The sequence below is a fragment of the Flavipsychrobacter stenotrophus genome (assembly GCF_002954265.1).
GTDB classification, from domain to species: Bacteria; Bacteroidota; Bacteroidia; order Chitinophagales; family Chitinophagaceae; genus Flavipsychrobacter; species Flavipsychrobacter stenotrophus.
The window spans coordinates 1-57671 of record NZ_PPSL01000002.1 but is presented as its reverse complement, the minus strand read 5'-3'; the positions used below and the strand labels follow the sequence as shown (position 1 = coordinate 57671).

Annotated in this window: 53 protein-coding genes (1 of these 53 running past the window's edge); 26 read left to right on the top strand and 27 right to left on the bottom strand. The window is 43.6% G+C overall.

Annotation, left to right across the window (positions count from 1 at the left end):
- The 5 genes from CJD36_RS05405 to CJD36_RS05385 all read left to right on the top strand — a co-directional run.
- Positions 1–721, top strand: the 3' portion of a protein-coding gene (locus CJD36_RS05405; protein ID WP_205685561.1) for an FdhF/YdeP family oxidoreductase. It extends 1592 nt beyond the left edge of the window; the window shows 721 of its 2313 coding nt (coding positions 1593–2313); its start codon lies off the left edge, out of view; the stop codon is at positions 719–721.
- On the top strand, positions 711–1298 hold the full coding sequence (locus CJD36_RS05400) for a suppressor of fused domain protein (protein WP_205685560.1): 588 nt from the start codon (positions 711–713) through the stop codon (positions 1296–1298). The genes CJD36_RS05405 and CJD36_RS05400 overlap by 11 nt, the downstream gene beginning before the upstream one ends.
- Before the next feature lie 66 nt (positions 1299–1364).
- The gene (locus tag CJD36_RS05395) at positions 1365–1922 is read left to right on the top strand and encodes a hypothetical protein (RefSeq protein WP_105038121.1); all 558 of its coding nucleotides are present in this window, start codon (positions 1365–1367) and stop codon (positions 1920–1922) included.
- 54 nt (positions 1923–1976) lie between these two features.
- A complete protein-coding gene (locus CJD36_RS05390; protein WP_105038120.1) occupies positions 1977–2477 on the top strand; it encodes a hypothetical protein in 501 nt (166 codons plus the stop codon).
- Between the two features lie 377 nt (positions 2478–2854).
- A complete protein-coding gene (locus CJD36_RS05385) occupies positions 2855–3220 on the top strand; it encodes a hypothetical protein (protein ID WP_133162515.1) in 366 nt (121 codons plus the stop codon).
- A gap of 15 nt (positions 3221–3235) precedes the next feature.
- On the opposite strand, the gene CJD36_RS05380 is transcribed toward CJD36_RS05385, so the two are convergent.
- From CJD36_RS05380 to CJD36_RS05350, 7 genes are all read right to left on the bottom strand, one after another.
- Positions 3236–3757: a hypothetical protein gene (locus tag CJD36_RS05380; RefSeq protein WP_105038118.1), complete on the bottom strand. Its 522-nt coding sequence runs from the start codon at positions 3755–3757 to the stop codon at positions 3236–3238.
- A 76-nt stretch (positions 3758–3833) separates the two neighbouring features.
- Positions 3834–4352: a hypothetical protein gene (locus tag CJD36_RS05375; protein ID WP_105038117.1), complete on the bottom strand. Its 519-nt coding sequence runs from the start codon at positions 4350–4352 to the stop codon at positions 3834–3836.
- A gap of 154 nt (positions 4353–4506) precedes the next feature.
- On the bottom strand, positions 4507–5016 hold the full coding sequence (locus CJD36_RS05370) for a hypothetical protein (protein ID WP_105038116.1): 510 nt from the start codon (positions 5014–5016) through the stop codon (positions 4507–4509).
- 57 nt (positions 5017–5073) lie between these two features.
- Positions 5074–5478 carry a DUF1801 domain-containing protein gene (locus CJD36_RS05365; RefSeq protein WP_105038115.1) on the bottom strand — a complete coding sequence of 135 codons (405 nt, stop codon included), beginning with the start codon at positions 5476–5478 and terminating at the stop codon, positions 5074–5076.
- Between the two features lie 234 nt (positions 5479–5712).
- On the bottom strand, positions 5713–7560 hold the full coding sequence (locus CJD36_RS05360; protein ID WP_105038114.1) for a S41 family peptidase: 1848 nt from the start codon (positions 7558–7560) through the stop codon (positions 5713–5715).
- Between the two features lie 142 nt (positions 7561–7702).
- Positions 7703–8254, bottom strand: coding sequence for a hypothetical protein (locus CJD36_RS05355; protein WP_105038113.1), 552 nt, complete (start codon positions 8252–8254; stop codon positions 7703–7705).
- 155 nt (positions 8255–8409) lie between these two features.
- Positions 8410–8982: a CDP-alcohol phosphatidyltransferase family protein gene (locus CJD36_RS05350; RefSeq protein WP_105038112.1), complete on the bottom strand. Its 573-nt coding sequence runs from the start codon at positions 8980–8982 to the stop codon at positions 8410–8412.
- A 64-nt stretch (positions 8983–9046) separates the two neighbouring features.
- Here CJD36_RS05350 and CJD36_RS05345 point away from each other — a divergent pair, with 64 nt between their 5' ends.
- Both CJD36_RS05345 and CJD36_RS05340 read left to right on the top strand, forming a co-directional pair.
- Positions 9047–9313, top strand: coding sequence for a hypothetical protein (locus CJD36_RS05345; protein WP_105038111.1), 267 nt, complete (start codon positions 9047–9049; stop codon positions 9311–9313).
- Between the two features lie 77 nt (positions 9314–9390).
- Positions 9391–9915 carry a hypothetical protein gene (locus CJD36_RS05340; protein ID WP_105038110.1) on the top strand — a complete coding sequence of 175 codons (525 nt, stop codon included), beginning with the start codon at positions 9391–9393 and terminating at the stop codon, positions 9913–9915.
- 276 nt (positions 9916–10191) lie between these two features.
- On the opposite strand, the gene CJD36_RS05335 is transcribed toward CJD36_RS05340, so the two are convergent.
- The 4 genes from CJD36_RS05335 to pheT are packed head-to-tail and all read right to left on the bottom strand — an operon-like array spanning position 10192 to position 14150.
- A complete protein-coding gene (locus CJD36_RS05335; RefSeq protein WP_105038109.1) occupies positions 10192–10938 on the bottom strand; it encodes a DUF6048 family protein in 747 nt (248 codons plus the stop codon).
- Positions 10892–11464, bottom strand: a complete 573-nt coding sequence (locus tag CJD36_RS05330) for a DUF6452 family protein (protein ID WP_133162514.1) — start codon at positions 11462–11464, stop codon at positions 10892–10894. The genes CJD36_RS05335 and CJD36_RS05330 overlap by 47 nt, the downstream gene beginning before the upstream one ends.
- A complete protein-coding gene (locus tag CJD36_RS05325; RefSeq protein ID WP_105038107.1) occupies positions 11457–11732 on the bottom strand; it encodes a hypothetical protein in 276 nt (91 codons plus the stop codon). Before CJD36_RS05325 ends, CJD36_RS05330 begins: the two co-directional genes overlap by 8 nt.
- Positions 11733–14150, bottom strand: a complete 2418-nt coding sequence (gene pheT, locus CJD36_RS05320) for a phenylalanine--tRNA ligase subunit beta (RefSeq protein WP_105038106.1) — start codon at positions 14148–14150, stop codon at positions 11733–11735.
- 383 nt (positions 14151–14533) lie between these two features.
- Between pheT and dnaB the strand changes: the two genes are divergently transcribed.
- On the top strand, positions 14534–16165 hold the full coding sequence (gene dnaB, locus CJD36_RS05315) for a replicative DNA helicase (RefSeq protein ID WP_105038105.1): 1632 nt from the start codon (positions 14534–14536) through the stop codon (positions 16163–16165).
- 215 nt (positions 16166–16380) lie between these two features.
- On the top strand, positions 16381–16911 hold the full coding sequence (locus CJD36_RS05310; RefSeq protein ID WP_105038104.1) for a hypothetical protein: 531 nt from the start codon (positions 16381–16383) through the stop codon (positions 16909–16911).
- Between the two features lie 348 nt (positions 16912–17259).
- On the opposite strand, the gene CJD36_RS05300 is transcribed toward CJD36_RS05310, so the two are convergent.
- From CJD36_RS05300 to CJD36_RS05290, 3 genes are all read right to left on the bottom strand, one after another.
- Positions 17260–18390: a hypothetical protein gene (locus tag CJD36_RS05300; protein ID WP_105038102.1), complete on the bottom strand. Its 1131-nt coding sequence runs from the start codon at positions 18388–18390 to the stop codon at positions 17260–17262.
- Between the two features lie 97 nt (positions 18391–18487).
- A complete protein-coding gene (locus tag CJD36_RS05295; protein WP_105038101.1) occupies positions 18488–19129 on the bottom strand; it encodes a LolA family protein in 642 nt (213 codons plus the stop codon).
- 202 nt (positions 19130–19331) lie between these two features.
- On the bottom strand, positions 19332–22022 hold the full coding sequence (locus CJD36_RS05290) for an FtsK/SpoIIIE family DNA translocase (RefSeq protein WP_105038100.1): 2691 nt from the start codon (positions 22020–22022) through the stop codon (positions 19332–19334).
- A gap of 235 nt (positions 22023–22257) precedes the next feature.
- Here CJD36_RS05290 and CJD36_RS05285 point away from each other — a divergent pair, with 235 nt between their 5' ends.
- From CJD36_RS05285 to CJD36_RS05275, 3 genes are all read left to right on the top strand, one after another.
- Complete coding sequence (locus CJD36_RS05285) at positions 22258–25692, top strand: choice-of-anchor L domain-containing protein (protein WP_105038099.1); 3435 nt, start codon at positions 22258–22260, stop codon at positions 25690–25692.
- Positions 25693–25713: 21 nt separating this feature from the next.
- On the top strand, positions 25714–26766 hold the full coding sequence (locus CJD36_RS05280; RefSeq protein WP_105038098.1) for a PorP/SprF family type IX secretion system membrane protein: 1053 nt from the start codon (positions 25714–25716) through the stop codon (positions 26764–26766).
- Between the two features lie 103 nt (positions 26767–26869).
- Positions 26870–29110 carry an OmpA family protein gene (locus CJD36_RS05275; protein WP_161499213.1) on the top strand — a complete coding sequence of 747 codons (2241 nt, stop codon included), beginning with the start codon at positions 26870–26872 and terminating at the stop codon, positions 29108–29110.
- Between the two features lie 125 nt (positions 29111–29235).
- Here the strand turns inward: CJD36_RS05275 and CJD36_RS05270 are convergent, their stop codons facing one another.
- Positions 29236–30687 (bottom strand): aminotransferase-like domain-containing protein, encoded by a 1452-nt coding sequence (locus CJD36_RS05270; protein WP_105038096.1) that lies wholly within the window; start codon positions 30685–30687, stop codon positions 29236–29238.
- A 91-nt stretch (positions 30688–30778) separates the two neighbouring features.
- Here CJD36_RS05270 and CJD36_RS05265 point away from each other — a divergent pair, with 91 nt between their 5' ends.
- The 7 genes from CJD36_RS05265 (at position 30779) to CJD36_RS05235 (ending at position 36938) form a co-directional block, all read left to right on the top strand.
- Positions 30779–31741, top strand: a complete 963-nt coding sequence (locus tag CJD36_RS05265; RefSeq protein WP_105038095.1) for an EamA family transporter — start codon at positions 30779–30781, stop codon at positions 31739–31741.
- 19 nt (positions 31742–31760) lie between these two features.
- Positions 31761–32810: a branched-chain amino acid aminotransferase gene (locus CJD36_RS05260; RefSeq protein WP_105038094.1), complete on the top strand. Its 1050-nt coding sequence runs from the start codon at positions 31761–31763 to the stop codon at positions 32808–32810.
- 136 nt (positions 32811–32946) lie between these two features.
- Positions 32947–33420 carry a GNAT family N-acetyltransferase gene (locus tag CJD36_RS05255; protein ID WP_105038093.1) on the top strand — a complete coding sequence of 158 codons (474 nt, stop codon included), beginning with the start codon at positions 32947–32949 and terminating at the stop codon, positions 33418–33420.
- 181 nt (positions 33421–33601) lie between these two features.
- Positions 33602–34162, top strand: a complete 561-nt coding sequence (locus CJD36_RS05250; RefSeq protein WP_105039020.1) for a DUF1572 family protein — start codon at positions 33602–33604, stop codon at positions 34160–34162.
- Positions 34163–34199: 37 nt separating this feature from the next.
- On the top strand, positions 34200–34622 hold the full coding sequence (locus CJD36_RS05245) for a carboxypeptidase-like regulatory domain-containing protein (RefSeq protein WP_161499212.1): 423 nt from the start codon (positions 34200–34202) through the stop codon (positions 34620–34622).
- Positions 34623–34663: 41 nt separating this feature from the next.
- A complete protein-coding gene (locus tag CJD36_RS05240; protein WP_105038091.1) occupies positions 34664–35134 on the top strand; it encodes a carboxypeptidase-like regulatory domain-containing protein in 471 nt (156 codons plus the stop codon).
- A 46-nt stretch (positions 35135–35180) separates the two neighbouring features.
- On the top strand, positions 35181–36938 hold the full coding sequence (locus CJD36_RS05235; protein WP_105038090.1) for a T9SS type A sorting domain-containing protein: 1758 nt from the start codon (positions 35181–35183) through the stop codon (positions 36936–36938).
- A gap of 87 nt (positions 36939–37025) precedes the next feature.
- Here CJD36_RS05235 and CJD36_RS05230 read toward each other — a convergent pair whose 3' ends face one another.
- The 3 genes from CJD36_RS05230 to CJD36_RS05220 form a co-directional block, all read right to left on the bottom strand.
- Positions 37026–37742, bottom strand: a complete 717-nt coding sequence (locus CJD36_RS05230) for a hypothetical protein (RefSeq protein WP_105038089.1) — start codon at positions 37740–37742, stop codon at positions 37026–37028.
- Between the two features lie 10 nt (positions 37743–37752).
- Entirely contained in the window at positions 37753–38217 is a 465-nt protein-coding gene (locus tag CJD36_RS05225; protein ID WP_105038088.1) for a hypothetical protein, read from the bottom strand.
- 72 nt (positions 38218–38289) lie between these two features.
- Positions 38290–38886: a MarC family protein gene (locus tag CJD36_RS05220; RefSeq protein WP_105038087.1), complete on the bottom strand. Its 597-nt coding sequence runs from the start codon at positions 38884–38886 to the stop codon at positions 38290–38292.
- 139 nt (positions 38887–39025) lie between these two features.
- Between CJD36_RS05220 and pepT the strand changes: the two genes are divergently transcribed.
- Positions 39026–40273: a peptidase T gene (gene pepT, locus CJD36_RS05215; protein ID WP_105038086.1), complete on the top strand. Its 1248-nt coding sequence runs from the start codon at positions 39026–39028 to the stop codon at positions 40271–40273.
- A gap of 114 nt (positions 40274–40387) precedes the next feature.
- Positions 40388–41332: a hypothetical protein gene (locus tag CJD36_RS05210; protein ID WP_133162512.1), complete on the top strand. Its 945-nt coding sequence runs from the start codon at positions 40388–40390 to the stop codon at positions 41330–41332.
- An 81-nt stretch (positions 41333–41413) separates the two neighbouring features.
- Here CJD36_RS05210 and CJD36_RS05205 read toward each other — a convergent pair whose 3' ends face one another.
- The 4 genes from CJD36_RS05205 to CJD36_RS05185 all read right to left on the bottom strand — a co-directional run bounded on the left by CJD36_RS05205 (position 41414) and on the right by CJD36_RS05185 (position 45421).
- A complete protein-coding gene (locus CJD36_RS05205; protein WP_133162511.1) occupies positions 41414–41911 on the bottom strand; it encodes a hypothetical protein in 498 nt (165 codons plus the stop codon).
- A 68-nt stretch (positions 41912–41979) separates the two neighbouring features.
- Positions 41980–42786, bottom strand: coding sequence for an ABC transporter ATP-binding protein (locus tag CJD36_RS05200; protein ID WP_105038083.1), 807 nt, complete (start codon positions 42784–42786; stop codon positions 41980–41982).
- A 492-nt stretch (positions 42787–43278) separates the two neighbouring features.
- Positions 43279–43707, bottom strand: coding sequence for a hypothetical protein (locus tag CJD36_RS05190; protein WP_133162510.1), 429 nt, complete (start codon positions 43705–43707; stop codon positions 43279–43281).
- Positions 43708–43792: 85 nt separating this feature from the next.
- Positions 43793–45421, bottom strand: coding sequence for an acyl-CoA carboxylase subunit beta (locus CJD36_RS05185; RefSeq protein ID WP_105038080.1), 1629 nt, complete (start codon positions 45419–45421; stop codon positions 43793–43795).
- A 329-nt stretch (positions 45422–45750) separates the two neighbouring features.
- Here CJD36_RS05185 and CJD36_RS05180 point away from each other — a divergent pair, with 329 nt between their 5' ends.
- Entirely contained in the window at positions 45751–46863 is a 1113-nt protein-coding gene (locus CJD36_RS05180) for an ABC transporter permease (protein WP_105038079.1), read from the top strand.
- A gap of 488 nt (positions 46864–47351) precedes the next feature.
- Here CJD36_RS05180 and CJD36_RS05170 read toward each other — a convergent pair whose 3' ends face one another.
- On the bottom strand, positions 47352–48980 hold the full coding sequence (locus tag CJD36_RS05170) for a tetratricopeptide repeat protein (protein WP_105038077.1): 1629 nt from the start codon (positions 48978–48980) through the stop codon (positions 47352–47354).
- A 98-nt stretch (positions 48981–49078) separates the two neighbouring features.
- Positions 49079–50584 carry a tetratricopeptide repeat protein gene (locus tag CJD36_RS05165; RefSeq protein WP_105038076.1) on the bottom strand — a complete coding sequence of 502 codons (1506 nt, stop codon included), beginning with the start codon at positions 50582–50584 and terminating at the stop codon, positions 49079–49081.
- Positions 50585–50801: 217 nt separating this feature from the next.
- Here CJD36_RS05165 and CJD36_RS05160 point away from each other — a divergent pair, with 217 nt between their 5' ends.
- Positions 50802–51563, top strand: coding sequence for a hypothetical protein (locus CJD36_RS05160; RefSeq protein ID WP_105038075.1), 762 nt, complete (start codon positions 50802–50804; stop codon positions 51561–51563).
- Positions 51564–51709: 146 nt separating this feature from the next.
- On the opposite strand, the gene CJD36_RS05155 is transcribed toward CJD36_RS05160, so the two are convergent.
- Together CJD36_RS05155 and meaB are read right to left on the bottom strand one after the other, a co-directional pair.
- The gene (locus tag CJD36_RS05155) at positions 51710–52777 is read right to left on the bottom strand and encodes an MraY family glycosyltransferase (RefSeq protein ID WP_105038074.1); all 1068 of its coding nucleotides are present in this window, start codon (positions 52775–52777) and stop codon (positions 51710–51712) included.
- Between the two features lie 142 nt (positions 52778–52919).
- Entirely contained in the window at positions 52920–53858 is a 939-nt protein-coding gene (gene meaB / locus CJD36_RS05150; protein ID WP_240609304.1) for a methylmalonyl Co-A mutase-associated GTPase MeaB, read from the bottom strand.
- A 12-nt stretch (positions 53859–53870) separates the two neighbouring features.
- Here meaB and CJD36_RS05145 point away from each other — a divergent pair, with 12 nt between their 5' ends.
- Positions 53871–55157 carry an O-antigen ligase family protein gene (locus tag CJD36_RS05145; protein WP_105038073.1) on the top strand — a complete coding sequence of 429 codons (1287 nt, stop codon included), beginning with the start codon at positions 53871–53873 and terminating at the stop codon, positions 55155–55157.
- Between the two features lie 3 nt (positions 55158–55160).
- On the opposite strand, the gene CJD36_RS05140 is transcribed toward CJD36_RS05145, so the two are convergent.
- Positions 55161–55484 carry a hypothetical protein gene (locus CJD36_RS05140; protein ID WP_105038072.1) on the bottom strand — a complete coding sequence of 108 codons (324 nt, stop codon included), beginning with the start codon at positions 55482–55484 and terminating at the stop codon, positions 55161–55163.
- 260 nt (positions 55485–55744) lie between these two features.
- Between CJD36_RS05140 and CJD36_RS05135 the strand changes: the two genes are divergently transcribed.
- On the top strand, positions 55745–56107 hold the full coding sequence (locus CJD36_RS05135; protein WP_105038071.1) for a response regulator transcription factor: 363 nt from the start codon (positions 55745–55747) through the stop codon (positions 56105–56107).
- A gap of 757 nt (positions 56108–56864) precedes the next feature.
- Complete coding sequence (locus CJD36_RS05130) at positions 56865–57401, top strand: pyridoxamine 5'-phosphate oxidase family protein (RefSeq protein ID WP_105038070.1); 537 nt, start codon at positions 56865–56867, stop codon at positions 57399–57401.
- The last annotated feature ends 270 nt before the right edge of the window (positions 57402–57671 follow it).

Genomic DNA, 57671 nt, shown 5'->3' with positions numbered 1-57671 from the left:
CATGGTAAATGGTGAAGCTCAGTTCATTACCTGCGAGAACTCTATGGGTGTAGTACAAATGTCGAAGGGTAGCCTGAAGCCAATATCTGATAAGCTGCTCGGCGAACCAATGATCGTAGCGCGTCTGGCAATGGCCACCTTTGGCGACAGGAGCAAGATCAACTGGAAGCTGTATACAGAACACTACGATTACATACGCAACGATATAGAACTGACCATACCCGGCTTTGGCGACTATAACAAACGCGCAAGAATATTGGGCGGCTTCTACTTGCCTAACGGACCAAGGGAAGGTAAGTTCAGCACAGCGAATGGCAAGGCCAATTTCACTACATCTGATGTCACCAAAATAGAACTGGCTGAGGATGAGCTGATGATGCAGACCCTACGCAGCCACGACCAATTCAACACCACCATCTACGGCCTTGATGACCGCTACCGTGGGGTATACAACGAGCGACGTGTGATCTTTATGAACGAGAAAGACATTATCCGCCTTGGCTTTAAAGACGGTGATATCGTTGACCTTTACAACAACCACGGAGGCGTAGAGCGCATAGCCCGCAAATTCATCATCATCCCGTTCAGTATACCCGAGCAGTGCACCGCTACCTATTTCCCCGAGACCAATGTACTCGTACCTATAGGCAGCACCGCAGATAAAAGCAATACACCAACATCGAAGATGGTGATACTGAAACTAAGGAAGCATGTTGGATAGATGGTTCAAAAAAAAGGTTAACAATCCTGCAGATAGATACATGGATCACTTGGATAATATTTTTCAGGTTACGCCATCTTTTTATGAAAATGAATCGAAAGATAATCGTTATCCCGGAGTAACATCGCTCGTTTATGAGGGCATTCCGGAAAGGGGTTTCGTAACAGGGTTTACTTACGGGTTGTCACTAATTAAGCACCCTGCGTGGAAGTTCGGGAGACCTGAATTGACATTGTCTGTCAAGTCTGATTGTGGAGAATGGGGGCAAGCAGTTGGTTATATTGCCAATAAACTAAGGGGGGATTGTCCCTTCAGTTATGGGAACGTGATCAATTTTGAAGTGCCCATTGCACCTGATTCAGAGATGTCGGCGTTTTTTATATTCGCCCCTAGTATCATTACTAAGGATTTGTATGCGGATATCGAAATAGGTGCCGACTTCAGAATTAACATCGCGGCACTATATCCTATTTATGAGTCTGAAATAGAAGTCTTTAATACAATTGGACTTAATGAATTCTGGCATCATCCTGATTTTGATATGTATGATGTGAATAGAAAGAGGATAGCAGTCTAGGGAGTTTTTATTGCACCATTTTCTCTTGAACCAAACAGCTATCAAACTTTGTAACAAATCAACACTATGAAAAAGCAAACAATTTTCTTATTTCTCGTGCTGTGCTTCTTTACCCGCTGCGGCATCGAGGTTACAGACCCTCCGCAACATAAAGCATACCTTGATCTTTATGTAGCTGCGCAGAAGCCGATTTATAAAATGAACCCTATTCTGAGACGCTATAGCGCAATTGTAACAGCCGTTGTTAGCGACGAGATGAACGGGAGAGATGATAGTCTTAAGCGATATAAAGACTCTATTGACTTTTATAATGGAATTTTGAATAGTGAAATGTCAACGAATGTTATTGCCGTGCAATACCTAAAGGAAGTTGATATGGAGTTACCTATAAAGGAACACACGCTGGAGCATTGGCGGCAGTGCGATATATTTTTGAACAATGTGAAATTATGGCTGAATGAGCCACGTGGGTCCGAAAAGTCTGAATATCTAAGAAACGAGGTGGTGAAAAGTGGCAAAAGCACAATGAACGCGGGGTACGACATGGTGCATGCCGCGGATAGTTTTACAATAAAGCACAATATAACCCTGGAGGAATTGAGTGTGAATGGACTGCTTGACTAGCATTCTATGAGATATCCCGGCAAATTTCTATCTTGTAAGTAACAAATCAACACTATGAAAAAGCAAATCATACTCTCACTATTCCTTTTAGTTACTTCCTTTATGTGCAAGGCGCAGGGCTGTATTAGATTCTACCCGATACACCCGCTCGATCACCCGCCAAAATCGCTTTTCATTTCGGTTTATAACCCTAACGATACCTGTATATGCAATAATCAAGTAGGGTCTAAGGAGAATGCAGATGAATGTGTTACGTCGATGGTCATCTATGATTTTGTAAGCAGTTACGTGAGGAGCCATAAGCAAAAACCGCTTTTGTCGACTAAACCGTACCGTTGGTATCAAATCAGCGTTGTAATAAAATTGGGTAATGAAACCTCCACATACGCTAATCTACAGAGGAAACCTGCCATAAAGTATTTATCAGAGCTCAGGCACCAGCTTATTAGTGACAGTAAATACAATACACAACCTAATGTTGATGTCATTATTCGCTGGCTGAATAGGAAAATAGCAGATTTTTCTGAAGGTGTTGAAACTGAATACGAGGAGTGACTGCATACAAGAACGTTAATAAAGGGAAACAATGAGTACTGAAGAAGAAAGGCCACATCTACGTTATTTCTTATCTTGTCACAAATCAATCCCTCAAAATAGAATCAGTAAGTGCATATGAAAAGGCTTTTAAGATTAGGGGTAGCGGTCAATTTGTTATTTGCTGTATTATACGTTCTGGCGTATGTTAACAAAATGGTTTCTATTAAATATGATTTTGAGGATCCGACTTTTGGCTATTCTAAGTTGTTAATTGAAGGCCTTTACCGAAGTAATAATATAGATATGATCATGAATGCGGTGCTCGTGCTCGTTAATTTGAATATTCTTATAATTGTATTGGTAGAACTTACGAAGCAGAAGGAAAATTGATCAGTATGTGCAGAGCCACAATTACAAATAGTACGTGGCTAAAATGCCTGGGCGTTATTCTAATTTGTGTAGTGCTCTGTAGTTTTCTAATACCTACTATAGAGACATCGGTAACCGGGCATTTGCGGTCGAAGAGCCATAAGGATGTAAGTGGGTTTACAGTTTTCGTAAAGGGTACAGGTGTGTCTATGATCGGTTTAGATATGCCACATACAGATAAGAATGGCAATTTTATTTTAGCATTTAATGTGGGCTCGGAACCCGGAGATATCTCATTTTATTTTGTGAATAAGCTTCACGATACTCTTCTGCTAAACCGAGTAAATCATCTCATTAGCGAAACAACTGAAATGACGTTTTGGATAAAGTGATATAGAAAAATGCACCTAAGGTTTTACCTCTTTCAGGCAGGCTATATATGCCATTGTTTGTTCTGCTTCTTTTTCGGGGATGGACTGGGGAGCGCCAGCCAGTTGGATCTTCACTATTTTCTTGTTGGCGAATAGTGCCATATTTTCCTCTTTGATTGGGAAGAAGCCTTGCAGCACATATTGCCCTGAGTGGGCTACAGATGGGGCTGATGCGTATCCGCCGGAGATCTCGGTAGCTTCCTGTTTGCAGGTTATTTTTACTTCATCGTTCCTTAATGTTGTTCCGTCTTCAAACTCAATCACCACGCCTACTGCATCGAAATGAGGTGCGAGGTCGTTTACCTGCAGCAGCAGACCAAAGTATACATTGTCTTTGAATTGTTTGAGTGCTCTTACATGTTTTAGCTGTGGACTACTGAAAGTAGTTGTACCCTTATCGTCTATAGATCTGTTTATTTTCCTGCAAGGGTCTTTTTGGGCGTAACAGAATGTGGGGATAATCACTACCAGTAGCAGTAAAAGTTGTTTCAAATTCATAGTGTGATTTTCAAGTTTAATGATGAGTATGTCACTTTTAAAAAGACGACACGCCTTAAATCTTGCAGCAAATGGGTTATTTAGTATAATCGCCTGAGCAGCTGAATGTAAATGTGCCTGCTTTTCCTGAAAAGTTGTGGTGCAAGTTGGAATTGTCTGAAAGGTAAATGGTGCCGGTAAGAGTATCGGGGTTGGTAGACGGATTGACTATCTGGTCCACATAGTTAACCTGTTGTTTGTCGGCACTTAGCGTGCCTACAATAGTGTTGCCTGTGCCTAAGTTGTTGGGGTTATTGATCAATACCTCATTGGCGTTACTGGTTGATTTGCTAAGGGTCATGATAACGTCAATGCTGCCCGATGGGTTGCAATTATCGTGTCCGTGCCATGTGCCGTATATAGATACATCGGTACACGTGCTACCCGAATAACCTGTGGGGCATGAGCAGGCACCATCTTTACACGTGCCGCCATGCAGGCATACAAGCGTCTTGCACTTGTCTGTTTTGTCTTTTGTGCATGATGTATATACCGAGGCAGACAGCACGCATGCTGTGATAATTGTGCTGAGCGTAAAGCGGCGGATCGATGTCATAGGGTAGTAGTTTTACCGGTTCAAATATACTTTTTTTGTTACAATGCCCTTTAGACAAGTGCATGCACTTCAATTGGCGCAATTATCATGCCGATTTAGTTGAAAGGGGGCAATGAATACCGGAAGCAGCTGGTGCCAGAAGTGATCTTGTGTTTCAATACCTGGTATAATTACCTGAGAAACTGTAAACACTGCCATTTCTATGCGTATATACCTGCCGCATATGATCTTTGTCTATCAGCGTAAATGTGCCCGAAAATGTGTCGGTGGCAGTGAAGGAGCCAGTGACGAGGTTGTCGTAAGACAGGCTTTTGCCGTATGGACCGATCACGCCATTTACAAACTGTTGCGATCCGCCCGCGTTAGTTATGCTCAGCTTGGTAGGGTCGGGTGATAGAGCTATCGTAATGTATACACTATCGTAGTTGCCGGTTGGTGAGCATGAATCATCGCCACGCCAATGCCCCTCCAGCGTCAGGAAGTCGCAGTTATAGCCCTGGTATTGGAAAGGGCAAATGCACTCGTCATTAACACAGTATCCACCATTGTTGCAGGTAAGTGTACACTTGCCATCATTGCTTTTTATGCAGGAACTGTAAAAGAGGGTACAAAGCGTTGCTACAGTAATGGCCAGACTTATTGTGATTCTTCTTAGTGATCTCATTGTGATTTCTATTTTCTATAGTTATTCAAACGCAGTTTACTTCTCCACTTGCCTTATTCATTCCTGTATGATGCATTCCAGTGCATTTTTCTTCATTGCTACATCTGCCAGATCACTAAAGATAATGGTTCTTCTACCATCATTATAATCACCTTCTAATAATCCTGTAGTGTCATTGACTTTTGCGCCGCTTGGGAATACCAGCATTATGCGGCCCTTGAACAGGTTGAACACGGCAATCTCCCGCTTGTATTCTTTAGGATCAAAAGGTTGCATTTCCCCAGTGTAGTAGAAACAGGGATTGTTCCATTTTATGTGTTCGCCTACCTGCTTGTCTGCGCCAAGCATTATCTGCCTGATGGTTTCAACAGTCTCTGCAAGGGCAGGATCCAAATTATGTATATGCCGGTCTACGAGTTCTGAATCAGTGAGTTTTATTTTCTCGGTTTTTTTCGATGACATTATGTAGTAGAATTAAGATTTACAGTAACGATAGTGAATTGCGGTCATTGAGCTAACGAAGTGGGCTTAATGAAACATGCGATACCTTCGGCATCGACCATAATTATTAGTCGATTTTTCTATAGACCTGTGATGCCTTCAGCATCATGACATGTGTTCCAAATCCATAAGTCAACCACTTTGTCCAAATGGGCACATAGCATTTTTAGTACCGGAGATAATATTTTATTGCTATCACCTTATTACTGCTATTTTTTTTATTGCTTTATTACCTTTTTCATCTTGCAGCGACAAGTAATAATTGCCTGATGGTAATTGTTCCGGTAGATCTAGCCGGAGTGTACCTGACCCCGCGTTATAACCTGTATGCAGAACCACAGCGCCAAGCATATTGCGCAGAGTGATCTCTACTTGTTGTTTTGCCGGGTTGGTTATAGCAATGTTGATGTACTCGCTAACCGGGTTGGGATACACATGGGCACTGAACGACTGTAGCGAAGGACTGTGGATGTCTGAAGTAATACCTTCTATCCACTGCACAGCAGTAGAAACCATATTGTCTATGCCCAGGCACACACTGTCTCTTACAAACCATATGTTGCTATCTACGGGTACTTCGGTATGGGTCATATAGGAGGTGGGGGCACCCGACTGAAAGAAGTTGGCTAATTGCATACTGGCGTAAAACCCGGGGTAGGGGAGGGTAATGGAAGTTGATGATCCGTAAGCGCCCGCAGTGCTTTTGCCGAACACTTTTACATTAGGGTCATGTTTGAATAGTACAGGGAAAAAATCGCCCGCGCTTACTGCGTTGGGTCCGGTGAGTATAGCTATCGGGTGATTGAAATAATGAGGGTCATCGTCGGTAAGATCATACCAGGATGTCAATCCGACATTAGAAAGGTTGAGCCTGTTCGCATCATATCTGTCGCCATAACCCACCCAAGAAACGTCGGCATCATTAAGATATTTGAAGGTAGATTCAAATGCCAGAAAACCACCCCCAAAGTTGGTGCGGATATCATAGATCAGGCCGGTAACGAGGCTGTCTTCTACCAGTCTCTTGGTAGCATTCAATAGTTTATTGCCGGTGGCGTCGGTACAATCATACATGTATACGTAGCCTATCCGGTGTCCATGTATCACATTGGCCGAAATATTGACACCGCTGGAATAGTACTGTGTATACGTAGGTATGTTCACACCTGCTACCGGCATCTGTTCAGTAGGAAAATCCTGGTAAGAAAATCCGGTCATCAATGTTGTGGGCAGGTTTACGATCGATCCGTCGCACTTTTTTATGTTGATAGTATCGAAGAGGTACCAGTTTTCACCGGCAGCCTGCACATAACGGTGCATAGTAGCCGCATCTGTAGAGCCGAGGTAAACAGAATTGGGTAGCTGGTTGTTGAGCATGGTCTTTACGATCTTCAGCCATGGCTCACTGTTGTAGCCAAGAATGATGTCGCCCCTTTCCAGGCCTAAAGGATGTCCGGCATGCACGGAATACACCATTGCCTCTGTGTCATTGAACGTAGTGATACATGCACCGAATTTGCCCGACTCATCTCTGAACAATGGCAGACCGCGATAGATAGATGGGGGGTAATTTACGGTTGCATCATGAAAGCCCGAATGACCATCGTTGATCTTTCTCATGAAATCATTAGCAATCGCTGCAAATCTGCCCTTACTTACGCCGTGCATTATCTGTGTGTCAATAGCTGTTACTATAGAGTCCCAGTTGTAAGCAGGCAGGTTTATATAGCAGGCGTAGAAAGAATCGAAGTGTTTCCAAAAGGTGTTGAATTGCGCCATCTTCTGAGCATCAGGTAAACCGGCACCCCATGTTGAGTCGACCAGGTGCGCCCAGCGGCTGGAATCGAAATTATAACCCGGTCCGCTGTTGGTAGTTTTGGCTGCTGGGGCATTGGCGTATTCTGCCTGAGACAGCCGCAATTTATGTTGCCTTAACGGCAGGTTTTCTTTCGATATGTTCAAGCGTGGCAGCTCGTTTTGGGCTGTTTGGGCATGCGCGAAAGTGACAGCAAAAAACAGAGACAACAGGACAAAGTATTTCATAAAACCGGTTTGGGCGAAAGGTTAAAGTTATTAAAGTTAATTACATGTACAAAACGGATGAAAAGAGGCTACCCTTTTTTCGCCGTGGTGCAAATAACTGTTCACAACTTCTGTGCCATTTAATGATATCGATGGCGCTACTCTAAGCGGCCATATTCTGTTGTAAGTGAGGATTTGCTTTTTCAAGAGTTGCAGGCATATTGACTTCAGCTATTACCCGGCGTGCATCGCCCATGAATCGCCTTTCGGACTGCGGCAGGCAATATTGCAACAGGTTGTAGTGCAGCCATTTTGAATTGACCAGTCTGCCGCGGAAGCGAATGGTCTCGTTATCGCGGATGTGCCTGAACGTATTGAGCAGGTGTTTATAGTCTTTAAAATCCTGCTCGGTGATAGGTGGTGCTTCGGCTTTTTGGGTAGCAGGAGTATTTGTCGGTGTCTCGGTGGTTTCGGGTGCTTGCTGAGGTACGCGTCTGGGCCTGGCAATTGCCTTTTCGCCCGATAATTTTCGCAGCTTATCCAGACAGCCAATAAGTTTACACTGCATGGCAATGTCTTGTGATGTGGGGTGTCGCTGGCCTTCTTCACGTGCGTTGATAGCGCCTTGTAGTGCCACAAGTTGGGTGCAGATGTTGTTGGAGATGAGGGCGTAACGCTCGTTGAGCGACTGGCTGGTTTGTTGTTCGTTTGTCATATGATACAGTTTTGAGACTGTAAAGTTGTGACAAATAAAAATACCATTTTGAAAATCATATCCACATTTTTTGCGTAAAAATCTGACGTAAGCCTTGTGTGGCAAGGGATACAGCATGGTCAAAGTCTGTGGATATGTTTTTTTGAGGGGTAGAATCAGCTGTTTTCTGTATTTCGTAATCTTATTGCTATGCCAATATGCTTCACGTTGTATGTCCAGGTTTTAAGGATGATGGACATGCACAAGCCTTCGAGTTCTGATATGATGCCTAGTATCAACGCTATGGGCAGAAACGGCATAGCTATCCCGAATCCCATTATGGCAATAGTAGCGATAAGTAGTGCTACGCCAAATATTTTAGCACTGCGGGCGTGATAGCTGGCACCTCGTCTGAATTTGTAGAGGTCGTAGACATACCTTACAGCTTCAAGGCCCAGTATAGTGTAAATGCCCCATGCGTAGGTGGCAAATATTGCGGGGTAGGCTAAGTACATACCTGCCAGTACGCCCAGAAAGAACACAGTGTCTGCAATGCTGTCCCATTGCCTAACGGCCGCAGTTTCTACGCCATATTTACGGGCTAGTACACCATCATAATAGTCGGTAGCGGCAGCAATAGCTAACAGCAGAATGTACGGCCAGCCGAGCAGGTTGTGATCGGCCATAAATATAGCTGGAATGGTCAATGCAAACCGCAGGTATATGAGTAGCCAGGGCAGGTGTTTCATTTAATGAAAGTAATAATATCCTGTTGATGTTTTATCTGTTATCTTACAACCAATATTGAATAGTATGGATGAGGATATAGAACTGGCAATAGAGTCTGCAGATGGGGTGATAGATTGCAGGCTGGAGCCGAAGAGGAATGAAGATACAGATGAGTTGTATTACAGCGTTACGATATTGTATCCTGATATGGTGAGTGGTTTCTTTAGGTCTGAGATCTATTGTTATGACCTGGTGCGTGTGGGTGGTTCGCATGTGTTTGATAGCGCAGTGGAGGAGAAGATAAAGGCGCTGGAGGGGAAGTTGGGCGAGGCTGTGAGGAAGGCGAGGTGAGGGGTGTGTCTGAATCACAGATTATTAAAGGATTGCACAGATTTCACAGATTGGTTAATTTGATAAATGTCTCGACTATGAAGATTATTACCTTTGTTGTTAGTTTATTATTTGTTTCTTTTAATTCTTCAGGTCAGGTATTTACCACAAGCAAAACAGCTTTGGTCAATGAAGTGTTATCAGATACTGGGATGGGATATGGCTACTACATTGGATTAAAAGTAAAATCGCCTAGTGACGATACAATTAAATTGATGGTTACCCAAAGCCAATTTCTCTTTTACTATTTTCAATCAACAAAAAGTTGGACAGGGAAACACTTCATTGAAGAGATGAAGCAATATCTACTTACCAACAGAGTGCTTACCCTAGAGGATGGGTATCTCAAAACTAAACTTCTGCATAGAATAGATCAATGTGGTTACGGAACATGGAAGACAGATAGTCTTGTTCATTTTTTTAATAGCTTGTCACATAAAGAGCGCAGGGAAAACCAGTGTTTGATCTATGAATTGTTCACTAGAAAATTTGTAACCGGACAGGCAGAAACCAGAACTGAAATTTGTAAGCCATTGGATATAGGGAAGATGAGTGATTATTAGGGTTTTTATAGTTGGAAATCAAATTACTTGGGTTGTTTCGATTGTTATTATAGCTACAAAGCAAATACGTCCCGATACTAGACTGCTTCGTGCCTCGCAGTGACCGTTCGCTTTAATTTTTCGTAGTTGGAGTTTGATTGCTGGAATCCCTAATAATTCCTTGTAGTGTCGTTATAGTAGTCTCAAAGAAGTTCGTCCCGATGGTTGTCGGTCAGAGACCGACAACGGGCGTTTGATACGGTAATTGAGCTATTAAGCAATTAAGCCATTGCGCCATTAATGGCGTTTCCATCTTACCGCATAGCTGAGGTAGAAGTTGAAATCAAAGGCGGAGGTTTTGTCGCCGCGGCCATAGCCGGCTACGTAGAGCGGGGAGAGGTCGTTGAAGGATTTGCCGTTGAGCAAGAATTTACCGCGGATGTTCCAGCCGGCCATGAGTCCTTTGTATAGTTCTACACGCACACCTGCTGTTATCTCCATCCAATAGGCATTAAAGCTCTTGCCGGCAAGGCTACCTGTGTTATTACCCCATAGAGAGTCTATTACTGTATAGGTAGCTGCACTGCGATCTATACCGGCTGTTGCCAGGCGCAGACCCATAAAGAGGCCGCCCCAGTCTTTAGCGTCCTGCCGTGGGAAAAGGTATTTATTAAAGCCTGCCCTAAAGAAGTAATTGGATGTGTTGTATTTGAGATCGGTATAGGTAACTGTAGATGTGCCCCAACCACCCTCGGCAGCAAGGTATAGTTCGTTCTTCAGGTAGTAGTCAGCTGCAAATTCATAGCCGTATTTATCGGTAGAATAGGCATTGATAACCGGGCGCAGAATGTTTATGCCAATGGTTAGCTGATGGCTGCCCAATTCTATTTTAGGGGCTTTAGGTGTGTCAATAACGGCAGAGTCGGCCGGTACCATAGGCATGGTGTCTATGGCTGCTACCTGTGCTTTAGCGTTGATGGCTCCGAAGAGCAGGAAGCTAAAAACCAGGATGCATGTATATCTTAAGGTGCTTTGTATTGACATCGTTGGTGACACTGGTATTGGTGATGATAACTGAATCTACGTGGTTTTTGGTAGTATGTACTGAGTCTATTGCATAAAAATCTGTATAGCCACAGGCATTGGATAAGAACTGCAATTTGCGCTTGTAATAAAAGCTCATTGTATCAAAGCTGGCAGCGGTCAAAAGAGATGCTGAATCGGCCAATACCAGCCATTTGCAGGAGTCTGCAACAGGTGACAGTGAAATGGTAAAGTAAGCTGATGGCGAAGTATAGATCACTGATCTGTTGCCACTATCTGTTATAGCAGTAAAGACGGCTTTAGGCAGACCTGTATCTGAGAAGCTATTCAGAGCGATGGCGCTATCTGCGGCAAAGTGTACGAACCTTAAATTAAGACTTGCAATCTTAGGTGTAAGGCATGGCTGTCGCTCTTGCGTGCAGGCCATGAATGCCGATCCGATAAGCAGGATGCCTAATAACCGCAACCCGCTCCTGTAAAGGGAAGCGGGTTTGCGGAATAAGTATTGAATGATCTGATTAATCATTGAGTGTATTCAGTATTTTGTCTATTTCGCCTATCACATTGTCCAGCTGGCGGGTCATGTGCTCCTTGTCTTCGGCAGTTATGTCGGTATTGCCCAACTGCACACTTACCATACCATTGTCCAGCGACGTTACCTTCTTGTTCAGCTTTTGTATCACCTTGTTTTGTCCCTCAATGGTGGCGCGCAGGCGTGCATTGTCGGCCTGTACGGCAGCATACTTTTTTATCAGTGCATCCAGCTTGGTGCTCAGTAGGTCCAGTGCCTCCATTTAAGATCTTATTTGTGCGTTAAGCTTGTTGGTATAAACATCGATCAATTGCTTCATCACCTGCTCTATCTCTGCATCGGTAAGGGTGCGATCCTGCAGTTGGAACGTGTAAGAAAGTGCATAAGACTTCTTGCCTGCGCCCAGCTTTTCGTTTTCAAATACGTCAAACAATCCGAAGCTCTGTAATGAGTCTATCTTTAGTTTTTCAGTTTCGTCCTGCACCTGCTTGTAGGTAATTTCCTTGTCCAATACAATGGCCAGATCGCGCGCTACTGCCGGAAACTTAGGTACTTCAGCATACTTTATCTTGTGCGCTGCCATAGCCTTTGTCCAGGTGTCCCAATGAATATCTGCAAAGAATACATCCTGCTTTACGTCCATCTGCTTTAGTTTGGCGGCAGATACACGGGTCATCGTACAGAGAATGTTGTTCTTCCACTTCCAGGTGGTTTCCAGTGTGTCGCTGTTTTCAGCAGGGTAAGAAAGGGTGGTATTAGTAATGCCGCTATAGGCCAGCATATTACCTATCATACCCTTCATGTAGTAGGCATCAGCCTTTTGGGCTTTCTGGTTCCACTGTGCTGATTTTACATTGCCGGTTATCCATATGCCCAGGCGTTGCTCCTGTATGTACTTGGCCTCACCACCGTGGTGGTATACATTGCCAAATTCAAACAGGCTCAGATCCTGACTCTTGCGGTTGCAATTGTATTCTATTACTTCCAGTCCGCTTTCCAGCATGCTTGGGCGCATTACATCCAGCTCAGCACTCAGGCTGTTGATCATGCGTACCAGGTTTTCCTGGTTAGGGTAGTACTTGCTGTTGACAATAGAGTTGGTTACAATCTCCTGTACCCCCATGCCACATAGCAGTTCTGCCATCCGCTCTTTCTGTTGCCTGTCTCCCGGCAAAGCCTTTGTGAGGGCTATGTTGAGACGGCCTGTAAGCTGTACGTTATCCAGTCCATCTATGCGGAGTATTTCTTCTACTATATCGGCGGGCTGAGATACATCGGGTTTGTTAGACGGTACTTGCAGTGTAAGTCCATCGGCAGCTTCGGCAATGATCACAAAGCCTAATGCCGTTAGTGTTTCCTTTATTGCTGCGGGTGTATATTCTTTACCGCTCAGCTTGTGTATGTAGCTATAAGTTATAGTTACTTCAACAGGTTGTAGTGCAGTAGGGTACAAGTCTGTAACCTCTCTGGCTATTGCTCCGCCTGCTATGTCTACGATCATTGCAGCAGCACGCAGCAGAGCTGGTAATACATTATTAATGTCCACACCCTTCTCAAAGTGAGTAGCGGCATCAGTACGCAAGCCGAAGTGGGTGCTTGTGATGCGGATATGCCTTGAGTCGAAGTAAGCGCTTTCGAGGAATACATTAGTTGTGGCGTCGGAGATGCCGCTGTATGCTCCGCCAAAGACCCCGCCAATACCCAATGGGCCGTTGGTGTCGCAGATCATCAGATCGGTAGCACGCATCTTTCTTTCCTTATCGTCCAGGCCGGTGAAAGGCGTGCCATCCGCAAGGAATTTTACGATGATCTGGCTACCTGCTATTTTATCTGCATCATATGCGTGCAGGGGCTGGCCATATTCATGCAGTACGAAGTTGGTAATATCTACTATGTTGTTTATGCTGCGAACACCAATAGCAGTAAGCCTTAGCTTCAGCCATTCAGGAGATTCGCCCACCTTTACGTTCTTCAGGCTTACACCTGTGAAGCGCGGACAAGCTGCTTGTGCTTCTACAGACACATTGATTAGGTTGCCCTTAGCAGTTGTATCATTGCTGATAGCCGGCATTACCACTTCGTGCTTGCCGCCCTTATGATGAGTGAGGTACGCACAAACATCGCGCGCCACGCCTATATGGCTGTTGGCATCGCTGCGATTGGGTGTAAGACCAATGTGGATTGTGAAATCTGTTTCGGGGATATTGAAGTAATCTTTGGCCAGAGTGCCTACAATAGCGTCTGCAGGCAAGATCATGATGCCTGCATGACTTTCTCCAAGACCAATTTCGTCTTCAGCGCAGATCATGCCTTCGCTTTCTTCGCCACGTATCTTTGCTTTTTTTATCAGGAAAGATTCGCCATTGGTAGGGTGTACGGTTGTGCCAACAGTTGCTACCACTATCTTTTGGCCTGCAGCGACATTAGGCGCGCCACAAACTATTTTCAGCGGAGTTTCACCACCAACATTTACTGTAGTAACGCTCAGCTTATCTGCATTGGGGTGTTTGCCACAGGTGAGTACTTCACCTATCAAAAGCCCCGCAAGACCGCCGCGCACGGCTTCAGAGCGCTCAATGGCCTCTACTTCAAGACCTATAGAAGTTAATATCTGGCTTAGTTCGTTTACTGGTATAGCTTCCGGCAGATAATCCATCAGCCATTGGTAAGAAATGGTCATTCTCTCAAATTGATTTCCGCAAAGATAATCTAGGATATACCAAAACCCATGAACTTAAAAAAATGCTTTAACAAAGTTACTTATCCCCATGAAAACCTGCATATTGTGTTAATAAGTTCTTAGTAACGAAATAGTTTGGGGATATCTCTTAGGATTTCGGAACTTTGTGTGCATAAACATGTGGATAAGGAGTGTGCATGAAGTAAGTAACTATTAGCAGTTGTTTTCTTTGCCGTTATAAAAATCGCGCCTACATTCGTCCTCCCCCACAACTGTTTCAACATCTTCTTTTTGTAAAGGTCAAAGGCTAAAATGCGGGCAACAAAAGAAGACCACAACGGGAAAAATATAAATTAAGGTACTACATAAGCTATTAATAAATAATGTCAGTTAACGTTAAAAAAGATTTTGGGAATACCAGGAGCCGTAAACCGGCCGATATGACCTCTATGGTATTTGGCAAGGTTCCACCTCAGTCATTAGAGCTGGAGGAAGCCGTGCTGGGTGCCTGCATGCTGGAAAAAGACACATTCGCGCAGGTGCTGGAAGTAATACAGAGCGCAGAGTGTTTTTACCTTGATGCACACCAGAAGATATATGCCGCTATGCGTCGTCTGTTTGACAAGGGTACGCCGGTGGATCTGCTGACGATCTCTGACGAACTGAGAAAGACAAATGAGCTGGAAATAGTGGGCGGTGCTTATTTTCTGACCCGCCTTACCATGGCCGTTATGTCTTCTGCACACGTAGAAGCACATGCACGTATAGTGATGGAGAAATTCATTCAGCGCGAACTGATCCGTATTTCGGGCTCGGTGATAGCTGATGCGTATGAAGACAGTACCGATGTGTTTGACCTGATGGATAAGGCCGAATCGGGCCTCTATGAGATAACGGATAAGCATTTACGTAAGAACTTTAAGAGCCTGCAGGACGTACTCGTGCAGACGATGAATGAAATAGATGAAGCCCGCAAAAAGACAGATGACCTTACAGGTGTACCATCGGGATTCAAGGGATTGGATCAGTTGACCTCAGGTTGGCAGAAAACGGATCTTATTATCCTTGCGGCTCGTCCGTCTGTGGGTAAAACGGCATTTTGTTTGAACCTGGCCATGAATGCAGCTATGAACCCCGGCAAGGAATTCCCGGTAGCGTTTTTCTCATTGGAAATGGGTGCGGGCCAGATAGTAAAAAGGTTGCTAAGTGCGGTAACCGACGTGCGGCTGGACGCTATAACCCGCGGTAAAATGGCTGACCATGAGTTCATACAGATGTCTCAGCGTATGGCCAAGCTGGCGCAAGCCAAGATATTTATTGATGACCAGGCAGCGTTGAACATATTCGAGCTACGTGCCAAGTGCCGCAGGCTGAAGCAGAAGCATGACATCAAGATGATCATCATCGATTACCTGCAGCTGATGACAGGTGGTGATAAGGGTGGTAACCGTGAGCAGGAGATCAGTAAGATATCAAGAGACTTGAAGGCCCTTGCAAAGGAGCTGGATGTGCCGGTGATAGCGCTTTCGCAGTTGAGTCGTGCGGTGGAAACCAGAAAGGAGTCGAAGGTACCGCAGTTGAGTGACCTCCGTGAATCGGGCGCGATAGAGCAGGATGCGGATATGGTTATGTTCCTGTATCGTCCTGAGTACCATGGTATCAATAATGATGAGATGGGGGAGACCATTGAGGGGGAAACCCATATCCACATAGCCAAGCATCGTAATGGTAGCCTGGGCGTGGAAAAGGTGCGCTTTATTAAAGAGTACCAGCGTTTTGTGGATTTGGAAGATAATAAATTCAGCCAGTTTGGCCCTGCACCAAGTGATAACCCCGCTGCGGGCATACGCCGCGATACCAGCGAGTTTGGTGGGTCTAAGATGTTTATCCCCGGCGGCTTCCAGACCATGCAGTCTAAAGCCAATGACGTGAACTGGGATGATGATGATCTGGGCGGGCCGGGTTCAACATTTAGTAAGAAGCCAAAGCCGGGAGATGAGGACGCGCCGTTTTAAAGAGGTTCACGCAAAGAGCGCAAAGAAGTATCGCAAAGAGGCGCAAAGGCAGGTTTTGAAGAGAGCGCAAAGAGTTGCTGAATAAATAAAATACACATAGGGTAAGATGAATTTGCAAAAATTTATCTTACCCTCTTTCATTTCTGGCACGTGTTTTGGAATAAGGGTTTTCACAAAATCGAAAACATCTTTTAAAACACACAAAACACACAGTAATGAAACAAATAGTTATCACCATCGCAGCACTCTTTATTGCTCTCGCAACCTTTGCCCAGAGCGATACACTCCATTTACACAATGGCAAAAACATAATAGGCACCGTACTGAAGGTAGGGGAGCATACAGTTACCTTCCGTTACATGCATGAAGACGTAGAGCAGGTAATGGGCAAGTATGCGGTAAACAGCATAGTATTTGGCCAGAGTGGCCGTCAGCAGGACGTTACGCCAAAGCTGAGTGTTAATGGCGAGCAGGATTGGGAGCATGTAATGGTAGTAGAAAGTGCTGATGAAATAGCCGGACTTATGCGCGTAGATGAGATACGTGGTAAGACCGCATTCATCAACTATCGCACAGGTGCCGGCAGCGACCAGACCGCACTAAAGAAACTAAAGAAAGAAGCAGCATCAAAAGGTTGCGCATTCGTACTCATGACCTCTGATAAGGAAATAGATCGTAAAAGTGCCAGTGGCGGATCTTTCGGGCAGGTGCAGTCTATTAAGAGAGGGGTAGCGTATAGTTATTAAAAGTAAAAACTTAAAATTTAAAAGTAAAAACCTTTGCCGTGATGTTTTGCGGCATAGAGAGGCTTTTGATCGTTATATTTTCAGCACGGCCATTGCATGTTTATGCAGTGGCTTTTTTTCTTTGGTTTTTGTAAATTTGTTACGGCTATATTATGTATGAATAAGAAAGTAGTTGCTCCTAAAATTGAAGATCGAAAATGGTGGACTAATCCGGCATTTGTTAGGGAGTTAGACCGAAGGCATGATGATCTTGAATCAGGCGGAGATAAAGGGTTGACATTGGAAGAACTGAAGATTTCGATAGAGCTTCATAAACAGAAAAGGCGAAAAATTTAAATTACTCGTCAATCATTTTCCGTACAAATCTATTATCCCATAGAATTGATACTTCTCGAAACCTTTCGGTATCTTTTTACTGCTAAACACTTGTTCTTTGCACCACTTGTATAATTTTTCTGTCATGTCTTTGTTTTGTGTATTGTCAGAATGATATTCAGATATCCTTAAATCATTTACATCCACGTATAGGTCAACGCAATGTCCGGCTACATCTATTGTGGGGCGAATAAAAACATCAAAAATTGCTTTTTGTTCACCATCACTTTTTAGGCCGAAAAGCGCTGCAACCGCGTCTTCAAATTTCATCCCATTATCGAGATTGGGTAAATAGAATTTATCAGGAATTTTGAGTTCATTGTACCGGCGGATAAGTTTAGGTGGATTGTACTTTTCTTTGTCAGGAACAACTGTATTGAATTGGACTCTCTGTATATCCAATGTATTGAAATTAATCCTGACTGCACTTCTTTGACTTGTCAAAACGACCAATGTGTTATTCTCAACATAGTTAGCATTCATCGCTATGTTCAGTTCTGTTTCTTTGTTTCTTGCTGAGTCGCATTGTCTTATGCATTCGAAATAGGAACTAGAATCGATGTAGCCGGTGTCAAGTTTTTTCAAAGCCTTTTTACCGTAAACCTCATTACATGCCTCACAACCATATTCTGCATCTCTGAATCCATTTATATCTATGTAATAGCTCCATTCAAAATAGTGTCCATTCTTAACTACATCCGTAGTATCGATAATGTCTCTCAAGAAAACATTTTTATATAAAACCCCATCTTTAAAAATCTCAATAATACGTCGGTTGAAGTTTATCTGGTCGCCATCGTTTCTATTGAATTCATTGATGCGCACATCGTTAATGGAATAAACTATTGCGAAGTAATGGCCGTCATCGCTGGTGTAGATATTGTTCCGGTAGTATTTATCAATACTGTAAAGAAGCTCATCTTTATAATAAACATTCGTTTTTCCTGAAGGCACAGTCGCAGATTCGTATGGGTTATATGCAATCGCTTCTACTCTGACTTTTTGCCCTTCTATTCTTTGTTTATATGGGTATGCGACCGGCCATGTTGTACCGTATGAGGTATATACGATAAAGATAAAAAATGAAAGTGCTATCCTACGCATGGATCAGGTTATTGCAACTAAAGATACCAATAATGCAGCGCACACAAAAAAAGCCCGCAGCAACGCCGCGGGCTCTATAAAGTAAGTATAAAAATTACTAGCGAAGGTCATTCACTTCTACGCCCGGGTGTGCTTTTGCATTCCATACGAAGAAGTCGTCTGCAACTGCTGAGTTGGTAACTACATTGCTGATCATATACTGTGTTTTGTTGCCGTTTTTAGCCCATATGTTGCCGCCAACTATCATAGAGGTAGCCTTGTCTACCAGCAGCTCTATTTTGGTGGTTTGTTTGCTGGCATCTATTGGAGTCAATTCAATTACGTCGCATTTTTTACCACCTTCTGTGCGCTCGCCGGCATACTTGTATTTGTATTCTTTGTCGTAGAAGTTCGTGAGCAATTTAGCCGGAGATATGCTCTGATCTTTAGGGTTGAATGTGCTTACGGTAACTTCTTTAGCATCAGCGCTGTAGGTCCATACTGTTTTGTTATCGCAGATGATCTCCTGGCCGGTAAGGGTTACATGGTATTTAGTTCCTTTTATTGCTATTGTTCCTTTCTTAGAATCACTCACTTTGCCGCCGGTCAACTTCAGTGCGAAATTGGCCTTGATGGTCTTCAGGGTATTTACTTTTTTAGTTACACCGTCCAATACTGCTTTGGCTTTTGCATCCTGTGCGTGTGCTGTTTGTGCCGCAAAGCAAAGAGCCAATGCGCATACTGATAATAATTTCTTCATCCTTTAATAGAATTATTGAGTGGTTAGAAAATCGGCTGCAAAGGTAAGTATGACAGGTAAATAAAATACGCCGTCAATGTTATATAATACATAAATAGTGCCAGAAGCTAAGTCAAAAGTTAAAAGTCAAAACCAAAAAGTGGAGTTGGTATGAGTGTAGATTTGTCAACTTTCTAAAAAGTTGACAAATCTTGTGATTGAGCTATTTCAACGTTCCAAAGAACTCTTCGAGTTCATTTTCGCTTGTAAAGTAGACGTCTCTTGGTTTACTGCCCACTGCCGGGCCTACTATGCCTGCGGCCTCCAGCTGATCCATAATGCGGCCTGCACGGTTGTAGCCGAGGTTGAAGCGGCGCTGCAGATTAGATGTAGATCCGCTCTGCATCTGTACTACAGTGCGGGCGCATTCTTCAAATAGTTTATCGCGGTTCTTGGGGTCAAATGTTTTGGCTCCGCCATCTTCATCGTCCATTTCAGGCTCGGGTAGCGGGTGTGCTTTCAGGTAGCCTCTCTGGCCCCCTATGAAGTTCACCACATTCTCTACCTCGGGGGTGTCAACAAATGCGCACTGAAGTCGTAATAACTCGCTGCCATGAGATATCAACATGTCTCCACGACCTACCAGCTGTTCGGCACCGCCTGTATCCAGGATGGTGCGGCTATCTACCTTTGCCGATACCTTAAAGGCTATACGGGCAGGGAAGTTGGCCTTGATAGTACCTGTAATTACATTTACCGATGGGCGCTGAGTGGCAATGATAATGTGTATACCCACCGCACGTGCCAGCTGTGCCAGGCGGGCTATAGGCATTTCCACCTCTTTGCCGGCAGTCATGATCAGATCGGCAAACTCATCTATTACCAGCACTATAAACGGCAGGTACTTATGTCCGTTTTCAGGATTCAGCCTGCGGGCAATGAACTTTTCGTTGTATTCTTTTATGTTTCTTGCACCTGCGTCTTTGAGCAGTCCATAGCGGTCGTCCATCTCATCGCACAGGGCTTTGAGGGTGTAGATAACCTTCTTAATATCGGTGATGATCGGCTCTTCTTCATTCGGTAGTTTGGCCAGGAAGTGCTTTTCAATGGTACGATATATAGAGAGTTCCACCTTTTTAGGATCGACCATTACAAACTTAAGCTGTGATGGGTGTTTCTTATACAACAACGACACCAATATGGCATTGATACCTACTGACTTACCTTGTCCGGTAGCACCCGCCATCAGCAGGTGAGGCATAGTGGCAAGGTCAACAATGTAATTTTCGTTGTCGATCTTCTTGCCCAATGCAATAGGCAGGCTCATTTTGTTGTCTACAAACTTAGGGCTGCTCAGCAATGCCTGCATGCTCACTATCTGCTTATTGGCATTAGGTACTTCTATACCTATAGTACCCTTACCTGGTATAGGGGCTATGATACGAATACCCAGTGCGGCAAGGCTTAGTGCTATATCATCTTCCAGATTTTTGATCTTGCTGATACGTACGCCCTTGCCCGGTACCACTTCGTAAAGGGTGACTGTAGGACCTACGGTGGCACTGATCTGTTGAATTTCAATGCCAAAGCTGTTGAGCGTCTGCACGATCTGGTCTTTATTGCGCTCCAGCTCGCCTTTGTTCAACGATATTTCTTCTTCCACGCGCGTTTCCATGAGGTCAAGCGTGGGGAATCTATAGTCAGGCAGGTCAAGCTCGGGCGCATAGGGCTCATTACTGGCTATGCTGATGTGCGCGCCGTGTTTTATTGTAGGGCGCTCATTTTCCTGTTGTTTCACTTCGAAGGTGAATTCGGGCTGTGGGGCTTCTTCGTCTTCCTCCTCTTCTTCTATATAATCTTCTTCTTCGTATGCTTCTACTTCAGGGTATTCATCTTCTTCCACCGGCTGGTGCGGTTCTGCAACTCCTGCGTCTGTTTTCCATTCGTTGAACAAGCGCTCTTCTTCACTCATTTCCGCCTCCTCTTCTATGTTGGCATCTACAAGCCCCATGTGGTTATCAATATGGTCTAGTTTCTTCTCTACCATATCCATTTCCCACTCTTTATTTGCAGGTTCACCGGCTATTATAAGTGGCACATGGCCTGTATTTGCTTTCAACTTGTTGCCGGTAGCGGGCATTGCCTGTATTTCATCGGTATTAGTAATGGCAAATGGAGCTACAGCGGCTTTTTCTTCCTCTTCCTCCTCTTCATCTATTGCAGCAGGATCTTCGGGCTTGTTAAATTCCTGTACCGGCTTTAGCGAAGCTGCCATTATTGCCGCTCTTTCTTTCATTTTCTTAATGAACGGACTGATATCCAGCGCGAAAATGACGAATACAAAGAACAACACAATTGATAAAAGCGCCATGCCGGTGCCGGCAACACCCAGCAGACCGTTGAAATAGGAGATGGTAGCATTACCCAACGCTCCGCCCAATGGGAAAGGAGAATCGGGGAACAAATAAGTAAGAACCGGAGCCAGTAGCAATAAAACTATTGATACCCAACGGGCATAACGCATGTAAACCGCCGCTTTTTTGCCGTAAATGAGGTTAGTGCCAATGGCGGCTATGCCTATGCCAATAGCCATAGAGGCTATACCTGCACCGCTGTATACCAGCAGGTGGGCAATAGCGGCCCCCATGCGGCCACCCCAGTTAGCCACAGGTGTGTGATCTTTAAAAAGGAATTGTGAAAGGGAATTGCTGGAGAAAAACTTATCCTGATCGGCATTCCAGCTATAATAATAACTGATAATAGATACGGTGGTAAATACGCCTGTGAGGAGGAAAAATATACCAAAGCCCAGCCTTATCTGCCTTTTCCTGTCTATATGCAGGGGTAGCTCGCCGGCAGGCAAGGGTGGTTCGGGTACTGTGGGTATTGCTTTTTTGGTCTTGGTAGTTGCCATGGGTGGCGGTAGCTTTATTCAGCTACAATATTAAGGAATGCTGACATAATAAACTGGACAAAAAGGGGGGTGTCGGAGGAAAATGAATGCAGGCCCATTTATGCACCGACACATTTATTTTTTCTGCTCTTGCTAAATATTTCAATAAATCCATATTTTTGGAAGCGAAATATTTTGGCAAAGACAAACGTTTTGTTTTTTTTGCGTGTCTATACTAATAGTTAAAATCCGCTTCATGCAGTTTAATTATACAAGGTCTTGTAGTTTTGTTAGTTACCTGAAAGTGCTTTTGGTGCTTTTATTTGCGGGGGCGTCTCAAAGCGCCAGTGCACAGATAACGCCTTCAACGGGCTACACAGCTAGTCAACTAGTGAGTAAGCTGGTAGGCGCCGGTGTAACTACCTCAGGTGAGGTTTTGACTTGTGCCAGTGGAGCGAGCGGGGAGTTTATGGTGACCAGCAGTAATTTAGGGTTAGATTGCGGTGTAGCGCTCACTACAGGAAAAGTGGTTACCGGAGGGGGGCAATACGGAATTAATGTTCTGACGGGTGTCGCTTCAGGAAGTTTTGCAAGCGTTGATAATTTAGCTCCGGGAGATGCAGCACTTACAACATTGGCAGGTCAGCCCACAAAAAATGCCTGTATTTTGGAATTCGACTTTATTCCGTCGGGAGATACAATAAGATTTAATTACGTTTTTGGTTCTGAGGAATATCCTTCCTTTACTTGTTCTAACTATAATGATGTTTTTGGCTTTTTGATATCAGGCCCTGGTTTTGGTACAGGCACAAATATTGCATTGATACCAGGCACAAATATTCCAGTCTGTATCAATAGCGTAAATAGCGGAGTTCCTTCGGGTGGTTATTTGCTTGCTGACTGCAACTCTATCGGTCCTGGCTCACCATTTCCGGCTTATTTTGTCAATAATGCAGCAGGCACTTCCGTTACATATGATGGTTTTACAACTGTTCTTCAGGCAAAAGCGGCAGTAACTCCTTGTACAAGTTATCACCTGAAACTTGGAATAGCAGATGCAGTTGACGGTGTTTATGATTCCGGAGTATTTCTTGAAGCGGGCAGCCTATCCTCAGTTCCTAATACCACTCTGGTAGCCGTGGGGGTTGGTACTATTCCTTATGCTATAAGAAGTTGCGCACCGGGTCACGTTACCTTTAATACGGCTGCCACCAGTTGCACACCTACTATTATTAAGTATCTGATAAGCGGTACAGCTATTAACGGATATGATTATGCGACTATTGCAGATAGTGTTATTATACCACCGTTTGGTACAACGGCTATCGTGAACATTAATCCATTATTGATACCACCTTCTACACCAAAGACAGTAATACTAACAGTTTTGATTCCTGATCATTGCGATCCTACATTGCTGGTTCCTGATCCGTTACAGTCGGCCACACTAACTATTTATGACTCATTTCATATTAATATAGTTACTCCTGATACCATGATCTGCAGGGGGGAAAGCGTTAATATCATTGTTCAACCGGATACTATCTTCGGCGTATTAATGGTCTACAACTGGACACCGGCGGCCGGTCTCAGCAGCTCTGTAGTACTTAGTCCTACTGCCACTCCAACAACGACTACTACTTACATTATAACAGGTAATGTACTGGTTGCAGCAGGCTGCCCGGATGCAACCGACAGAATAACGATAACAGTTTATGATCCCCCTGTTCTTACGGTAGATTCTATATTGGTGAAAACCTGCGTTGGTGTCCCTGTTAACCTGCATGTAAACGCCACCCCTGTGGGAGTGCCATATGACTATTCATGGGCGTCCGGCACCTATTTGAGTAGCACTAGTATAAGTAATCCTGTTACAAATCCGTTTGCTACAGGTGATATCACCTATACCGTCACCGTAAATCCTACAGCACAACCTTTATGTAAAAGTACTGCAACCGTAACCGTGCACACGCTTGGTGACTATACAGTCGGTCCGGTATCCTCAAATATATGTTTTCCTCAGACAGTTACTGTAACCAGCACGGGTAGTACTGAGTTCAGTTATGTCTGGACACCATCCATCGGGGTGGCCACCAGTACCAGCCGCACACCTGTAATATCTGACAGTGTAGTGGGTAATACCGTATATACAGTAACCAGTTCTTATGCCAATTGCCCTGATTATGTGCATACGATAACCATACATGTAGATACACCTGCGAACTTGCAGACAATTGTCGATACCATTTGTCTGGGTATGTCCACGACTTATGACGTAACGGTGCCCGGGGGGCTTTATTATCATTATCAGTGGTCTTCCGCTCCATCAACTGTTTTGATAAGTAACGATACATCATCTCACCCAATATTTACTCCCTCTGCGGCGGGGTCTTATGTACTCACTTCAGTGATACAACCTATTTCTGCTGTTTGTGCAGTTACGGCTATTGTTAAGCTGGAAGTCCTCCCCAATGTAATTAGCGTGCATCCTACCGATACTGCCATATGTCTTGGACAGGTGGTGCAGGTAATAGGATCTGGGCATCCTGCCTTTTCTTATCAATGGTTGCCTACGGCCGGTATTGGGGTGTCTAATGTGCTTAATGCACTGATAACGCCTGATACTTCAGCATTGTATACTGTTACTGCTCATTTCCATAGTTGCCCCGATATTTATGCTACACTCAATCTGCAGGTGCAGCCAACGCCCACAGTTTACATAGGTGGCAACCGGCCGTTGTGCGAATTTGATACCTTGCACATTAATGCTTCGGTGCTTCCGGCATGGTTTACCGGTTATACCTATACTTGGTCTCCTGCGGCTGATCTGGATAATACATCCACTTCCACCGTTGTATTTGATGGAACGACAACTACAACCCTGCATTTAGTGGTTACTTCTTCAGCAGGCTGTACCGGCCAGGATTCTGCGGTTATTACCTTATTGCCTGGCAATTTTGCGGCTCCATTGCCTGATCTGGCCTTCTGTCCCCACGACACTGCTATATTAAATCCGGCGGGTGGCGCAGGCCTGTCTTACCACTGGTATCCTTCTATTTACATAAGTGATAGCCTCAGCAATTCACCGGTTATCCGTCCTATCGCTTCACAGTCATATTACGCCATAGTTACCAATGCTAATGGTTGTAAGGATACGGTGCATTTTAATACTATTGTACATCCGGCTGCACTTATATCAGTGCCCGATTCGGTAACACTATACCCTGGTGAAAATTACCCCATTGAGCCAATTACTAACTGTACTACATTTACCTGGTTCCCATACACCGGCCTCAGCAATCCGCTGATATCTAACCCGGTGGCTACGCCTGATGTGAGCACATTATATATTGTAAAGGCTACCACTGAGTATGGTTGTAAAGCGGTTGATTCGATCAATATTATAGTGAATGAAGAGACCCTGATAGCAGTGCCAAATGCCTTTACGCCGGGCACAGGGGTGAATGGTGAATTTAAAATTATTAAGCGCGGTATTGCTAATTTAAATTATTTTCGTATTTTCAACCGTTGGGGAAACATGGTTTATGAGTCAAAAAACATAGATGCGGGATGGGATGGCAGCTGGAAAGGCGAGCCACAGCCATTTGGCGTTTATGTGTATAGTATACAGGCCGTAACCTCAACAGGCAAAGTATTTAACAAACAAGGAAACGTAACAGTAATCAGGTAAAATAGATAAGAATATATCAAGATGAGAAAAGGAAATATTATCACCCGTTTGAGCATTGCGGCGCTTACACTTACAGCGCCTGCAGCTATTGCCCAGGACATTCACTTCAGCCAGTTCGATATGCAGCCACTGGTGGTAAATCCTGCATTTACAGGTATGTTCTACGGTAAGGTGCGCGCCAATGCTATCTACAGGAACCAGTGGAAGAGCGTTACTGTTCCCTATGTTACCTATGGTGCGTCTGTTGATCTGCCGATAAAATCAACTGATGGTGGTTACCTTGCAGGTGGCCTTCAGTTGTATAAAGATCAGGCCGGCGATGGTAATCTATCTAATTTTACAGGTCTCGGATCTATAGCTTACCACAAATTATTTGGTGGTGGCCTTGATAACTACAGCGGATCTGATCTCGCTATCGGCTTGCAATTCGGCTATGCTCAGAAGAGCATAGACCTTTCTAAATTATACTTTGGCGATGAATTCGTCAACGGTTCTTTCGTAAAGGGTACAACAGCTGAGTATAAGTACGGAATGGGTAATAATGTTAACTATGCACTGGTAAATGCCGGTCTTTGCTTCTCACATGCCTTCAATGAAAGCTTCAGCTTCATACTGGGTGTAGGTGCTAATAACCTTAATCAGCCAACTGATGCTATCCTGAAGAAAAAGAACAGCGATGTAGGCCTTGCAATGAGGTATACAGGTACATTGGGTATAGTATGGAACGTATCTGACAAGATGAGTTTACGTCCTGCTGTATTGTTCCAGACACAGGCTTCTGCAGTAGAAATGATCTTTGGTAATGAATTCCATTATAACATTGGCGAACAATATGGTGATGTGAACTTTACACCCGCTATCTTTGTTGGTGGCTGGATGCGCGGGGGTGATGCAGCAATGCTGACTGCCGGTATAGAGATCAAGAACATGAGAATAGGCGTTGGTTATGACTATAATACTTCTTCTTTGAACAACGCTTCTAACGGAAACGGCGGTTTTGAGATAGCAATAAGGTATGTAAGTCCATACTCAGTTTCGCATACAAGGCGCTCGATTCCATGTCCGCGATTCTAATCGATATTTCATAATACGTTGAAGGGCTAAACTTTTTTTTTGTCAGCCCTTCTTTTTTTTAAAAGCAATTTATACTTTTATATCGTTTTCAACGATCATGCACATGAGAAAAAATTGGCTGTTCCTTATTTTAGCGACAACATTTATTATTGCACAATACAATTCGAATGCCCAGAAAGCCATATCCGGAAGGAATAGCATTAATGACCCAACCAGGGTAATTTCTGATGAAAAAGAGTTAGGCTTAGCGCTTGGTTTGTTTGTAGGGGGTAGCTATTTCGACGCAATTGATTATTATCAGGACCTTAGGTCGAGGGATGAGAGAAATCCATACCTCGCTTATATACTGGGTGAGTGTTACATGGCAACCAGGGATTATGTTCCGGCGGCACATCACTACGCTGAAACGTACTACCTTGACAAGAAGGATTATCCATTGTCTGCGTTTTTCGCAGGTCAGATGTTTAAGCAGCAGGGTGAATACAAACAGGCGATAACCTGGTTCAAACAGTTTTTGACTGATAACAAGAAGACTGCTGCCAACAATCCGTTGGACAACAATTTCAACAGAACGCCAACGCAAAAAGAATATAAGAATTACAAGAAGCTGGCTCAGATAGAAATTGATGGTTGCGAAATGGCAATGATCTCTATCAAGGATCCTGCTCCGGTAAACATCTTTAATTGCGGTCCTAACGTTAACTCTGCTTACACAGAATTATCTCCTTATCCATTGGGTGATTCTATGTTGCTGTTCTCTACATTGAACCGTAACACACTTGAGGTGACTACCTTCAACCGTAAGTCTAACAAGCCTGATATGATCTCTGCCGAGCATTTCATGATCGCTAAGAAGCAGCCTGGTTATGTAGATTCTTTCCAGTGGCCTTTACCATTTAACGATGGTGGATTTAATGCGCAGGGATTGGCTAACGGAGCAAACGTAGGTAATGGTTGCTACAGCCCTGGTGGAGATCGTTTTTACTTCACTCAGTGCAAAGTAAAAGATTCATTCAGGTTCGTTTGCAAAATATACTATTCTCAGTTCCTTGAGCACAAATGGTCTCCTGCAATGCTGGTACCAAGTGTGAACGAAGCGGATGGTGAAGAGTCTAACTCTATGCCATTTGTAGCTAAGGTGGGAAAGAAAGAAATTCTGTACTTCGCATCTAACCGTAAGCTGCAGAGTCGTGGTGGTTATGATATCTGGTATTCAGTTATCGATCCTAGAAATGGTACTTTCCGTCGTCCGCAGAACTGCGGTAAGGCTATCAATACTAAGTCTGATGAGTTGACTCCGTACTACGATACACGTGTTGGTAAGTTGTATTTCGCTTCTAACGGCCGTAAGTCTTTCGGTGGTTTCGATATCAACGTAGCTGATGGTGGTCCTTCGCGTTACTCTAAGGTGCAGAACCTTGGCTATCCTTTCAACACATCTGCCGATGAGTTCTATTTCATCAAAGATCCGGTAGGTAAGCCAGATGCATACATCGTATCTAATCGTATCGGTACAATTGCATTGAAGAACCCTACTTGCTGTAACGATATCTGGAGAATACAATACGAACCACGTTTGGTGATCATCGGTAAAGTATTGAGCAAGAAAGACCAGAGCATCATGCCACAGTCTGTAGTGAAAATGCTGGACCAGAAATCTGAAATGACTACTTACAGTTCAGAAGATGGTAACTTCATATTCAACATGACACGTAATCATTCTTACGTTCTTACTGCTGATAAGCCAGGTTATACATCATCTCGTGCTACAGTAAGTACTATGTCTGTTAAGCGTTCTGATGCTGATGATACAGTACATGTTACTATCTACTTAGATAGCATCAAGCACAGTTTCAGCGTAAGCAACATCTACTACGATTACGATCAGGCTACACTTCGTGCTGAGTCAGTTGCATCATTAGATACACTGGTAAACTTCATGAAGGATAATCCATCAATACAGGTAGAGATCTATTCTTATACAGATGGTAAGGGTACAGATGAATATAACTTCCCTCTTTCTCAGCGTCGTGCACAGTCTGTGTTAGATTATCTGGAAAAGAATGGTGTTGAAAGGCAGAGAATGACCGCTAAGGGTTTTGGTAAAAAGAATCAGGTAGCTGTAGAAGTTACTCCCGATGGTAAGACCGACATACCTGAAGCACGTCAGTTGAACCGTCGTACAGAATTCCGTATCATTGGTGACTTGCCTACACGTCGTGTAATATTCAACAGTGCTATGCCGGGCTCGATGGACCAGCAGGAAAGGAATCTTCGTCAGGAAGCTGATGATGAACCAGACCCAGCAGGTGCTAAGGCTCCAAAAGAAGAAGGTGATAATTAACATCAAAAGTTATTCATAAAGAGAAAGGGTTTGCAGCAATGCAAACCCTTTCTTCTTTTTAAGACTCCATTTTTCGCTGTGGTTCCCGCTATAGGTCGCTCAAAGGTTATTGAGCCATTGAGGCATTAAGCCATTGAGCCATTCATTTTCTTCACCAATCCTCCCAGCTTTTTTAGTGCCTGCTCTACCTCTGCTGACCATGGCATACCATAACTCAATCGCATACAGTTCTGATATCGATCTTGCAGTGTAAACATGGTTCCCGGAGCAAAGCTGATCTTCTGCTGCATAGCTTCCTGGTAGAGCTGGTAGGTGTCTATATGTTCGGCTAATTCCAGCCACAAAATGAAGCCACCCTTTGGTGTGCTTAGTTTTATCTCTTCAGGAAAATACTCACCAATAGCACGGGTAAATTGAAGGCTGTTGGTGTGTAATGTTTGCCTTAGTTTACGCAAATGCTGTTCGTACCTGCCTGTGGCCAAAAAGCTGCCTAGTGCAGCCTGCTGCGCAGTAGCAGAGGTAATACAATGGTATAGTTTCAGGCTCTTGATCTTATCAATATACTTGCCGGGTGCTACCCAGCCAACACGGTAGCCCGGAGCCAATGTTTTTGATATAGAGCTGCACCAAAGCACATTGCCTTCTTCATCAAAGCTCTTGCAGGAACGTGGACGTTTGTTGCCGAAATACACATCACCATACAGGTCGTCTTCAATAAGTGGTACACCATGTTTAGATAGTAGTTTTACAATGGCTTCTTTTTGTTCATCGGGCATACAATAACCTGTTGGGTTGCTGAAGTTGGTAACAAAGAAGCAAGCCTTTATATCATGCTGTTCCAATGCATTTCTAAGATCATCGGGGTCTACCCCTGTATCAGGGTCTGTCGGGAGTTCCAATATCTTTAGACCAATACTTTGCGCAAAGCGCAGTACTCCAAAATACACAGGGCTTTCTACAGCTATAGTATCGCCCGGTTTGGTAATGGCTTGCAGACAATAAGAGACCGCATTCATACAGCCTGCGGTTGTTACCAGATCATCGGCCTGTAAATGGCCACCCCAGTGCATGCTCCAGCGGGCCACCTGCCTGCGTAGTTCTTCGTTGCCCTGTATTTTTTCATAAGAGGTGCCATTGGCGGGAAGATCGCGTAGGGACTGTATCATAGCCTTATTGAGGCGGGCAAGAGGAAGTATTTCGGGAGAGGGCACACTCAGTGAGAACTTTACCACACCATCCATCGCCAGATCATCATAGACCTCGCCAATTATGGCCTCTACATTTTTGTTCTTCACCACCTGTATAGGGTCGCTCTTCTCTATTTTACGAGGAAAGCGTGATGGATTGAAGCTGACATAGTAGCCACTTTGCGGGCGGGATTCCACCAGCCCTTTGGCTTCGAGGTGATAATATGCTTGCAGAATGGTACTCACACTTATAGCGTGCTCCTTGCTTAAAAGCCTTACTGATGGCAGCTTATCGCCGATCTTCAATACTTCATCCAGTATTTGTTTCTGGAATGTTTCTGCAATCTGTAAGTACAGATGGTCGCTTTTACCTTTAAAAACAATCTTCATTAAATAAACTGTTATGGTCAAAAATACGAAAATTGTGTCTGTTTTATTTCGGAAAATCATTTCACTTTTGTAACGGAAAAGAAACCTCTTAATGACACCTACCACCAAAGCATATATAGCCCTTGTTTTTGTTTGCATAGTCTGGGGCACCACCTACCTGGCACTAAGGGTGGGCGTGATGCACTATCCTGCATTTCTTTTTGCAGGGGTAAGGCAGGTGGTTTCCGGGATTATTTTAGTGATCATTGCGCTGATGGCCAATAAGAATAAAGACATATCGGCTAAGAACATTCTCAGGCAAATGCTGGTAGGCTTCCTGATGCTGACTGTGGGTAACGGTTGTGTGACCTGGGGTGAGCGAACCGTGCCAAGTGGTGTAGCAGCTCTAATTTGTTCGGCTATGCCTCTGTTTGCGGTGTCGTTCAACCTTATGTCGTCTCAGAAAGAGAAATTCAATACATTGATTGGCGCGGGCATGTTGCTGGGTACCTGCGGTGTCGCTCTCATCTTCAGGCAGAACCTTGCGGCATTGTCTGATACAGGCTACCTGATGGGAATATTGGCTGTGTTACTGGCCACAGCATCATGGGCAATGGGTAGCATAGTGAATAAGAAGAACGTGAATCCTGTAAATCCATTCTTCAATTCAGGGCTGCAGTTGTTGTTTGGTGGTTTGTTTATGCTGGTGATAAGCCCGGTTGTAGATGATCTGAAACACGTAGAATTATATAACAAGGAGGGTCTGTTGTCGCTGGTATACCTGATCATATTCGGGTCAGTGCTGGGTTATGGTGCCTATATGTATTGCCTCAGTAAGTTGCCGGTGGGTATAGCTACCATATATGCTTATATCAATCCGTTGGTGGCGGTAGTACTGGGTTATTTTTTACTGGGTGAAGAGCTGAACATATACACTGCATTAGCGTTTGCAACAATTGTAGGCAGTGTGTTCATGGTGAATAAGGGCTACCGACAACAACATAAAGAATCAAAAGACAATATTGACAATAAAGCCGCCGCCGCATTTCCTGAGACTGCGCCGGAGGGATCATAAACAGTTAAAAACCGATAATATGGAATACCCGATCTCGATTACCCCGCATGCGGAAAGAACGGTAACTGATACCAAGTCTATCCCTTTCGGCAAAGTGCCTACAGAACATATGTTTGTGGCAGAATACAGGGATGGTAAGTGGCAGAATGCCCGCATCACTCCGTTTCATGACCTTACGCTGAGCCCGCTGGCTTTGTGCCTGCACTACGGGCAGACCGTGTTTGAAGGTATGAAGGCGTTTATGATGGAAGATGGCCGTATCAATATCTTCAGGATGGAAAAGCATTATGACCGCTTCAGTAAGTCGCTGGACAGAATGTGTATGCCACGTGTACCACAGTCACTGTTTACCGAAGCTATGCACCAGTTGGTGCAGTTGGACAGTAAGTGGGTGCCTGAGGAAGCAGATGGCTCCCTTTACCTCCGCCCGTTCATGATAGCAACTGAAGACAGGATAGGTGTGAAGATAGCCGATGAATATCTGTTCATGATAGTGGCTTCACCTGCATACCAGTATTATGCAAATCCGCTGAAGATAAAGGTGGAAACGCATTTTTCAAGAGCGGCAGATGGTGGCACAGGCATGGCTAAGTGTGGCGGTAACTATGGCGGAGCATTCTTTCCAACGCAGATGGCCAAGGAAGAAGGCTATGACCAGGTATTATGGACAGATAGCAAGACCCACGAATTCATTGAAGAATCAGGCACCATGAATGCTATGTTCTACATAGATGGTACTTTGATCACTCCTGCATTGTCCGGTAGTATATTGGATGGTGTTACGCGTAATTCTCTTTTGGCATTGGCGCGCGAGCAAGGCATGAAAGTAGAAGAAAGGCCACTGGCTGTAAAGGAGCTGAAAGACGCACTGGAAGCGGGTAAGCGTGTAGAAGCATTTGGTGCGGGCACAGCTGCCGTTATAGCGCCTATAGCCAGCATTGCCGTAGATGGTAAAGCTTACGACTGCTATGTTGGGGAAGACGCAACGATGTTCACACTGAAGAAGGAGCTCTATGATATCCGCACAGGTATAGCACCTGATACGCATAAGTGGAACTATGTACTGTAAGTGAAAACTTAAAACTTAAAACTTAAAAGTGAAAAGTAAAAAGTAAAAAGTAAAAAGTAAAAAGTGTGTGCGGCAATAAATAACTATGTGATTTTGCTGTGTATGGTATTTTACTTGTTCTAAAATATTATTTACCATGAATAACAACACACCGGTATCTATAGAGTACAACGGCTATCTGATCACTACAGATAGATCGCTGATGTTTCCGGAAGATGTACATGTATGGCTTTCAAAGGTATCGTACTGGGCAAAAAACATCCCGTACGATACCTTTATGCTTTCATTCAATAACTCGTTTTGCATAGGCGCAGTAAAGGATGGAAGGCAGGTGGCATTTGCCCGGCTCATAACCGACTATGCAACATTTGGTTATCTGGCAGATGTCTATGTACTTGATGAGCATCGCGGACAGGGCATTAGTAAAGTCATGATGCAGGAACTTTTCGGCCTTGATTGGGTAAAGAAACTAAGAAGGTTGATGCTGGCAACCCTTGATGCACATGGATTGTACAGGCAAGTGGATTTTAAGGAAGTCACTTTTCCTGCTCGTATTATGGAGATAACCCGCCCTAATATTTATGGTGATATGGAGAGCCCTTGCAGGTGATGATAAGTAGAGAGCCCTTAACGTGTATCAAGGTTCTGATGCCGTCGACTCTTGTCGGTCTCTGACCGACGACCATCGGGCCGACTCTCTTTGGGAATCACTAAGCAGTGACTGCAAGGACGTACTCGTTTTGAATACGTGAATGGCGCCTATCTACTATCTACTCAAAAAACAACCAATCATGAACTATTTACAATCAGCCAACAGGCAATTTAAAATGTACAAACAGCTGGGCGAAAAAGCGATGGCCCAGATGAGTGATGAAGCATTGAACTGGCAGTCGAACGAAGACAGCAACAGTGCAGCCATGGTGGTGAAACACCTGTGGGGCAATATGATGAGCCGCTGGACCGACTTCCTGACCACAGACGGTGAAAAGCCATGGCGCCAGCGCGACGCTGAGTTTGATAATGATGTAAAGGGCAGGGAAGCCCTGATGGCCAAATGGGAAGAAGGCTGGCAATGTCTGTTCAATGCATTGGACAGCATCACTGACAATGACCTTGAAAAGATCATCTACATCCGCAATGAAGGGCATACTATACTCGAAGCCATAAACAGGCAGATAGCGCATTATAGTTACCATGTAGGGCAGATAGTGTATATAGCCAAGCTATGCAGCGACAACGATTGGAACAGCCTGTCTATACCTCGCAACCAATCGGCCAGCTACAACGCAGGTAAGTTTGCACAAGAGAAAGGTACCCGCCACTTTACTGACGAATTTATAGATAAAAAATAGTATACCTTTCTTTTGTACCTTTGTGCAAATGCTACAAATGCGTAAATTTTTACTATTCATATTGGTCTTTACAGCCCTCGGACAAACCTCATTTGCCCAGGGCTTTATAATATCCGGCAGGGTAGTAGACAAGAATAACAAGCCGCTGAAGAAAGCACTGGTGCAGGCTGTAGGCTCAGAAAGCATGGGCTTTGCCACCACCAATGATGATGGTCTGTATTTTACCGCAGCGGTACCTGCCGGTAAGTATGAAGTGATCATTAAAGTAGATAGTACGCATTGCCTTGCCAAGCTGGATATAGCACCTACAGACCCGAAGAAGCGCTTTTATAATTTCCGCGTAAATGGTAAAAATGCCGAACTGACCAAGACCGACAAAGATGTATTTATGGAGACTGCTCTGAATAAAATGCAGGGAAGTACTGACAGAGTTGACGGACGAAAGAATAGAAAGCGATAGTTATTACAAGGTAATTTGATAAAGAGCTAAAATATCATACAATGAAAAGGTTATTGTTACTTGTATTACTTATTTGTTCTTATGCTTTTCCGTCATTGGCGCATCAAGGTTTCATTCTATCAGGACAGGTAACAGATGCCAACAATAAACCGGTAAAAAATGCGGGTGTAAAGGTTGTTGGCAAGCTTACTCCCGCAATGGCGAATACCAATAAATATGGCCTTTATCAGGCCTTCGGACTGCAGTGGGGTAGCTATGAAGTAACCATACTGGCAGATGGTAAAGTATACGTAGGCAAAGTATCTATCAGCGCAACAGACCCATTAAAGAGGTATTACAATTTCAAGCTGCAAGGCAAGACAGCAACACTTACTGTTACAGACAAGGACATGTTCCGAGAGGCGGTTATGCAGGCAGTAAAAGATGACCCTAATAGCCGAATAGATGGAGTGAGAGAAGGCTTTATTGAAATTCACTATGCCCCTGAAGAGGGGGATAAGCCGGTGAAGTAGCGAGACTCTATTGCCTTTTCTATATTTGAAACCTAATACCTATTTTATGAAAAAACATTTTTTCTTTCTTCTTTTATTATCCATGCTGTCGTTCTTTTCTAGCTATGCACAAGGTTGGAAATGGGCTAAGGGTAGTGCTACAGGACTTACTTATAGTTACTCTGGTATTTTCGAGGACGCTTTTTTTTACACGGGGCCGATGTGTACAGATACCTTTGGAAATGTATTTATAGCGGGATATACCGGGCAGGCCACACGTACTGTATTTGCGGGCGATACAACTTATAATCCTGATAGTTTAAGGACACAGTTGATATTTTATAAATTGGATACAGCCGGTAATTTAATTTTTAGGTTAAATGGAGAATTTTCTGACGCTGTACCTTTAGCTATTACTACTACAGCATCAGGATACAGCTATTTTATGGGGGAATATTATGATAGTACATTCAGATTGGGTTCTGCCGTATTAACTAACCCAGAGAAATTTTTGATGTACTTCGTTGCAGAGATAGATCCTTTGGGAACTGTATTGTGGGCCAAAAATATTATATCAAATAATGACAGCGTTTTTTATTGGTGGCCAGGCAAACTTGGCCTTGATACTTACGGTAACTTATATGTAGCTGGTACCTTTAATAAACGTTCAGTTGTTATTGGGGCTGATACACTTATCAACCAGGACAGTATTGGAGTTCCCGGGCAGCATGAACTTAGAACAAACGCATTTGTGGCAAAATTTGATAGTGCGGGAAATCCACATTGGGCAAGAAATATTGGTGGGATAAAAGATGATGAGATGGGGGCGCTTGCCGTGTCTCCCGATGGTCAGGTGGTAGTGTCAGGTGTTTATGAATCTCAAAAACTTACCATCGGAAGTGATACACTAAGTAATGCTGTTAATGACTCATTTCAACACACCTATATAGCAAAGTTTGATTCTCTCGGCAACGTTGTGTGGACGCAGAACATATACGGAATAATATCTCCCAGCGATATGGCAGCCGATGATTTTGGCAACTATTATTTTACCGGTGGTTTCAGGCAAGATACTTTATCATTCGGTGCTTACACATTTGCAAACGGTGGCGCAGTCAATTATTTTCTTACTAAATACAATTCGGCCGGAAATGTGATTTGGGCAAAAACTGCCGGTGGCGCTCAAAACTTTGGTAGCAGTGTGAGTACTGATCATTGCGGTAACATCTGGGTTGCGGGTATCATACTCAATTCCACGCCATATACAATGAACTTTGATGGTCATCTTTTTTCTCCCACTGGTCTTGATAATCCATTTTTTATAGTATCGTATGATACTTCTGGTAATTATTTCATCAACTTAGGACAAAACAACGGTGGTGTTGATCGTTCGAATATAGCAGTAGACCACAGAGGAAATTTTTTCGTGTCGGGTAGTTATAGTTATCGTCCTGTATACTTTGCAAGCGATACCCTATATGCAGATTCAGTCGCTTTCATGCCTTATTCGGCGCCCGAGATTTATCTTGCTAAATTTAACTATGATTCATTTCAGTGCTATCCGTACACCTTCAGGCTTGGGGTAGAAGAGGTCACGCCCAAACCGTCGGAAATTACATTATTCCCTAACCCTGCCGAAAACGAATTGCACGTCTTGTCTGCTGACAAAATAAGGAGTGTGGAGATCTATAATTTTTTAGGCCAACGAATATTTGTTGGGAATTATTTTGCTGAAAAAATAACAGTGCCAATTGCAGATATGTTACAAGGTGTCTATATTGTAAGGGTCAATAATTACACCATCCTGAAATTTCAAAAGGAGTGATTTTTATTGCCTCTTCTTTAAGCTCTGCAATACTCATAGTAAGTAATTTTAAATAAAGTTACGATTTGAGTTAATAATTGATATCCCCTAATCATTCTTATAAAACACCAACGTCCCCTCTGTAAAATCCAACTTTACTATCCCGCCGCGCATGCCTATAAACACATTTTCATCATCAAATGCGGCAATGGAATTGGGGTAGAGGCCCGTCCAGAAGGCATTTTTAAATAGTCTTTCTTTTTTGAGGTCTTTGACTATATAAAAGCTCTCATGGGCGGCAATCAAGAATTGATCATTGTAGATAGTGAATGCCTCGGGGGCATCTTCAAAATCAAGTAGCTTTTTATAGCTGAAATCGTGCCCAGTTCTTATCAGCTCATACAATGCACCTCCGCTATGGTCCATGTGGGCAAGGCCTTCAATAAAGTATATCTTGTCTTTATAGCTAAATACAAATTTTACATTGCCTTCTTTTATCTCTATGGGTTGCTGCGTGTTATCATTAGGCGTAAATGTCAATGATCCGCCAAACTCACCATGATCTATGGCTTTCAGTAACCCACCCTGAATACTCAACAGGTTCCAGTTCATACTTGGTGTTCTTCTTATTTCCAGTGCACCTTCAAAATCGCGTACCCTGTATTCTCTCTTGCTTGAGTTGAGCTTATGCCAGGGTATGCTATAGGCAATTGGTGGCTTTGTTTCTACAAAGCTGGAGGGTACTTTTATACGTAGTTGTGCATAGGACATAACACTGAAAAGTGTTGTCAACGTAAACAAGATATATTTAAAGGTATTCTTCATTTTTAATAGTTCATTTTGTGGAGTGATTGTCTATATATTTTTCGTCCCGCACAAACAGCGTTTTCTTTCTTAGATGTGACATTTTTCCTTTTTTGTTTCGGGCATATTGCAACAAATTTTCTCCCCGTTCCACAAATGTAGTTTTAGGTATACTTATTGTATCATGTATGTCAGGATTTAAGAGAAGACTATCTCCTTTAATGATGTACATTGTTCTAACCAATTTAAATGGTTGAAGAATAAGTTTTCGATGTCGTTCAGTAAACAGACCATGTCCTGCCCATTGTTGTCCATCATCGCTGTGCATTATTTTGTCAAATGTCCCTGAAGTCAAATGTTTATTTTCCTTATAAAAAATATAATGATTAGATACCCAGGGAGACGCTGTCTGATGATAGCATAGCGTATCCTGACCCAAACAATTGCCAGCATGAAAGGCTACAATTATCAGTATGAATCTCAGGATTTTTTTCATAAGTGGTTATGATTAAATTATATAGGCGATCATTGCCGCATTCATCGCATTGTTGCATTCCATCACATTCGTTTACACATGCATCACCCCTAAATTACTCCTGAATATCTTCACCGCAATTGCCAACAGTATCACTCCGAAAAATTTACGGATAACTGCTATGCCCGAAGGCCCTAACATGCGCTCCAGGAAGTTGACAGAACGAAGCGTTATAAACACAATAATGAGATTAATAAGAATGGCTATAAGGATGTTGTAAGACTCATAAGCTGCTTTAAGCGACATAACGGTAGTCAATGTGCCCGAGCCTGCTATGAGCGGAAAGGCGACCGGTACCAGTGTGCTGGTCTTCGCATTTTCGTCGTGCTTAAATATATCCAGCCCAAGTACCATTTCCAGCCCGAGGATAAAAATAACTATAGAACCCGCTATGGCGAAGGATTTAATATCCAGCCCCATAAACTGCAGCATCTGTTCACCTATAAGAAAGAATGCCAGCATCAATCCGCCGGACACGGCTGTGGCCAGCAGCGCATTGATATCGCCCATCTTCTTTTTGATGCCAATAATTACGGGCAGCGATCCCAATATGTCTATCACCGCAAACAGTGTGAATGTAACGGTCACTATCTCTTTCAGGTCGTCTTTATTGAGCCAGATGGAATTCATGGGATGTGTTTTAATTGAAATAGAAGCGCAAGTTATGGCACACCTTTGAGCTGTGTCATAACTATGGCCGGATACTTTTTACTTTTCAGTTTTTACTTTTCACTTACAAGTTACCTATTTTTGCCACTCAAACATACAAATGGCCTTAGCAAATTACAACCACACCGCCGCAGAGCGTTTTATGAGATATGTGCAGGTAGACACTCAGAGCGATCCGATGTCTCCGTCACAACCATCTACCGAAAAGCAGAAAGACCTGAGCCGCATACTGGTAAAGGAACTGCTGGAAATAGGCCTGACAGATGCTGAACTGGATGAGCATGGTTATGTATATGCTACCATTCCTGCTAATACAGATAAGAATGTACCTGTACTTTGCTTCTGCTCGCACGTTGATACCGCGCCCGATTGCAGCGGTGAAGGGGTAAAGCCAATTTTACACAAGAACTATGATGGCAAGGACATTACCCTGCCCGATGATAACACTATAGTAGTAAGTGCCAAAGACCACCCTTACCTTAAGGAGCGCATTGGTGATGATATCATTACCGCGTCGGGACTTACCCTGTTGGGTGCAGATGATAAGGCGGGTGTGGCCATTATTATGGATCTGGCGCACTACCTGATGAACAACCCCGAAGTAAAGCATGGTAAGATACGCATGCTGTTTACGCCAGATGAAGAAGTAGGTCGTGGTGTGGCTGCAATAGACATGAAGAAACTGGGTGCCGACTTTGGTTACACCCTCGATGGTGGTGAAAGAGGCCACCTGGAAGGAGAATCATTTTCTGCCGATGCTGCTGTAGTTACTTTTCATGGCGTGAGCGCACACCCGGGTTATGCCAAGGGCAAGATGGTGAGTGCTATAAAGGCTGCTTCTGCTTTTGTAAGCATGCTGCCCGATACCGAATGGTGCCCTGAGGCTACCGAGGGTATGCAGGGTTTTGTGCATCCTACATCTATAACCGGCGAACTGGAGACAGCGGTAGTGAAATTCATAGTACGCGATTTTGATACTAAGAAACTGGCCGAACACGAAGCTCGTTTGAAAGGACTGGCCGAGCAGGCAGCAGCCAAGTTCCCTGGTACAACCATAGCATTTGAAGTGAAGGAGCAGTACAGGAATATGAAGGAAGTACTTGACCTTAATCCGCAGGTAATGGGATACGCCGAAGAAGCGTATGGACGCGCAGGCATGAAGGCCAATATCCAGAGTATCCGTGGTGGTACAGATGGGTCGCGTCTGTCGTTCATGGGGCTGCCTTGTCCTAATCTGTTTACCGGTGAAATGGGTATCCATAGCAAGCAGGAATACGTAAGCGTACAGGATATGGAGAAGGCTACAGAAGTGCTGGTACACCTGGCGCAGATATGGGCGGAAAAATAATTTGTAAGGGATATTGGAAAATTTCTTATTTTACCGACGTTTAGCTTAATTCTGACCAAATTGGAGGGTGGAAAAGCTATGCAGATACTACAACAAAGAGACAAAAAAACTATTATGACAAAAAAACTGTTACCTGCTATACTGGTTTCAATTTTTGCAATTGCATCTTGTACTAAAACAGCAAGAGTAGAGCCTACGCCTACACCTGTTGACTCTACTATTTATTATACTTACTCAATGAGTTCTATTTATACTTCATTGAAAGTAGTACCTAGAACAGTGGTGCTGAACCCTGCGCTGGGCGGTAGTTTTGTAGGTAATAGCGGTACGATCTATACTTTTCCTGCCAACGCATTCCAAACTGTTTCGGGCGGTGCAGTAACCGGTAATATCAATCTTGACCTGAGCGAATACATAAAAAGGGGCGACATGATGTTCTCCAGGATATTGCCTGTAAGCGATGGGAATGCACTGGTATCAGGTGGTGAATTGCAGGTAACTGCTTACCAGGGTGGCACTAAGCTGATGCTGAAGCCGGGCTTTAATTTTACAGCGGTAATACCTCAGTTGGGAGCTATCTCTACAGGTATGCAGTTCTTTTATGGCCAGACGGTAAACACGTCGGTAAATCCTGTAAACTGGCATCCTACTGCTACATGGGGCGGTGCAGGAACTACAACTTACATTGGCGATACTATAGCCGTTCAGTCAGACAGCTTAGGTTTGGTAGCTGCGGGTCGTTTCCTTACCAGTCCTAACTATCAGACATTCTCTTTGACCATCGATGGTCCTCAGTTTGACGATAGCGACCATGTACAGGCTTATGCATTGTTCGATAACAACAGGGTAGTGTATCCAATGGCTGCGCGTTACCACCAGAAAATAAGCGAAACACACGTGCCTAATGTACCTGTACACTTCGTAGTATGGGGTATTTACCATGGCGATTTCTATGGTGGTATATCTACCAACATCACTCCGCTGAATGGCTGGGCGTACACCATGAGTATTGTGAAGGTCAATCCAATTACCTTCCTCGCTCAGGTAAATGCATTGTAAAAGAAATAAGTAGCTGTATATAACTTGAAATGCCCCGTCTTGCGATGGGGCATTTTTATTTAATGGCTTTAAATTTTATTATTACTTAGCACTTTTCGCAGCTTCGTACATAGGTTTTACCTGCTCTTCGGTAAGTGGTGATACACGTTTGTCATATAGGCGGAATGACTTGCCGCCTACATTGAGGATATATTCAAAATGGCATACGTCTCTGCCCATGATCTTAGCCGTGTACATAAAGCCATTAGCATCTTGCGCCAGGTACTTTACGAACTTGGTCATATCATCCTTCTCGGTCTTAGTTCTTTGCTCGGCAATGGTCATTTCAGCAGTCTCTATGCTGATCTCAAAATTACCCGGGCCCTGTATACTGTTGTCATATTTGCCAACTACAGCTTTTACGCCTTTGGGTACAGTCATTTTAGAGGGAATTTCTACAGAGGTGAGGTCTATTACTTCGGTTTCTGTTTTTGCAGTTGCTGTCTTTGCAGCCGGTGCGGCTTTCTTAGCTGTCTGGGCATAGGTTATGCCTGCGGCCATTACCGTTACCGATAAAAGCGAGAATACAATTTTCTTCATGGTTGTTTGTTTGTGTGTGTGTCGATTATTATTCAGGATTGATATTGGGATCTTACAGGCGTAATGGGCTAGTCCTTATAGCTCTGTCCACTGCGACTTCTTAATGCTGCTTCGGCCTCCATCATACTCATTTCCTTGGCCTTCTCCAGGAACTCTGAGGCGAAGATAAATGCATTGAGTTTTTCGTCTTTACTGAAGATGATATCCTTGTTAGTTCCCTCCCATTGCTTGGTGCCTTGGTACATGTACACAATATGGTCACCATACTCCATCACCGTATTCATATCGTGCGTGTTCACAACGGTGGTGATGTTGAATTCGGTGGTTATCTCTTTTATCAGTTTGTCAATAACCAGCGATGTCTGAGGGTCGAGGCCAGAGTTAGGCTCATCGCAAAACAGGTATTTAGGATTCTGCACCACAGCACGGGCCAATGCCACGCGCTTCTTCATTCCACCGCTTATCTCTGCCGGGAATTTCTTATTGGCATCTTTCAGGTTTACCCTGTCCAATACCTCATTTACTCTTTTTAGTTTTGTTGCATAATTGTCTTTAGTAAACATATCGAGCGGGAACATTACATTCTCTTCCACCGTCTTACTATCAAACAATGCACTGCCCTGGAACAGCATACCCACCGATTGTCTCAGAAGTTTCAACTCCTTTTCATCCATGGTCACAATGTCCTCACCCTCATATAGCACCTGGCCATTGTCTACCGACATAAGGCCTATCATTATCTTCATCAGTACTGTCTTACCACTGCCACTGGTACCAATGATAAGATTGGTCTTGCCCGCCTCCATCTTAAAGGAAACATCGTGCAACACCACCTTCTCCCCAAATGCTTTCCTTACGTTCTTTATCTCTATCATTTCAGTACATGGTATTTAGTACATGGTGGCAAACTTTCTTTATCAAATTGTTTCGCCTGGATGTAACTATTCATCAAAGGCCACAAACGGCAAATACTTTTTTCGTAACCGACCCTCCACCTTTCTTTTTTATTGTCACAACCCCACAATAGTCATAATTTTTATAGACCGAATCTGACACCAGCGTTGTTGTTACATCAACTTCAAACATAATGCTCAATACTGTCTGATCCTAATGTCATCGATCTTAACACAACCACAGAATCATCAATTGAAAGATAGCCGCATGTGTCGTATGTTATAAAGATCTCAGACTTACTTTCCTGGTCAATAAAATTACACCCGCCTCTGTCAAAACCACCGCCGGGATATTGTTTAAACCTGGTAATTTTAAACGGTTCAACCTTACTGTGGCATGAGCAAATAAGCATAAAGAGCAATACAATAGCAATTATTCTCATTTCATAGTGTTTTTCCTTTTACTCTGCCGCGCTAGCAACTACACCCACCCACAAACTTCTTTGCCACCGTTTCGCCCTTTTTGTTCCGTATAGTTATCGTGCCTTCAAAAGTATCTTCTTCACTCCCATCATGTGTCTGGTTCATCTGCACCTTCAGTTCCAGGTCTTTGTATTGATACGTTTCATTATAGTTGGTGGTACTGTCATTAATGGCTGTGGGCGTACTCTTTACAAGAGCAAAACCTACCACTTTGCCATTCACACACAGGTATGTTTCATCACCTCCACCCGACATCATTATAGGGTTGTCTTTATGGTCAGCATCGCTAAACGAACAGCCTGCCTCCTTGCAATCTTCAGGTACTTCCTTGATCGCATCAATGCTTAACGCACCTTCCTTATTCCCGCAGGAACAAAGAAAGATCAACAAACAAAGAATTATATGGACAACGTTTTTCATTACACTGGGTTTATCTTTAAAAGCATGAATCAGTGAAATCTGGGTAATCCTTTTTAAAATCTGTGATTCAGACAAATTGCCGAATTTATACCTGAAACACCCCCATCTTAAACTCCTTATGATCCTGCGAATGATTGGCTGCATTGATACCTTCAGATATTACGCTGCGGGTGTCAATTGGATCTATGATCTCATCTACCCAAAGTCGTGCCGCCGAGTAATATGAAGATGTTTGTGCATCATATTTATCTACGATCTCCTTGAGTATTTCTTTCTCTCTTTCAGGATCTATCACTTCACCTTTCGCTTTGAGTCCGGCTACCTGTATCTGCATGAGCGTTTTAGCCGCAGCTTCGCCGCCCATAACAGCTATTTTGGCATTAGGCCATGCATAGATGAAGCGTGGGTCATATGCCTTACCGCACATTGCGTAATTACCTGCGCCATATGAGTTGCCGATAACAATAGTGATCTTCGGCACCACGCTATTAGCTACAGCATTTACCAGCTTTGCACCGTCTTTAATGATACCACTCTGCTCACTGCGGCTGCCCACCATAAAGCCGGTAACATCCTGCAGGAATACCAATGGTATCTTTTTCTGATTGCAATTCATAATGAATCTTGCTGCCTTATCGGCACTATCATTATAGATCACACCGCCCATCTGCATTTCACCCTTGCCGCTCTTCACTATCTTACGCTGATTGGCTACGATGCCCACAGCCCAGCCATCTACACGGCCATAGCCGCATACAATGGTCTTGCCATAATCTTCTTTGAACTGGTCGAACTCGGAATTATCTACAAGGCATTTGATCACCTCAACTATATCGAAGTTCTTATTGTTTTGTGCAGATACCAGACCGTAAATATCTTTCATGTCCCTTGCAGGCAATGCAGGCTTCACCCTGCTAAAACCCTGTAGGGGTTGTTCGCCCAGCTTGTCCATTATGCGGCGCACCTGGTCAAGGCATTCTTTTTCTGTATCAAATTTATAATCGGCGATGCCGCTTATTTCGGTGTGCATCTTGGCACCGCCAAGCGCCTGCTGGTCTGCGTCTTCACCTATCGCAGCCTTTACCAGGTAAGGGCCGGCCAGGAAGATAGAACCATTACCTTCTACCATAAGCGTTTCATCGCTCATGATAGGCAGGTAGGCACCGCCTGCTACACAACTACCCATTACGGCGGCTATCTGGTTGATGCCCATTGCGCTCATCTGCGCATTGTTCCTGAATATCCGGCCGAAATGTTCTTTGTCCGGGAAGATCTCATCCTGCATAGGCAGGTATACCCCGGCGCTGTCTACAATGTATATAACCGGCAGATAGTTTTCCATGGCGATCTCCTGCATACGCAAGTTCTTTTTGCCTGTTATCGGGAACCATGCTCCTGCTTTTACTGTATTATCATTGGCTACGATCACACACTGGCGGCCACTTACATAACCAAGGCCGGCTATAGTGCCACCCGCAGGGCAACCGCCATGCTCTTTGTACATGTCATACCCTGCAAATGCACCTATCTCCGTAAATACACTGCCTTTATCTATAAGATATTCGATGCGCTCCCTTGGTGCCATTTTGCCTTTTTCGCGAGCTTTGTCCATGGCTTTTTTACCACCACCCTGGCTTATTACTGCATGTCGGGATTTCATCTGGCTTACTGCCAGTTTCATGCCATCTTCATTCTTATTAAATTCAAGATCCATCGAATATGTATGTTTTTTGTGTGCCTTTTTTCAGGAACGTTGATTCGATAAAGTCTGTTAAGCGGGATAGTTATTTTTGTTTTATGCAAGGCGCAAACATCTGTGAATAGTGAACTATTTAAAGATTTTGCAACGCGGCAGAAACCGAAAAAAACATTCAGATTGATAGACTTTATTGGATCATCGTTCCGAATTGTAAACTTACTATCTTTTTTGTGTATATCGATACAAAAAGGGCAGATCCTATCGTTAAGTAAACCATTGATTTTCCCATATAAGTGCATGAAATACCACATTCCCTCATTTATGCTACTTTAGAGCCACCAAATATGCGCAGTTCAGCACTCAATAAGTTACTTAAACGCCCTCTTGCTTTAATAGCCATAGGCGTGATCTTGTGCACTGCACTTATATCTGTTTTTGCATATGTCTTAGCGCCCGATAATACGCCTTATTCCAACAGTATGATCGTGGAGCTGGGTGCTAAATCTCCCGGTTTTACCCGGCAATTGCTCTTGTTGCCGAAAACCCAAAAGCCTGCTCATTCCGCCAAAGTATCAGAATTGCTGCATGGTACGCCGTCAGATCTTGTGCAAGTGCCACTGAACAGCTATTCTTTTGAAGGTACTAACCTGCATATAAAGCACTACATAGATGATCGGGTAGAGGATGAGGTGGTTTACCCTATTGGGCAACTACTGCCTGCTGGTCAAGATGGGCTTACTCTTGCACAGCAACAGGAGTATGTAAAGGAACATAGCATTATCAATCGCACTTTCTACCTGGGCACCGACAGATACGGGCGGGATATACTGTCACGGCTTATCACAGGCTCCCGAGTAAGCCTATCAGTGGGGTTTGTGGCTGTTATATTGTCGCTGTCCATAGGTATTATTTTGGGTTCAGTGGCCGGTTACTTTGGCGGTAAGGTGGATAGTGCTGTAATGTGGGTCATTAATATTCTTTGGTCAATTCCTACGTTGCTTTTGGTATTTGCAATTACGCTCACTATTGGAAAGGGGTTTTGGGAGATATTTGTTGCTATTGGATTGACCATGTGGGTGGGGGCTGCAAGGCTTATAAGAGGGCAGGTAATGGTGCTCAGAGAAATGGAATATGTAACTGCCGCCAAGGCATTGGGTATATCAGACATGCGCATCATTTTCCGTCACATACTGCCTAACATAGCAGGCCCGCTTATGGTTATTGCGGCAAGTAATTTTGCAGCAGCCATACTTACTGAGGCAGGGCTTAGCTTCCTTGGTATTGGTGTACAACCACCACAACCATCGTGGGGATTAATGATAAAGGAGCACTACAATTTCCTGCTTACCAACAAGCCATTTCCTGCGCTCATACCGGGTTTTGCTATTATGCTGCTGGTTTATTCTTTCAATATTTTGGGTAATGCATTGAGGGATATATTGGATGTGAAAGGGTAATATATATAACGAAACTTATGTCAAGGGTCAAAACTGGATTTAGAATGCCGTATTTGCTGCTGCTAATATTGGCCGGAATTCTTACCATACATACGGCACTTTCAGGTACTGATAAGGTAGATATTCACAATCACGACAGCTATTTTATAATTCATTTATCATTTGCTTATGGGCTAGCGGCAATGCTGTGCATTGGGTTATGGGTCATACATTGGCAACTTGCAAGGGTCGTGTCGCTACCGTGGTTAGTATGGACGCATATAGTTTCAATTTGTCTATTTTATTTGGGCGCAATATCGATCTGGCTTTTCCCCAAGCCGATCTATTCTCCCCGCCCGTTAAGATATGTTGACATTGCTCATCCGGAAATAAATGTTCAAATGATCATAGCTGGTTGCAGTGTTGCTGTCCTATTTTTGGGACAGGTTGCATTTGTTGTTCATATAATCACTGCAATTTTTAAGAGAATTAAGCAGGTGCTGTTTTAGTTACTTCTTCCCTTTACTCTCGCTATTAAACTTATTTTCCTTGGTCACAACATCCTTTACGATATCGTCCAGCTTTTCTGAGGCTCCTGCTATGCCTTCCATCAGTTCTTTGTTCACAGGGTCGCTCAGGTTATCGTAGTTAAATAGCCGGGAAAGCCCCATTATTGTTACTACCTGGCCGCGTATTTCGTGCGACTGGGTATGGGCAATATCTTCCAGCACATTGCTTTGTTCTTTTATGCGCTGCAGGTGCTTTTTCTTTTCGTGCGATAGCACCTTGTTGGAGCGCGACTGAACAATAAATTTTCTAACAATAACTGTAAGTGTGATCAACAGCAGCGCAATTCCTGCTATAAATATAACCCTTTCGTTGCGCTTGTTGGCTGCTTTGAGTTTCTCTATCTGTATGTCTCTTTCTTTAAGATCTATTGCCCGTTGTGTTTCCAACCCTGCTATTTTTATCTTATTCTTTTCAGAAAAAATAGAGTCTCGATACTCCATATACTGTATATGGTTAGCCAGGGCCTCCTTATAATTCCCAAGCAATGCATATGCGGTTGACAGGTTTTTAGATATTTCCTGGATGCCGTCTATATCGCCTATCTCTTTAGAAATAGCTATCCCTTTATCGAGGTAGTTAACGCACTTTTGTAGATTGCCGGCCTTACTTGCAGATATAAGGCTGTCGGCCTTAACAACTGTAGTACTATCCTGTACAATATTCAGGTAAGTTTCTCCAATGTTGCCCAGGCATATAGACATGCTGAATTTATCGCCGATCTCATCTGCTATCCTCAGCGATCTGAGGAAGTATTCAAATGCTTTTGGGTAGTTATGGTCATTGCGGTATACATTACCAATATTTCCCAGGTCGGCAAGTATATATGATTTAGAGCCTTTTTCTTCATTCAACTTCAGACCTTTCTCGTAATATTCCAGTGCTTTTACATAGTTTTTCTGTGCCTTATACACCAGCCCTATATTGCCGTAGTTGTAGGCTATGCCACCCTTGTCACCCAGTTCTTCGGCCATTTTTAACGACTTGAAAAAATATTCCAGCGCTTCAGGATACTTTTCCTGGCGGCTATATACTATGCCCAGATTGAGCATACAAGAAGCAATATCCTCTTTGCTTTTTACTTCCTCTGCAACTTTAAGCCCCGTAAAATAATTTTCAATTGCCTTAGGGTAATTACCCTGAGTAAAGTAGAGTATTCCTACGTTTATTTGGGTCTTGGCGAGTTCTTTTTTGTCCCCGTTCTCTTCAAATATCTCCTGTGCTTTTTTGTAGCACTCTATTGACTTCACATAGTCCGATTTGGTAAGATAGTTGTTAGCTGTAGCACTGTATGCCCTTGCTGTACCCTGCGGCCACTCTATTTTTTCACCCAGATCTATTGCCTGCTGTCCATACTTAATGCCCTCCATGGGGTTGATGTAACGGTAGTACAGAGATATACGTGTAAGTAGTATAACCCTGGTAGAGTCTTCTTTTACTTTACCAAGTTCCCCCTTTAGTGAATCCAACATTTCGGGGCCGGCCTTTGCCAATGCTTTGTTGTCTGCTGAAATGAAACAGAGCGTGGCAGCAATGCAGAAACTAAGTGTATAGAAGAAAGAGTATTTCATGAATTTACGATGCTAACTGAAAGATAATATAAATGTGCCCATTTTTTATAGCTTCCTATTTCTTTTATTATTATAAGGACCTCTCAGCAACTTGGTAATTAAAAGTTAGTATGACTATCGTTATTCATGTCTTTACTATCTGCCGCCAGTTTGTTCTCTTTCTTTATAAGGCTGGTTATTTGTTTGTCCAGCTTTACCGATACATCGATAATGTCATTGATTATGGTGTTGTTATCGGGGTCGTCGGGGTGCTCCTGGTCGTAGAGTTTGGCCAACCCCAGTATAGTAGATACGGGGCCTCTAAGGTCGTGAGATTGTACGTGCGTAATGTTTTTGAGTACATCTTCCTGCACTTTTATATGCTGCAGGTATTTCCTTTTTTCTATAGACAATACGCGGTTAGACCGCCGTTGAAAATAGAACTTCCTGAAGACTATTGCTACTGTAGCCAGTAACAATAACAGGCCCGAAATGTATAATACGCGCTCTTTACGGGTATTGGCTACTTTTAGTTTTTCTATTTCCAGTTCCTTGTCTTTTAGCTCCATGGCTCTGGTTGCTTCCAGGTTGGCTATTTTTAATCTTATGTCAGCAGAGCCTGTAGAGTCTTTTATTGCCACGTATTCTTTATAGCTTTCCAATGCTTTGTCTTTCTCGCCCATCAGCATATAGGTTTCAGACAGTCCGCTATAAAATTCCTGTATGGCATCCAGGTAGCCTATCTCTCGTCCCTGTTTTATAGCCCTGGTAAAATACTCAACCGATAATTGCAGGTTGGCTTGCTTGCCTTTGGGAATAAGGGAATCGCCCTTTACGTAAAGCGTACTTTCGCCGGCAATATTCCGGTAGCTTACCCCTATGTTACCCATATTGTCGGCGCTCAGGCCCTTGTTGCCCAACTCTTCACTTATTTTCAATGCAGCAAAATGTGCCGCCAGTGCTTTGTCATATTCTTTCTGAAAGAAGTATACAACGCCAATGTTGCCCAGCGTAGTAGATATCTGGGTTTTATTATTCTCGTTACTGGCAATATTTAGCGCCAGTTTATAACATTCCAGTGCTTTAGTGTAGTTTTTTTGCTCCTGATATATGATACTTATATTATTCAGGTTGAAAGAAATACCATTATTATCTCTCAGCTGCTCATAAAGAGTTTTGGATTTATAGTAATAAGAAAGTGCTGTTTGCTGGTCTCCCTTTTTCATGTACACCACACCTATATTCAGCAGGTTAACTGCCTGCCCCTTTGTATTGTTGATGGACTCATTTATAGATAAGGCTTTAAACAGATTTTCCAGCGCTTTAGGGTAATCGCTTTTGCCTGTATAATTGCTGCCAATGGCGCCATAAGACATTGCTTTTCCTTTTTGCCAGTCAAGATCAGAACTCAATTCAAGCGCCTGCTGTGCATATTTTATCCCTTCTGAAGCATTAAAAGCCCGGTAGCCCGATGAAATATCATACAGCACTTTTACTTTGATGGTGTCTGACTGTAGGGTGGGTAATACTTTAAGCAATGAATCAACCAGTTGCTGGCCCTGTTTTTTCTGGGCAAACAACATAGTGGGTATTGTAAAATAAACTAATAGTAATATTTTTTTCATTAAATATATTTGGCCACGCCAACGTCGAGAAAATGCGAAGCAACTAAAAATAATTCTTTATATCTATCTTTAATAACAGAATGAAAGGTTTTTTCAATAATTTTTTTAACCGGACAGTAAACGTCAATATTTTATTTTCCGGTATTTTAAACTCGCTCATTACTTGCAAGTCTTAAAAGAGCAAAATAAATATTTAACCACTTAAAATATCCTGATCATGTTTAAGACAAAGCTTTCATTTTATGTTGGCGCACTGGCAGTAACCGTCGGTTCTCTTGCCTTTCTTGCTTCTTGTAACAAGAATAAAAAGACAGATACTACAGAAGATACCGGGTATGCCTCGGAGCATTCTACGGCGGAAAAATCTTTCAATGATGCCGAATCTATATCGGACCAAGCTTCTACCGTAACATCGGGCAGTACGCTGGGGTATAAGACCACCGCGCTTACCAGTGCCTGTGCTACGGTTACCCGCACCACCGGTTCTATAGTTGTAGACTTTGGTACGGTAAACTGCTTATGCAACGATGGCCGTAACCGCAGGGGTAAAATACTGATCAGCTATACAGGTAACTATTCAGATAGCGGATCTGTACGCACTATTACCTTCGATAACTATTACCAGAACGATAATAATGTAGCCGGTACAAAGACGGTTACCAATATGGGCCACAATTCATTGGGGCAGCCTTACTTTAACGTAACTGTAAATGGTACGGTTACATTGGCTACAGGTGGTAGCATATCTACCAACTGGGCCCGTGTGCGCACCTGGACGGATGGCTATAATACGCTGACCGACTTCTCTGATGATAAATATACTGTAAGCGGCACCGGTACACTTACCCGTGCCAGCGGAGCCATAGTTAATATTGCTATTCCTACCACCACGCCACTGGTGTTTGCAGCAGGCTGCAGGTGGATAGAAGCAGGTACACTCACTTTTACAATGCCAAGTGGACTTACCCCGCAGCATTAATTATGGTAGTACAGCAACATGCGACAACCAGGCGGTACTTACCTTGCCCAGCGGCACTACTTATACTATTACAATGCCATAATATTAACCGCATTTATAACAATCCCAAAGCGGGTCTGCAGTCTTGCGGATCCGCTTTTTTGTTATTATCTGATTTTGTTTTTTCGCTGCATTTGTTGGGCCATCACAGCTAAAACTATCGATGGTATAGATATGATCAGCAATACAATTCCGAAATGCATAGTTTGGCTTAACAGTGCAGCAAGGACGATCGTTAGCGCATTAACTACGGTTATCAACCAGGAAGTGGCTGCGTGGCTCATACCTGAATCGAGCAGGTAATAGTGCAGATGCCGCCTGTCGGCCTTTAAAGGAGATATGCCATTTTTTGCCCGCAGTATAAATACGCGCACTGCATCAAATACCGGGTAGAACAAAATGGACAATGCCAGCATAAACGCGCTGCTGGCCTTTATGGCTGTAGGGGTGGTGCACATAAAGCGGACATAGAATATAGATAAGATAAAAATGGTGAAGCCTGAAAGCATGGAGCCGGTGTCGCCCATGTATATCTTAGCAGGTGAATAATTATAGTAAAGCAAACCTATGGTTGCGCCGAGCAGGGAAAAGGAGATGCAAGCTTCCATGCTATGGCCTGTTTGTATAAACAGTAACCCGAGTACGCCGCAGTAGAGTATGGCCAGCATGCCGGCCAGCCCGTCTATACCATCTATGAAATTAAACACATTGATAAAGAACGTGCAGCAGAAGGTGGTAAGCCCTACGCTAACCCAGTACGGTAAGATATCGACTCCCATAAATCCGTAAAGGGATATGATACGCATATCAGCAAACTTTACGGCAATGAATGAGGCAATGAACTGAGCCAATAGTTTCTTTGATGGGCGCATGTTCATGAGGTCGTCATAAATGCCTGTGAAGAACAAGATGACTGTTGAAGTGATAATGACCTCCCAGCCTATGCCTGCATGCTGTATGAAGTAGGGTATGGTGGCTATATAACCAATAAATACGCCTATGCCCCCAAGGCTGGGTATCTCCTCGCCGTGTATCTTGCGGATGTTGTCGGGGATGTCATATATTTTGCGCTTGCGGGCGATAAAGATGATCTTCTTCACCGCATACAGACTCACCACTGCCGATACCACCACAGCTAAAATATACAATATGTAATCGGGCAACGTAGATAACATTATACTGATAACGGTGTTTACTGTTGATTATTATTTGTCGCTCTCATTGTCGTGGTGAGTCGCGCCGAACCACGACAATGAGCAATCTGGACGTATTCGTTTTGTGTTGGCCCATTTTATGTGGAGACGCAATTATGCGTCTCTACGCGCTGCGTTTATTCAACGATCGCTCCAAAAATCCTCTCGTAAACGAATACAAATTAAAGTCACTTTCCCCAACGGCTATTGCCAGTTCACTTTTCAACCGATCATAACTTATGTTCTTCATTTGCTGCACCTGCATTAGTTGCCAGCTTTTTTCGGCCAGTAGCTGCAGGCGTTTCTCCGGTAGTTCCTCATGTTCTTTAAGGTAACTGGCAATAGCTTCCGCCAGCTCGGGTATGCCGGTATTATTGGTAGCTACTGTTTTTATCACTGGTATCTCTTTGCCGTCAATGGCTTTCTCATGTGCCAGCATACGCAGATTGCGATACAGCGTTTCGGCATTCTCGCGGTCGGCCTTGTTCACCACAAATATGTTGGCTATCTCCATTATACCAGCCTTCAGGGTCTGTACCTCATCCCCGGCTTCGGGTACCAGTGCTACTACTGTGCAGTCGGCCAGGCCGGCAATTTCTACCTCACTTTGTCCCACACCTACGGTCTCTATAACAATAACATCGAACGGGGCCTCTTTTACCACCTCGGTGATCTCTATTATTTTGGCACTCAATCCGCCCAAAGCTCCACGTGAAGCCAGCGAGCGGATATAAATATTGGGATTAGTATAAAATTCGCTCATGCGTATCCTGTCGCCCAGCAATGCACCATAGTTAAATGGTGATGAGGGGTCGACTGCTATAACGGCTACCTTCTTATTTTCCTTCAGCCAGTACTGAAGCAGGGCATTGACCATAGTGCTCTTACCTGCACCGGGAGGGCCGGTGATGCCGATGACCCTTGGCTTATTGTGGCTGTTCAGATTACTTAATAGCCATTCATAGCCTTCAAGGTTATTTTCAACGGCCGTGATGCCCCTTGCCAGCGCAAGAAAGCTGCCCGTTTTTATCTCCTCATGAAGTTGCTTAATATTGTGGCGCACTAAATTGTCTTTTTGACCGTTACAGTAATTGTGAATAATCTATCTAGCAAAAGTAGTTTTCTAAGTAATAAGAAAGTAGATAAGTCTGATATAGCTATAGTTTGTATATTATTGATGGTGTCGGGCTTGCTTATTTCCAGGCTGTTCTTATCGCTGGGCATGATACTATTTGGCATCAACGCCCTTTGGAATGTACCGCCCCGTAAGTGGATAGAGAGCAAATGGTGGCTGGCAGGTATAGCCTGGGTGACCATGTATGCGGCAAGTTTTTTTTGGAGCAGTAATAAGGAGGAGTGGGGGGTATTCCTGCAGTTAAAGCTGCCCGTCGTCCTTTTGCCACTTGCTTTTACTTTTGTTCCCCGGTTTACTGCACGGCAGCTACAGAATTTTACCCTTATTGCGGCACTGATGCTTTTGGCGGGATGCGGGTATAGCATTTCTTTCCTGGTGCGTGATTATGCGCACTTTATTGCGGAGTACAATATATCGCACATGTTGCCTACACCGGTATACCGCGATTACCTTTGCTTTAGTGTTACCTGTGCGCTGTTCATAGCATGGGTGGTGTTTATGTGGCCCCGTTTGTTGAATGATACTGTTAAGTGGATCATAGGTGGATCTTGTTTGTTGATATTTATATATCTGCATGTGCTGGCATCAAAGAGCGGACTTCTTGCTGTGTATATTTTTGCCATCAGCTATGCTGTTTACTCTGTAATTGCCCGTCGTAGTTTGGCGGGTATATTGGGTGTTCTGGCAATTCCTGTTTTCCTTTATTGTGCGGTTACTTTCATACCTACGCTTAGAGAACGTAAGGAGCATATTGTCTATACCTGGTATAGATATATGGACCAGGATAAGACCGGCAAACTGGGTGACCTCTCGCGCATAATGTCTTACGACATATCATTAAAGCTAATCAAAGAGCACCCTGAAAAGGGCGTGGGCACCGGCGACATGCTGGATGCGATGAAAGAAGGGTACGCAAAATATTACCCTAATGTAACGGAGGAGATCAACAAGCTGATACCGCATAACCAGTTTCTTACAGTGGCTCTTGGGTGTGGTATTCCGGCAATGATCATCTTTGCGGTATGGGTGATGATGCCGCTATTTACAAAGGGCACTAAGCGCGATAAATTCTTTCTGGCTATCACCTGGGTCATGCTGTTGCTTATGCTCTTTATTGAGCCTTTCCTTGAAAGTCAGTTTGGTGTATTTATCTATCTCTTTTTCCTGTTGATGGTGATGCATACAATGGGAGAGAAGAGAGATGTGTCGGCTACAAGTACGATATAGTAATTAGATACCCGTTATTTCAATCAGCCCGATAATATTGTTGTTCAGGTCATCGAGTGCTTCACTTGGTACATGCAGTTCACTGTGCATGTCTGCACCTACTTGCTGCACGAGGTATTTTTTCAGGTAGTCCTTCACTACATGAAAGCGGATGATGCAGGCCGCCGTGCGCTGGTGCTTTGATTGCAGTGGGGTGTAGGCGTCATCAATTACCGGATAGAACACAGGCGTTTTAATAAGCCTTGTGGGGAAGCGCGTCCAGCCCGATTTTTTTATCCAGGCAAGCTCACTCGATCCAACGGGGCGGTATAGTGTTTGAAGTTCCATAGCACAAATCTTTACGTCAGTTAACAAGGTTGTTTCATAAATCAGATACAAATAGCAAATCCTCTGAAAGTGTTGCTGTGCAATGATCTTAGCACAATATTAGAGCACTTGGTTCCATCAATCTACATTTTGTTTACCAACGGTCGGAAAAGTTGATGAACGGTTGTGAAGCACGTGGTGAATAAAGAAAATTGTTTTTATTTTGTAGTATTACACCTTGTTACATAATCTGAATTTGTAGATCTGGAAACCAAATATTAATGGCAACAAACATACTTATAGTAGAAGACGATGACATAATGGGCAAAGTGACCCAGAACTACTTTGTGAAAAAAGGTTACCATGTAGATTTGGCCATAGATGGACAAAAGGCAATGGAAATGTTGCAGAACAATTCTTATCAGTTGGTGGTTACCGACCTTAATATGCCCTATGTAAATGGACAACAATTAATTGAGGCCATAAAACGCAATAAGTACGGTAAGATAAAAATTATTGTAATGACCACCATGGGAACTGAAGCAATGATAGCTGAGATATTTGCCCTGGGTGCCGATGACTTTATTACCAAGCCTTTTAAAGCCAGTGAGCTACTTGCAAGGGCGCAGAAGCTGGTGTATTAAGCAATATTTTTCCATGATATTAAGTTTGTTATAGTTGGTGTTATTGAGCCCGATTATAAAAGTGGAAGTTTTTCTTGTTTACGGAAGTTTTGTTTCGCGTGTTTCGGTGGAAATGCTGTTTGGGTGTGGTTTTCGGGGTGTTTTAACAAATTTCCTAAAACTTCCACTTTCTTCCACTTTTTTCCGGTTTCTTCCACTTTTTGCAGGGCCGAAAATTTTCAGCCCCTACCTAATTTTTAAAAAGTACCATGCGTTTTATTAAGTAGTGTTGGTGTGTCGTTGTTTGCAGGTGATCGCAAGGTTTGCAGATTTTCATGTAATGATAATTTATAGTTTAGCTACAAAGGTGAGACGGTATTTTGATTTGTGCAAAAGCAAAAGTCATGGTGGTACACTTTTCGTACCATGATGGTACGCTTTCCGTACCACCAAAAAAAAAAGTTTTGTGGATAACTGTAGTTAGATTGTTGGATCTGTGTTGGGTTATGTATGGTGTTTTGTGTGTTTTGAAAAAATGGCTGGTAGGGAGTGAAAAGTGTTTTTTTATACTCTGCTTCGAGAGTATTGATTTTATGAACTTCTCTGTTGAATATGTGCGATACCTCCGGCATCGTTCTCAAAAAACGTGATATCATATTGCTATAGACATGTGATGCCCTCGGCGTCATGACATGTGCTTTAACTCCTGGAGGAATAATATTGCGATCGCACTTCTTCGTCTGGCACGATTTTACAGCCTGTTCTGTTTAAAAAAATCATGGACAGCATAAACAAACAACAGCCTGAAGAGAACAAGAAGAACCTGTGGGGCGATGAAGCGGTAAAGAAAATAAAGGAGCTTGCAGAGCAGGCTCATTCGTGCTTTTTCTGTACAGATATGCAGGAGGGCAAGCCCTTTGCAACAAGGCCTATGGCGCCGCAAAAGATAGATGAAAGCGGCAATCTGTGGTTCCTGAGTGCAATAGATAGTCATAAGAATGAGGAGGTAAAGCAGGATGCGTTTGTGCAGTTGCTCTTCCAGGGTAGCCACTACAGTGACTTTATGAGTCTGTATGGTAAGGCCACTGTAAGCCGCGATAAGGAAACAATAAAAGAGCTTTGGGATCCTACTATAAAAACCTGGTTTACAGAGGGTGTTGATGATCCGCGTATTACCGTTATTAAGGTAACTCCTGAGGATGGCTATTACTGGGATACCAAGCATGGTATGGTGGTAGCATTCGCTAAACAAATGGTGGGTGCGGCTATTGGCCAGGCGCTGGATGATTCTATTGAGGGGACGTTGAGGGTATAAAGTTGTTTCGCAAGCGATACGCTTGCATGTGGTAGGACCCCGAAAAAGTCGGGATAAACTCCGTGGACGCTTCGACCAGTAGTTACCATATTTGGATTGGGTATTTCCATGTAGCTATTTAGTTTTGGCGCAAGCAATCCGATGTGAGATTGCTTCGTTCCTCGCAATGAACTGTGTTTATAAACAAGTATTTTGTAAATAATTTTTCTCAAAAATTGCTTCTTTTGTCGCAATAGCAAATGCTTGTTTGAGCAGCTTATTGACTACCGC

Excerpts from the sequence above, each read along its gene's own strand:
- CJD36_RS05400 (WP_205685560.1), top strand. The coding sequence starts at position 711 with ATGTTGGATAGATGGTTCAAAAAAAAGGTTAACAATCCTGCAGATAGA.
- CJD36_RS05395 (WP_105038121.1), top strand. The coding sequence starts at position 1,365 with ATGAAAAAGCAAACAATTTTCTTATTTCTCGTGCTGTGCTTCTTTACC.
- CJD36_RS05390 (WP_105038120.1), top strand. The coding sequence starts at position 1,977 with ATGAAAAAGCAAATCATACTCTCACTATTCCTTTTAGTTACTTCCTTT.
- CJD36_RS05385 (WP_133162515.1), top strand. The coding sequence starts at position 2,855 with ATGTGCAGAGCCACAATTACAAATAGTACGTGGCTAAAATGCCTGGGC.
- CJD36_RS05380 (WP_105038118.1), bottom strand. The coding sequence starts at position 3,757 with ATGAATTTGAAACAACTTTTACTGCTACTGGTAGTGATTATCCCCACA.
- CJD36_RS05375 (WP_105038117.1), bottom strand. The coding sequence starts at position 4,352 with ATGACATCGATCCGCCGCTTTACGCTCAGCACAATTATCACAGCATGC.
- CJD36_RS05370 (WP_105038116.1), bottom strand. The coding sequence starts at position 5,016 with ATGAGATCACTAAGAAGAATCACAATAAGTCTGGCCATTACTGTAGCA.
- CJD36_RS05365 (WP_105038115.1), bottom strand. The coding sequence starts at position 5,478 with ATGTCATCGAAAAAAACCGAGAAAATAAAACTCACTGATTCAGAACTC.
- CJD36_RS05360 (WP_105038114.1), bottom strand. The coding sequence starts at position 7,560 with ATGAAATACTTTGTCCTGTTGTCTCTGTTTTTTGCTGTCACTTTCGCG.
- CJD36_RS05355 (WP_105038113.1), bottom strand. The coding sequence starts at position 8,254 with ATGACAAACGAACAACAAACCAGCCAGTCGCTCAACGAGCGTTACGCC.
- CJD36_RS05350 (WP_105038112.1), bottom strand. The coding sequence starts at position 8,982 with ATGAAACACCTGCCCTGGCTACTCATATACCTGCGGTTTGCATTGACC.
- CJD36_RS05345 (WP_105038111.1), top strand. The coding sequence starts at position 9,047 with ATGGATGAGGATATAGAACTGGCAATAGAGTCTGCAGATGGGGTGATA.
- CJD36_RS05340 (WP_105038110.1), top strand. The coding sequence starts at position 9,391 with ATGAAGATTATTACCTTTGTTGTTAGTTTATTATTTGTTTCTTTTAAT.
- CJD36_RS05335 (WP_105038109.1), bottom strand. The coding sequence starts at position 10,938 with ATGTCAATACAAAGCACCTTAAGATATACATGCATCCTGGTTTTTAGC.
- CJD36_RS05330 (WP_133162514.1), bottom strand. The coding sequence starts at position 11,464 with ATGATTAATCAGATCATTCAATACTTATTCCGCAAACCCGCTTCCCTT.
- CJD36_RS05325 (WP_105038107.1), bottom strand. The coding sequence starts at position 11,732 with ATGGAGGCACTGGACCTACTGAGCACCAAGCTGGATGCACTGATAAAA.
- pheT (WP_105038106.1), bottom strand. The coding sequence starts at position 14,150 with ATGACCATTTCTTACCAATGGCTGATGGATTATCTGCCGGAAGCTATA.
- dnaB (WP_105038105.1), top strand. The coding sequence starts at position 14,534 with ATGTCAGTTAACGTTAAAAAAGATTTTGGGAATACCAGGAGCCGTAAA.
- CJD36_RS05310 (WP_105038104.1), top strand. The coding sequence starts at position 16,381 with ATGAAACAAATAGTTATCACCATCGCAGCACTCTTTATTGCTCTCGCA.
- CJD36_RS05300 (WP_105038102.1), bottom strand. The coding sequence starts at position 18,390 with ATGCGTAGGATAGCACTTTCATTTTTTATCTTTATCGTATATACCTCA.
- CJD36_RS05295 (WP_105038101.1), bottom strand. The coding sequence starts at position 19,129 with ATGAAGAAATTATTATCAGTATGCGCATTGGCTCTTTGCTTTGCGGCA.
- CJD36_RS05290 (WP_105038100.1), bottom strand. The coding sequence starts at position 22,022 with ATGGCAACTACCAAGACCAAAAAAGCAATACCCACAGTACCCGAACCA.
- CJD36_RS05285 (WP_105038099.1), top strand. The coding sequence starts at position 22,258 with ATGCAGTTTAATTATACAAGGTCTTGTAGTTTTGTTAGTTACCTGAAA.
- CJD36_RS05280 (WP_105038098.1), top strand. The coding sequence starts at position 25,714 with ATGAGAAAAGGAAATATTATCACCCGTTTGAGCATTGCGGCGCTTACA.
- CJD36_RS05275 (WP_161499213.1), top strand. The coding sequence starts at position 26,870 with ATGAGAAAAAATTGGCTGTTCCTTATTTTAGCGACAACATTTATTATT.
- CJD36_RS05270 (WP_105038096.1), bottom strand. The coding sequence starts at position 30,687 with ATGAAGATTGTTTTTAAAGGTAAAAGCGACCATCTGTACTTACAGATT.
- CJD36_RS05265 (WP_105038095.1), top strand. The coding sequence starts at position 30,779 with ATGACACCTACCACCAAAGCATATATAGCCCTTGTTTTTGTTTGCATA.
- CJD36_RS05260 (WP_105038094.1), top strand. The coding sequence starts at position 31,761 with ATGGAATACCCGATCTCGATTACCCCGCATGCGGAAAGAACGGTAACT.
- CJD36_RS05255 (WP_105038093.1), top strand. The coding sequence starts at position 32,947 with ATGAATAACAACACACCGGTATCTATAGAGTACAACGGCTATCTGATC.
- CJD36_RS05250 (WP_105039020.1), top strand. The coding sequence starts at position 33,602 with ATGAACTATTTACAATCAGCCAACAGGCAATTTAAAATGTACAAACAG.
- CJD36_RS05245 (WP_161499212.1), top strand. The coding sequence starts at position 34,200 with ATGCGTAAATTTTTACTATTCATATTGGTCTTTACAGCCCTCGGACAA.
- CJD36_RS05240 (WP_105038091.1), top strand. The coding sequence starts at position 34,664 with ATGAAAAGGTTATTGTTACTTGTATTACTTATTTGTTCTTATGCTTTT.
- CJD36_RS05235 (WP_105038090.1), top strand. The coding sequence starts at position 35,181 with ATGAAAAAACATTTTTTCTTTCTTCTTTTATTATCCATGCTGTCGTTC.
- CJD36_RS05230 (WP_105038089.1), bottom strand. The coding sequence starts at position 37,742 with ATGAAGAATACCTTTAAATATATCTTGTTTACGTTGACAACACTTTTC.
- CJD36_RS05225 (WP_105038088.1), bottom strand. The coding sequence starts at position 38,217 with ATGAAAAAAATCCTGAGATTCATACTGATAATTGTAGCCTTTCATGCT.
- CJD36_RS05220 (WP_105038087.1), bottom strand. The coding sequence starts at position 38,886 with ATGAATTCCATCTGGCTCAATAAAGACGACCTGAAAGAGATAGTGACC.
- pepT (WP_105038086.1), top strand. The coding sequence starts at position 39,026 with ATGGCCTTAGCAAATTACAACCACACCGCCGCAGAGCGTTTTATGAGA.
- CJD36_RS05210 (WP_133162512.1), top strand. The coding sequence starts at position 40,388 with ATGACAAAAAAACTGTTACCTGCTATACTGGTTTCAATTTTTGCAATT.
- CJD36_RS05205 (WP_133162511.1), bottom strand. The coding sequence starts at position 41,911 with ATGAAGAAAATTGTATTCTCGCTTTTATCGGTAACGGTAATGGCCGCA.
- CJD36_RS05200 (WP_105038083.1), bottom strand. The coding sequence starts at position 42,786 with ATGATAGAGATAAAGAACGTAAGGAAAGCATTTGGGGAGAAGGTGGTG.
- CJD36_RS05190 (WP_133162510.1), bottom strand. The coding sequence starts at position 43,707 with ATGAAAAACGTTGTCCATATAATTCTTTGTTTGTTGATCTTTCTTTGT.
- CJD36_RS05185 (WP_105038080.1), bottom strand. The coding sequence starts at position 45,421 with ATGGATCTTGAATTTAATAAGAATGAAGATGGCATGAAACTGGCAGTA.
- CJD36_RS05180 (WP_105038079.1), top strand. The coding sequence starts at position 45,751 with ATGCGCAGTTCAGCACTCAATAAGTTACTTAAACGCCCTCTTGCTTTA.
- CJD36_RS05170 (WP_105038077.1), bottom strand. The coding sequence starts at position 48,980 with ATGAAATACTCTTTCTTCTATACACTTAGTTTCTGCATTGCTGCCACG.
- CJD36_RS05165 (WP_105038076.1), bottom strand. The coding sequence starts at position 50,584 with ATGAAAAAAATATTACTATTAGTTTATTTTACAATACCCACTATGTTG.
- CJD36_RS05160 (WP_105038075.1), top strand. The coding sequence starts at position 50,802 with ATGTTTAAGACAAAGCTTTCATTTTATGTTGGCGCACTGGCAGTAACC.
- CJD36_RS05155 (WP_105038074.1), bottom strand. The coding sequence starts at position 52,777 with ATGTTATCTACGTTGCCCGATTACATATTGTATATTTTAGCTGTGGTG.
- CJD36_RS05140 (WP_105038072.1), bottom strand. The coding sequence starts at position 55,484 with ATGGAACTTCAAACACTATACCGCCCCGTTGGATCGAGTGAGCTTGCC.
- CJD36_RS05135 (WP_105038071.1), top strand. The coding sequence starts at position 55,745 with ATGGCAACAAACATACTTATAGTAGAAGACGATGACATAATGGGCAAA.
- CJD36_RS05130 (WP_105038070.1), top strand. The coding sequence starts at position 56,865 with ATGGACAGCATAAACAAACAACAGCCTGAAGAGAACAAGAAGAACCTG.